Raw genomic sequence first — 57,157 nt, forward strand, 5'->3', positions numbered from 1 at the left:
GTCCCCATCGTCTAGAGGCCTAGGACATCACCCTTTCACGGTGGCGACCGGGGTTCGAATCCCCGTGGGGACGCCATCTACACCAAGACACCCGGCACTGCCGGGTGTTTTTTTGTCTGCGTTTCGCGCGCCGCCGGCACCCGGTCGGCGGCGTTGTCGCTCGCCGCTGCGGTTCAGCGCAGCAGCTTGCGGATCTGCAGGATGGCCTGCGGGGTTTCCTGCACGCTGTGGCCGGAGGCGATCACGGTTTCCGACGCCGCACCGTCCAGGTGCGCGCTCCAGTAGGGCACGAAGCCGTCGTCCGATTGTGCCAGCGGCACGCGCGGATCGCGGCGGGCGATGATCGAGTGATAGCTCACCTTCGGCGAGATCTTCAGCTGCGCCGCGGCTTCGACGAAGTCATCGTGGTCGTCGAGGTTGTCCATGCTGGTCGGCAGCTTGCCGACCAGGCCGGCGCAGGTGATGTCCTTGAACTGGTCGAGAACGCGCGCGGGCAGGCCGATCAGGCGTCCCACCAGGCTGCCGAGCATGCCGGTGGCATACGGGGTGCCGCGATGCGGCGAGGCCAGGAAGATGGCCTCGGAGACTGCCGGCATCGGCTCGAAATGCAGCATCGGCGACAGTGTGTCGCGCAGCGTCCGCATCGCCTGCGGCGCGAGCGTCGCGTTGCCGAACAGGCGCTGCCAGAGCCGGTCGCCGTCGCTGGAGGACACCATCAAGCGTGCCAGCACGCCGCCCATGCTGTGCCCGACCAGCACCATGTCGTGCGCCGAGGCGCTGCGCCGTTGCGGATCGAAATGGTCCAGCGCCTGCTCCAGGCCGTTGCGGATTTCCATCTGGTTGTAGGCGATCGGCAGGTTGGTCGGGTAGTAGACCAGCCAGATCTGATAGCGGGCGCGCAGCTGTTCGTCGCCGAGCAGTTCGTTGGCCAGGTTCACCCAGGCCTCGGGACTGCTGGCCAGGCCGTGCAGCAGCACCAGCACCCGGCGGTCGGGATCGTAGGGTTGGGTCAGGAAGATGTGCGGCCGGTCGATGCCATGGGCCATGCCGAACAGCGTGCGCAGCGATTGCTCGGCGAAACCCGAGCGCGCCATCCACACCCCGTAGCCGGCACTGAAGTCGCCGGCCAGCGGTACCGCGTAGCCGCCCAGCGTGGCGCGGGCGCTCAGGTACGGATCGTAGGCTTCCACCCGCACCGCGCGGCTGGCCAGCACCTCGGCCAGCGTGTCGCCATCGAAGCGCAGCAGCACGGTCAGGCTCGGCGTCGGCATTTCGCTGTAGGCCGGGCTCGTCGCGTCCGACTCGCTCGCCTCGTTCCGCAGCGACGTCGCGTCCGGCAACACCGCGACCATCTCCGCGCCGAATCCGTCGCGCCGGTAGACGCTGCGCAGCCCGGTGAAGCGCAGGCCGCTCGCCGGCAACATCGCATCGGGCATCGGCATGTCCTGCAAGGCGCCCAACCGGCTCACGTCCAGCGCGATCCTCCAGCCGGGCAGGGCCGACAGTTCGGCTGCGCTGTCGGCCCGCTGGCCCTGTTGCTGGAAGCGCACGAACAACGCCGACACCGCCTGTTGCACCGCATAGTTGTAGTAGTCGCGGACCTGGGTCTGGCGGTCCTCGAAGGTGCGCTCGCCAGGCGCGCGCTCGCTGAAGAACAGGTAGGCATAGGCATAACGCGCGGTCTCCAGCCAGGCGCTCAGTGCCGCCTCGCTGCGCGGCTGGCGCTTGGCCAACCGCAGCGAGGCCTGCAGCCACAGCTCGGCGACGGCCGCCAGCTTGCGTTCCTGGACCACGCCGTCGTTGTCGAGCAACTGCTCGGCGCATTGCCGGGTTCGGGTGCTGCATGCGCTTTCGCTCAGGCCGATCACCGCGAGCGTCTCGATCGCCGGGATGCTGAGGTGGCCGTTGCCGAGCGGGTCGCCGCGCCTGGCCTGGATGTACTCCGCCGCGCTCACCGGTTTCAGTGTGACCATGGCGCAGCCGCTGGCGCCCGACGCCAGGCACAGCGCGGCGAACATGCGCCAGGCCAGGCGGCGGCTGCGCTGGCCGATCATGCCGCGGCCGTCCGCAGTGCGCTGCGGCCGGTGCGCAGCGAGAACAGCAGGTCGTACAGCACCGGGATCACGCCCAGCGTGACCAGCGTGCCCAGCGCCAGCCCGCCGATCATGGTGATCGCCATGCCGGTCCACAGCGGGCCGGCGAACAGCATCAGCGGGACCAGGCCGACGATGCAGGTCAGCTTGGTCATCACGATCGGGCGCAGGCGCTTGACCGCGGCCGCGACCACCGCGTCGTGCCGGTCCAGGCCGTCGGCCAGTTCGGCATCGATGCGCTCCAGCAGCAATACCGCGTTGTTGACGATGATGCCGGCCAGCGCGAGCAGGCCGAAGGTGGCCATGAAGCCGAACGGGTAGCCGGTGACGAGCAGCGCCAGCGCCGCGCCGATCAGCACGAACGGAACGCTGGCGACGACGATGAACAGCTTGCGGAACGAGTTGAATTGCCAGATGAACAACAGCAGGATCGCGCCCAGCGCATGCGGCATGTACTGCAGCAAGGCCTGGTTGGCCTCGGCCGAATCCTCCAGTTCCCCGCCCATCTCGATGCGGTAGCCCGGCGGCAGGCGCAGCGCGGCGACCTTGCCGGCCAGCGCGGTCACCACTTCGTCGGTGGTCATGCTCGGGTTGTGCCCGGTGACGGTGATGGCGCGGCTCAGGTTGCGGCGCTGGATCGCCGACGGCTCGGAGGACAGGGCGATCTCGGCGATCGCCGACAGCGGCACGGCGGCGGCGCCGGACGCCGGATAGAGCAGGGTGCTGCCCGGATCGCTGGTCGCGACGCGTTCGTCGGCGCCGCCGCGCAGCACGATCGGGACGTTGACGCTGTCGTCGCGGATCACCGAGGCGTCGATGCCGCTGTAGCGCAGTTGCAGGGCCTGGGCGATGTCGTCGCTGCCGACCCCGGCGCGGCGCGCCTTGACCTGGTCGACGCGGACCTCGTAGCGGGGAATGCGGATCTCCCAGTCGTCGCTGACATCGATCGTGCCCGGCAGCTGGCGCAGCGCCTGGGCGATCCCGGCGGCGATGCGGCGCAACTGCGCTTCGTCCGAGCCGACCACCCGATAGATCGCCACGCCGGATTCGGTCGAGCCCATCGAGAAGCGCTTGGGCTCGGCGCGCACGGCGGGATAGCCCTGGCAGATGTGCTGGCGGACGCGCGCGATGACCGCGTCGAGGTCGGTGCCGGGGCGCACGCTGACGGTGAAGTAGGCGATGTTGGCCGCGGCCTGCGGCGGATTCAGGCCGAGCACGATGCGCGGTCCGCCGTCGGCGACGTAGCCGATGCTGTCCACGATCTCGGGATTGCGCTTGCGATCGGCCAGCCAGCGGCTGATCGATTGCACGGTGCGCAGGGTTTCGCGCGAATCGCTGCCCGGCTGCAGGGTCACCGGCATCTGGAACTGCAGGCGATCGGACTTGGGCAGGAAGCTGTAGGGAATCGAGCCCAGGATGGTGGCCGCCACCGCCAGCAACAGCAGCATGCTGCCCAGGAACAGCGCCTTGTGCCGGAGCAGGGTTTCGATGATGCGCCGGTAGCCGCGGTACAGCCTGGAATCGTAGTGGTCGGCGCCATCGGCACCTTCGGCATGCGCGCTGCGGTGCGCGCGCGCGAAGTACATGCACAGCAGCGGGGTCACGGTGACGCTGAGCAGCCACGAGCCGAGCAGGGTCACCGCCAGCACGATCGCCAGCGAACGCATGTACTCGTTGGTGCTGGTCTGGCCGAAGAAGAACGGCGAGAACGCGAGCACGATGACCAGCGAGGAGGTCAGCAACGGCAGCGCCAGCGTGCGCCCGGCGGCTTCGCAGGCCTGCCGGCGTTCCTCGCCGGCGGCCAGGCGGCGCTCGATGTCCTCGGCGATGACGATGCCGTTGTCCACCAGCAGCCCGAGCGCCAGGATGATCGCGGCGATGGAGACGGTCTGCAGTTCCACGTCCAGCGCCCGCATCACGATCAGCGTGCCGAGGATGGTCAGCGGCACGATCGCGCCGACGATCAGGCCGGTGCGCCAGCCCAGGAACAGCATCACCACCGCCATCACGATGAGCACGGTCTCGCCCATGACGTGATGCATCTTGCCCATTTCGCGTTCGACCACGTCGGCCTGGAAGGTGACCACGTGCTGGGAAAAGCCGACCGGCAGCATCCGCGCGGTCTCGCCGAGCTTCTGCCGCAGCGCCTGGCCGACTTGCGCGATGTTGTAGCCGGGCGCCATCGACACCGCCACCACGACGGCCGGTTGGCCCTGGTAGATCGCGGCGCTCTCCGGCGGATCGGCCGGCATCAGCGCGATGCGCGCCAGCTGCGACAGCGGGATCTGGCGCGCGCCATCGGCGCCGGAAACCGAGATCGGCGTATTGCGCAGCTCGTCCAGGGTGCGGATTTCGCCGGAGGTGGTGACGGTCATCGCCAGCCCGGACGCGGCGATCTGGCCGCCGCTGGCGACCACGTTCTGGGTGCGCAGCTGTTGCGCCACGGCACTCGGGGTCAGGCCGGCCTCGCTGAGCCGGGTCCGCTCGAAGGCGACGTAGATGCGGTCCTCGCGCAGTCCGTGGAAGCTGACGCGTTCCACCCCGGGCACGGTGTACAGCTGTTCGCGCATCTGCCGCAGCGGCGCGCGCATCTCGCTGGTGGCGAAGCCGGGCGCGGTCACCGCGATCGAGGCGATCGCGACACGGCCGAAATCGTCGTCGACGAACGGCCCCTGCGTGCCCGGCGGCAACTCGGCGCTGGCATCGGCCGCCTTGGTGCGCACCCGTTGCCACAGTGCGGGCAGATCGGCGACGTCGTCGCGCGCGGTCAGCTGTACGATCGCGCTGCCGGGCCGCACGGTGGTGACGATCTTCTTGATGCCGGTCAGTTCGCGCAGGTGTTCCTCGAGCGGGCGCGCGATCAGGTTCTCGAAGCGCTCGCTGGGCATGCCGGGAAACGCGACCTGCACCACCGCATCGCGGACAGTGACGCTGGGTTCCTCCTGCGACGGAAAACCCAGGAAGGTGACGATGCCGCCGATCAGGATCAGCGCGGCGGTGAACAGCGCGAAGCGGCTGGAAGCGAGGGTGGCGCGGGTCAGGTTCATGGCGAGGCGGTGCCGGTCAGGCGCGTAGCGGGATGGAAGGGGACGACGGTCTGTCCGTCGCTGAGGAAGGCCGCGCCGGCGGCGACGATGCGTTCGCCGGCGCGCAGTCCCTGGCGGACCTGCACGCGGTCGCCTTCGGCATTCCCGGTCACGATCTGGCGCCGGCGCACGCTGGCGTTGCTGTCCTGGTAGACGAACACCATCGGCTTGCCATTGCCCATGCTCGGCACCAGCGCGCTGAGCGGGACGCTCAATGGCTGCGTTTCGGCGTGGGGCAGGGCCAGGAGCAGGTTCTCGCCGCTGCGCAAGCCAGCGGCGGGGTCCGCGGTACTTTCGAACAGCGCCTGCACGGTGGCGCCGCCGTCGAGGCGATCGGACACGCTGCGCAGCCGCAGCGGCAGCGCCTGCTCGGGCGCGCCGGCCCGATACGCCGTCGCCGCCTGGCCGGGATGCAGCGTCGCTGCCAATGCCGAGGGCAGCGCGACCGTCACCTGCGCACGCCCGCGGCCTTCCAGTTGCAGCACCGGCTGGCCCGCTGCCACGTTGGCGTCGGGCTGCTGCAGCCGCGCCACCACGCTGCCGTCGAACGGCGCACGCAGCTCGACCTGGCGCAGGCCGCGGCGCGCCAGCGCCAGGTCCGACTGCGCGCTGCGCACGCGCGCCTGCGCGCTGGCGAAGGCGGTCTTGGCGGCGGTCAAGGTGGCCGCGGATGCGGCGCCGTCCTCGAACATGGCCTGCTGCTGGGCGAGCTGGGTCTGCTGCTGTTGCAGATCCGCCGCCGCGATACGCACGTTGGCCTCGGCCTGCTCGGCACGCAGGCGGTTCGGTTCCGGATCCAGCCGCGCCAGGACCTGGCCCTGGCGCACGCTGTCGCCGACATCCACCGCGACCGAGGCGATGCGGCCGCCGCCTTCGAAGCCCAGTTCGGCGCGCTGCTCCTGGCGCACCTGGGCCACGAGGCGATCGTCGGCGCCGCCGCTGCTGCCGACGGCCTCCAGCTTCACCGCGCGCGGGGCTTCCGCAGGCGGCGTCGGGTCGCGGCTGCAGGCGGTCAACGCCACTGCCGCCAGCGGCACGCAGACGCAGAGAAACATCGCAAGACTCGGTTTCATGGGCATTCTATGGGCGGGTCAGAAGGTGTAGGTCACGGCGCCGATGGCGCTGGCGAAGGCGCGGCGCTGCACGATCGGGCTGCCGTCGGCGTTGTCGACATAGCGCGTGCCGGCGACCGTCAGCGAGGTGCTCCAGTGCTTGGACAGCGCGTGGTCCCAGTTGGCGCCGACCGAATAGGCGTACAGGCCGGAGCCGGCGCTGTAGGCGGCAAACCCGCTACGCGCGCTCTGCGCATCGGTGACCCCGAAATAGGCCTGGTTGTAGCGGCGGTCGCCCCAGTGCGCGTCCAGGTTCATGGTCAGCGTGTCGCGGTCGTTCTGCAGCAGGGTGAACTTGGCCCCGGCGCGATAGTTGTTGCGGCGCGCACCGTCCTTCAGGGCGAATTCGGCTTCGGCATCCAGCATCAGATACGAGGTGAACTGCTGCGCGATCATGGTGCGGCTGGTGATCGAACCGGGCACGTCGCCCATGCCGGCCAGGGTTCTGGAGCCCGGGCGCCAGCTGCTGTTGCGGTCCAGCCGGCCCAGGTCGTAGCCGAACGACTGGCTGACGTAGAAGCCGCCCTCGCTCTGGAATTGCGCGCCGAGGCCGCGCACGCTGTCGAAGAACAGCAGGCCGCTCTGTGCCGCCAGCACCGGGGCGAATTGCACGCGGTCGTCCCTGGAGCCGAAGTAGCGCGGCGCCGCCACTGCGGCGGCGCCGAGGCTGAGTTCGGTCTGGTGGCCGAACAGGCGGAAGCCGGATGCGTCCGCATCGGCGGCGTTGGCCACCAGCGGCGATACGGCGCAGGCCAGGAGCGGGAACAAGGCGATCATTTTCATGGACGTTCTCTTCGACGTGGAGGGATCAGGAGGCGTGCGGCAGTTGCACGCCATAGAACGCGCGGAACAGCGCGATACGGTTGAGGATCAGGTCCTGGCGGGCCTGCAGGTGATCCAGGGCGGCCTGCTCGGCGGCGATGCGTTCGCCGAGCAGCGCGGGGCGATCCTGCAGGCCCTGCGCGACGCGGCGCTGCATGCGTTGGATGCGTTGCCGTTCGCGATCGCGGTTGGCCCGCTCGCGCTGTTCGCGTTGCTGCAGGGCAGGGCCGGCATCGAGCGCATCGGCCACTTCGCGGAACGCCGATTCGATCGCCTTCTCGTAGTCGGCGACGCCGGCCTGCTTGCGCAGCTGCGCGATGTCCAGGTTGGCGCGGTTGCGGCCGAAGTCGAAGATCGGCATGGTCAGTTGCGGAACGAAACTCCAGGTGCGGCTGCCGGCGGCGAACAGGCCGCTGAGCACATCGCTGGCGGTTCCCAGCGAGGTGCTGAGCTTGATCGACGGGAAGAATGCGGCGCGCGCGGCGCCGATGTCGGCATTGCGCGCGCGCAACTCGGCTTCGGCCTGCTGGATGTCCGGACGCTGCAGCAAGACCGCCGAGTCCAGGTCGCGCAGCGCCATGCTGCCCGCGTCGGTCGGCAGCACGTCCTCGAGATCGCCGGCGCTGGCCGGTGCGTCGTAGCCGGCGACCAGTTGCAGCGCGCGGCGCGCGGCGGCGTGGTCGCTGGCCGCCTGCATCGCGCGGACTTGGGCCTGGTCGGTCTGATGGCGCTGGCGGTCGAGCGCGTCGGTGGAGATCAGCCCGACATCGTGCTGGTCGTCGGCGACTGCCAACAGCGCGTTGCTGTCGTCGGCGATGGCCTGGAAACGCGCCTGCGCCTGGGCGGCGGCGCGTTCCAGCGTGTAGGTGCGCAACACCTCGGCGACCAGCGCGCCGCGCGCGGCCTGCTGGCCGGCGCTGGACGCCAGATAGCGCTGCTGCGCGGCAGCGGACAACGCGGCCAGCTTGCCGAACAGATCCAGTTCGAAATCGTCGACGCCGACCGCGGCGGTGACCAGCTTCTGCCCGTAACGCTCCTGCTGCCGCGGATCGTCGTAGCTCTGCCGGGCCTGCTGCGCATCGATGCCGAGCTGCGGCAGCTGCTGCGACCGCTCGATCCGGTATTGCGCGCGGGCCTGCTGCACTTGCAGGACGGTGTTGCGGAAGTCCGGATTGTGCGCCAGCGCCTGCTGCACCAGCGGCGCGAGGTCGTGGGCCGGCGAGAATGCGCGCAGGAACCGCCGTTCCTGCTCCGACAGCGCGACCGCGGGCGCCGCGCTCGCCTGCGGCAGCGGTGCCGCCGCTGCGCCGCCCAGCGTGCTCGGCACGGCGGCCTGCGGGCGCTGGTAGACCGGCGCCAGCGAGCAGCCGCCGAGCAGCACCGCCAGCGCGGCGACGAGGAGGCGAGGGCGGTACGGACGCTTGCCTGCGGGCGATACAATCATGGGGGTCAGTCGGGGTGGCCAATCTCGAGTGATAGAGTCGGCCGGCAAGTTCAAGCTGGCTTCTAGGAATCTTCAAGATTCCGTCAAGACGCGCGACCAGGGCGGCACAGGGCATGAGTTCCAAGAAGATTCTTGTCGTCGAGGACGACGCCGACAGCGCCAGCATCCTCGAGGCGTATCTGCGCCGCGACGGATTCGACGTCGCCATCGCCGGCGACGGCGCGCGCGCGATCCAGCTGCATGCGCAGTGGAAACCGGACCTGGTCCTGCTGGACGTGATGCTGCCCAGGCTGAGCGGCACCGAAGTGCTGTCGACGATCCGCCGCAGCGGCGACACGCCGGTGATCATGGTGACCGCGATGGGCGACGAGCCGGAGAAGCTCGGCGCGCTGCGCTACGGCGCCGACGACTACGTGGTCAAGCCCTACAGCCCGAAGGAGGTGGTCGCGCGCGTGTACGCGGTGCTGCGCCGCGCCGGGCCGGCCAGGACGAGCGAGGAACCGCTGAAGTACGAGCGGCTCACCGTCGACACCAACGCGGTGCTGGCCACGGTGCAGGATGCCGACGGCCACGACGTACCGCTGGACCTGACCCCGACCGAATTCAACATCCTGGCCACCTTGCTGAAGACGCCGTTCAAGGCCTATACGCGCAGCGAACTGCTGGAAATCTGCCTGCCGGAAAGCGACGCGCTGGAGCGGGTGGTGGACGCTCACGTGCACAACCTGCGCAAGAAGCTGGAGAGCGAGCGCATCACCGATGTGCTGGTGACAGTGCGCGCGATCGGCTATCGCTTCCGATGAAATGGCCGTTCGCCCGGCGCAAGGCACACACGCCGCTGTGGCGATGGGCGGGCCTGCGCATGAGCGCGCTGGCGGTGGTCGCCATCCTGGCGATCGTGTTCGGCATGTGGCTGCGCTTCGCGATCTGGGACATCCTGACCCTGCGCCAGATGCCGCCGGCGGCGCGCCAGGAGATGATGGAACTGCGCGAGGATCCGCACAGCAACGAGCAGCGCCTGTGGCAGCTGTTCGCACGCTACTACGACGTCGCCGATTTCCTGCCTGGCTTGGCCAGCCGCGACTGGCTGCTGCTGGCGGTGCTGGTCATCGCGTCGATTCCGGTCATCGTGGTGTGCGGGTTGCTCGCGTCGCGGCCGTTGTCGCGCCAGTTCTCCAATGTGGCCGAGGCCGCCCGGCGCATCAGCGAGGGCGACTTTTCCGCGCGCGCCAAGGTGATCCCCTCGGCGCCGGACGAACTGGCCAGCTTCGCGATGGACTTCAACGGCATGACCGCGCAGCTGCAGCAGTACGAGCGCGAGGTGCGCGATTCCAGCGCGATGCTGGCGCACGAACTGCGCACGCCGTTGAACGCGGCGATGGGCCGGGTGCAGGGCATGCTGGACCAGGTCTTCCCGTGCAGCGACGAACAGCTGCAGATGGTCCATCGCCAGCTGGAGCAGATCAATCGCCTGGTCGGCGACCTGCATCTGCTGTCGATGGCGCGGGCCAATCAGCTGATGCTGGAGCCGCACACCTTTCCGCTCGACGTGCTGATCCGCGAGCGCCTGGCCTGGCTGGCGCAGCCGCTGCAGGCGGCGCAGATGGAGGTGGAGGTGCGCGTGCCGGGCGGCGTGTCGATCAGCGCCGACCGCGACCGCATCGGCCAGGTGCTGTCGGTGCTGATCGACAACGCGCTGCGCTATGCCGCGGCCGGCAAGCATCTGCTGATCGAAGTGAGCGCCGGCGCCAACGACATGCTGATCTGCGTCTGCGACCGCGGCCCGGGCGTGACGCCGGAACTGTTGCCGCGGATGGTCGATCGCTTCTGGCGCGCCGAGGATTCGCGTGCCCGGCACTCGGGCGGCAGCGGCCTGGGCCTGTCCATCGCCGCGGCGATCTGCCATGCCCACGGCGGCGCGCTGGAATTCGGCAACCGCGACGGCGGCGGCTTGTGCGCGCGGGTGCGATTGCCGCGAGTGGCGTAAATCCGACTCGGCAACCCCGGACACTGCGGTCGTGCCGTGCTGCAGCAGCCCTTGTTCGTGTCCCCTAACACTGTTAGATTTCGCCAACTAACAGCGTTAGGCTAGGCATGCGCAAGACCCTCGGGCGCGAACAGATCGTCGACGCGGCCTTCCAACTCCTGGACGCAGCCGGCATCGAAGGCGTGAGCCTGCGCAAGGTGGCCTGCCAGTTGGGCATCCGCGCGCCGTCGCTGTATTGGCACTTCAAGAGCAAGCAGGCGCTGATCGATGCCATGGCCGATGCCTTGATCGAGGACGTGGCCCGCGACATCCCGGCCGGCCAACCCTGGCGGGCGACCCTGCGCCAGGTCGCGCATGAATTCCGGCTCGGATTGAAGGCGCACCGCGACGGCGCGCGCGTCTATGCGGGCACCTACATCGCAAGCGATAACGTGCTGCGCCTGGGCGAAGCCATGATCAAGGCACTGGCCGAGGCCGGTGCGCCGGTCGGCTTCGCCGCCACTGCGGCGATGGACCTGGCCTATTACGTCATGGGCTTCGTCATCGAGGAACAGGCAATGCCCGACTATCGCCACCTCGAGGACGTGGGCAAGGCGTTCCTGGCGTTGTCCCAGGCGCGCTTTCCCTACTGCTGGCAGGCCAGGCATCTGCTGACCGAGCCGGATTTCGATCGGCGCTTCGAACAGGGCCTGGGATTGATGCTGGACGGCATCGAACACTGGCTGGCCCAGGCCGACGCGCAACCCGGCCAGCACGGCGACCTCCCTGCCCAGGCACGGGCCGCCGTTGCGCCATGACCGCCATCGCGTCCCGCTTCCCCTCCCGCCAGCCATCGCCAGCGTCCACTCTTCCAGCGCCCTTCCACTGTGGGCTACAGGCGTCCTCCATGCGTATCCAGATTCTGCGTTGTGCTTCCCTGATCCTGATCGGCGTGCTGCTGTCGGCCTGCGGCGGCACGGACAAGAAGGCCGATGAGGCGGGCGCTGCGTCCGCGCTTGCGGTCACCGTGGCGGCCGCGCAGACGCAGACGCTGGCACGCACGGTGGTCGTGTCCGGCCCGGTCTCGGCCTACGAGGAAATGCAGCTCGGGGTCGAACTGTCGGGCCAGCGGGTGACGGCGTTGAAGGTGGACGTGGGCGAATGGGTCAAGCAGGACCAGGTGCTGCTGGAACTGGACCACCGCACGCTGGACAGCGAGCTGGCGCAGGCGGACGCCGCGCTGCACCAGGCGCAGACCGCGCAGGAGCTGGCGCGGCTCAACTACGAACGCGGCGCGAAGCTGGCGGCCGAGCGGCTGGTCAGCGCCAGCAGCCTGGACGAACTGCGCGCCACGCGCGTGGACGCCGAGGCGCAGACCGCCACCGCCCGCGCCAGGCGCCAGGCGGCGCAACTGCAGCGCGACTTCGCGCAATTGCGCGCGCCCGCCGACGGCGTGATCTCCAAACGGCTGGTGCAGGCGGGGCAGGTGGTCGCGGCGGGCAACGAACTGCTGCGCTTGATCCGCGATGGCCGGCTGGAATGGCGCGCGGAACTGTCCGAGGCGCAGCTTGCCGGCGTGGCCGTCGGCAACAGCGTCGAACTGCCGTATGCCGGGCAGACCATCGCCGGCCGCATTCGCGCGGTCAGCCCCGGCGTGGACGCGCAGACGCGCACCGGCACCATCTATGCGGATCTGCCCGCGCCCGGCCCGCTCAAGCAGGGCATCTACGTGGAAGGACGCATCGTCACCGGCGATGGCCGGGCGCTGACCATTCCCAGCGCCGCGATCGTGCAACGCGACGGGCACAGCTACGTGTTCACCGTGGATGCCAGGCAGCACGTGCAACGCCTGCGCGTGCACAGCGGGCAGACCGTGCAGGGGCGTACCGAGATCGTGGAAGGCTTGAAGGAAGGCGACCGGGTGGTGGTGGACGGCGCCGGTTTCCTGGGCGAGGGCGACCGCGTGCGCGTGGTGGCCGAGGCGAAGGCGGCCGCGCGATGAATATCTCCGCCTGGGCGATCAACCGCCCGCTGCCTGCGATCCTGGTCTTCTTCGTGCTGTGCGTGGCCGGCCTGTGGGGCTTCCACCAATTGCCGGTGGCGCGCTTCCCGGACATCGCCTTTCCGATGACCACGGTCACGGTCACCCAGCCGGGCGCCTCGCCCAGCCAGCTGGAGGCCGAGGTCACGCGCAAGATCGAGGATTCCGTGGCCACGGTGACCAACGTCAAGCGGGTGATGTCCACCGTCAGCGAAGGCGTCAGCACCACCACCATCGAATTCCAGCTCGAGGCCGACCTGGCCACGGCGCTGGACGACACCCGCGATGCGGTGACGCGCATCCGCACCGACCTGCCGCAGGACATCCAGGAACCGGTGATCTCCAAGGTCGACATCGGCGGCTCGCTGATGACCTATGCGCTGGTGGCGCCGCGGATGACGCCCGACGAGGCCAGCTGGTTCGTCGATCGCGAGATCGCGCGCGCCATGTACGGCGTCCCGGGCGTGGCCCGGGTCACCCGGGTGGGCGGCGTGCAGCGCCAGGTGCGGGTGGACCTGGACCCCAACGCCTTGCTCGCCTTCGGCATCACCGCCGGCGACGTGTCCAAGCAGCTGGCGCAGATCCAGGTGGAGCGGGCAGGGGGCAAGGCCGAACTCGGCGGCGCGCAGCAGACCATCCGCACCCTGGGCACCGTGGGCGACGCGCAGGCCCTGCGCGATTTCTCGATCAGCCTGCCCGACGGGCGCGCGGCGCGCTTGTCCACGCTGGCGCGGATCACCGATGCCGCCGCCGATCCCAGCGAAGCCGCCTTGCTGGACGGGCGCGACGTGGTCGCCTTCTCGATGTCGCGCACCCGCGGCTCCAGCGAGGTCGAGGTGGAGGCGGGCGTGCACAAGGCGCTGGACGCCATCAAGGCCGCGCACCCGGGGATCGACTTCCGCCTGGTCACCACCGCCATCGACGAGACCCACCGCTCCTACGAATCGTCGATGACCATGCTCTACGAAGGCGCCGCGCTGGCGCTGCTGGTGGTGTGGCTGTTCCTGCGCAACTGGCGCGCGACCTGGGTCTCCGCGCTGGCGCTGCCGCTGTCGATCATTCCGACCTTCGCGGTGATGCACCTGTTCGGCTTCACCCTGAACATGATCACCTTGCTGGCGCTGTCGGTGGTGGTCGGCATCCTGGTCGACGACGCCATCGTGGAAATCGAGAACATCGTGCGCCATCTGCGCATGGGCAAACCGCCGTTGCAAGCGGCGCGCGACGCCGCCGGCGAGATCGGCAACGCGGTGATCGCCACCTCGCTGACCCTGGCCGCGGTGTTCGTGCCGGTGGCGTTCATGCCCGGCATCGCCGGCAAGTTCTTCCGCGAATTCGGCTGGACCGCGGCCACCGCGGTGCTGTTCTCGCTGCTGGTGGCGCGCCTGCTGACGCCGATGATGGCCGCCTACCTGCTCAAGCCACATGGCGAAGAGCAGGCCGATTCGCGGCTGATGCGCTGGTACCTGGGCTGGGTCGACGCGGCGTTGCGCCATCGTGCGCGCACCTTGTGGATCGCCACCGGCCTGTTCGCCGCCTCGCTGGCGCTGGTGCCGCTGATCCCGGCCACCTTCATCCCGCAATCGGACCTGGGACGCAGCAATTTGAACCTGGAACTGCCGCCCGGTACCCGGCTGCAGGAAACCGTCGCCGTCGCCGAGCGCGCGCGCGCGTTGCTCAAGGACATTCCCGAACTGAAGCAGGTCTACACCGCGGTCGGCAGCGTGCTCGACCTCGGCGATCCGAACGCCACCGGCGTGGGCGAGGCGCGCAAGGCCACGCTGGTGCTGGACTGGGGCGTTGCCGACCACCGCGAGCGCGACCAGCGCGTGCTCGAGCGCGAGGCGCGCGCGCGCCTGGCGGACATGCCCGGCGTGCGCGTGAGCTACGTGAGCTCGGAACCGGGCAATCTGTTGCAGCTGGTCCTGGCCGGCGACGACCCGCAGCACCTGCAGGACGCCTCCACCGCCCTGGAGCGCGACCTGCGCGGCATCTCCGGACTGGGCAGCGTCACCTCCACCGCGTCGCTGCTGCGGCCGGAGATCCAGATCGTCCCCGATCCCGCGCGGGCCGCGGACATGGGCGTGGCCACGGCCACCATCGCCGAGGCCGCGCGCATCGCCACCGCCGGCGATTACGAGCAGCGCCTGGCCAAGCTCAACCTGCCCGACCGCCAGGTCCCGATCCGGGTCGGCTTCGCCGAATCCACCCTCGCCAACCCGGCCCTGATCGGCCAGTTGCGCGTGCCGGGCCGCTATGGGCCGGTGCCGCTGGCCGCGGTGGCGGAGATCCGCATGGGCAGCGGCCCGTCGCAGATCTCGCGCTACCAGCGCCAGCGCAACGTCACGCTCACCGCCGAACTCAACGGCCGGCCGCTGGGCGAGGTGATGGAACAGGTGCAGCAGCTGCCCAGCGTGAAGCAACTGCCGCCGGGGGTGAGCTTCCTCAACACCGGCGATGCCGAAGTGTTCGTGGAACTGTTCGTCGGCTTCATGCTGGCGATGGCCGCCGGCCTGGTCTGCATCTACATGGTGCTGTTGCTGCTGTTCAACCATGCGCTGATGCCGATCACCATCCTGGTCGCGGTACCGCTGTGCGCCGGCGGCGCGTTCGGGGCCTTGCTGCTGACCCAGAACATGCTCTCGCTGCCGGCGCTGATCGGCTTGCTGATGCTGATCGGCATCGCCACCAAGAATTCCATCCTGCTGGTGGACTACGCGGTGATGGCCGAGGACGAGCACGGCATGAGCCAGCACGACGCACTGATCGACGCCTGCCGCAAGCGCGCCCAGCCCATCGTCATGACCACCCTGGCGATGGGCGCCGGCATGATGCCGATTGCGCTGGGCTTCTCCGGCGATTCCAGCTTCCGCGCGCCGATGGCGATCGCGGTGATCGGCGGCCTGATCACGTCCACGCTGCTGAGCCTGATCGTGATCCCGGCCGCGTTCACCCTGGTCGACGATCTCGGCGAGTGGATGTCGCGGCGCTTCCGCCACCGGTCGTCGCATTCGGCTGCCGGTTGAGCAAGGCTGCCCAGGTGCGCGCGACGTGCGCGCGTGCTCGTGTGGCCGCAACGGCGGTGCGCGACGCGGGCGTCGACGGCGGCCCGATCGTGGCGGATTTGGCGGTAAAGTTGTGCCTGGCCGTTGCAACCGGCCAACCTGGATCTCCATGACCGGACAAACGCATTGACTGCAAAGCGCCCAGCCGGCCCGACCGGCACGACCCGTTCACAGTGGCAGGCGATCGAGCAAGCTGCGGAAGAGGAACTGCAGCGCCGCACGCGCGAGGCGCATGCGGCGATCCTCGCATTGCTTCAGCGCCATGCCCAGGACTTCAGTCCGCGGCAGATCGCGGGGCTTCGGCGACGCTTGCGCAAAGGGCGTTGAGCGCAGGAACGGGCGTGCGAACCGATCGGCGCGGAAGCATCGCGCCATGGATGGATCGTCGCGTCGAAGCGGTGCATCTCGGGCCTGCCCGCTGCCCGACCCCTTGGTCGGGCATGGAGCTGGACAGCGCCTCAGCCAGTCTCCCGCTGCACGCGCGCCCGGTAGGCGCGCACGTTGTCGCCGCGGATGCGCCGGTCCTGCGTACCCGTCACCGTGCCGACCTTGCTGTCCGAGCCGGTCACCGGCTTGGCCTCCACGCTCGTCTCCCGCTCGAAGGCGTGCGATTTGTCGGTGTTGCGGTAGTACCGGTACAGGGCCCAGTACAACGCGCTCGCGCCGGCCGGGCCGGCCAGCAGCAACCAGAGTCCACTGTCGTCGCTCATGAGGTGGTCACCACGATCCAGAGGGCGATGGCTTCGATGACGCTGCCGGCGGTGAGCGCGGCCAGCAGCAGCTTCCACTGCTGCACCGGCACGCTGCCCATGGTCTCGCCGGTGCGCCCGTTCACCGCGATGTAGTGCAGCATGCCGCCGTTGCGGCCGGGCTGGTGGTACGAATACAGCCACACCGGCAGGTACATCGACACCCAGCGCGTGCCGTGGACCTCGAGCCGCTCCTGCTCCCAGCGCACGCCGCGGTCGTAGCGGTCGACGGAGTCCTCGACCTGGGCGCGGGCGATCGACAGCAACTGGTCTTCCAGCCGCGGCCGCAGGTGTTCGACGTCGCGGTTGCGCTTTTCCGAGGTGAAGCCCGCCAGGTACGACGCGTTCCACTGCACCGCGTTCTTGGTATCGAACGGCAGGATGGTGTTGATGATGTTGTTGGTATTGGCCTGCGCATCCAGGTTGCCGCGTTCGGAAGACGATTCCAGCGGCAGGTCGTCCACGGTGAAATCCACGTGCCGTTGCACCTGGTACACGTCGGCGTCGTAGTACGTGGTCTTGTTCTTCTCGGTGCCGCGCGTGTATTCGCGGGTCTTGATCTCGCCCTTGCCGGCCACGCTGGCGCTCACGTTGCCGTCGACGATCATGTACGGCAGGTACACGCCGACCACGTTCTCGGGCGTGAACTGCTCCTTGAAGGCCTTCAGCGCGAACAGGCGCCGCTTGTCCACGAACTGGCGGATGCGCGCGACCGCATCCTCCTTCTTGATGTGGAAGGGCAGCACCGCGTCGGGCACCGCGCCGTTGGCGACCTGCTCGTTGACGCCGAACACGTGCCGGCACCAGTGGCAGCGTGCGGTCATCGTGCTCTCGGTATTGACCGTGACCTCGGCACCGCAGCCGCTGCACTTGAAGCTCATCAGGCTGGCCGCGTCGGCGGCGATATCGCGCGCGCCGGAGGCGATGACGGTGCCGCGCAGCTCGCCGATGCCGGCGCCGAACCCGAAGACCTCCTCGACCCGCGCGCCATGCCATTCGTTGCGGCAGTACTGGCAGACCAGCAGGTCGGTGCCGAGCTTGGGACGGATGTCGGTGGCGCCGCATTTCGGGCAGCGGTTGAGGCCGTCCTTCAGCTCGTTGGCGGCGGTGTCGATGGCGAGCGGATCGGGCGCCTGCAGTTCGTCGCGGATCGGCGCGGGCAGGGTGGCCGGATCGAGCGGAAAGCTGCCGGGCAGGGGCGGCACGTCCTGCGGCGAGCCGGGACCGGTCACGGCCGCCGCAGGCAAGGGCGGCGGCACCGGCGGCAACGGCGGCGGGGTTCTGGAGTCGGACATGATCGCGGCGTCCGGCGGCTTACAGGCCCAGCGCCTTGGCCTTGGCCGCGTCGTAGTCGCTTTGGGTGATCAGGCCCAGGTCCAGCATCTCCTTGGCCTTCTTCAGCTTGGCCACCGCATCGTCGGCGGCGGGCGCGGCGGGCGCGACCGGCTGCTGCAGACTGCCCACGCCGCCGACCATGCCCGTGGCCATGCCGACCCCGACCAGCCCCGCGGCGCCGCCATGCTCGCCCGCCGACTGGATGCCCTGGGCGACGCTCGCCTGCAGGTTGGAGTTGCCGCGCGCGCCGGCCAGCGCGTCGGCGCGCTGCACGGTCTTGAGCAGTTCCCGCGTGTTCGCGTCGTACTCGATCGACACGATCGCGGTCTTGACGATGGCCAGGCCGCGCTCGGAGCGCCACTGGTACGCCTGCTCGACCGCATCGGACAGGCTCTTGGCGAAGCCGAGCGAATCCTGCTGCAGCTTGGTGATGCGGTTGCCCTTGCCCGGGTCGTTCGTGTACAGGCTGAAGGCCGGCGCCAGCGACCCCACCACCTCGTTGAACAACTGGTTGGCGGCGGCGTTGTCGAGGTCGGTGAAGTCGAACACCTGGCCCGGCTGCAGATAGCGCGCCGGCACGAAGTTCTTCACGAACAGGATCGGATCGACGATCTTCAGCGTATACGCGCCACGCGTCACCGCGCCGACCTGGGTGCCGAGGAAACCGTCGTCCCAGTAGATCTCGGACTGCGTGCCGAAGCGATTGTCGGGTAGCTCCTTCAGCGAGACGAAGAACGCGGCCTGTTGCGACCCCGGCTGGCCACCGAACTTGAAGCGCTCCCAGCTCTGCCGGATGAGCGGCGCGACCAGGCCGTCGCCGGCGAAGATCGACTGCGAATTCGGATCGTCGGAGCGCCACTCGTAGCCGCCCGGCTCGGCGACGAAACCGGTGATCGCACCGTCCTGGATCAGCAGCAGCCCGTAGCCCTCGGGCACCACGATCTTCGACCCGTTGCTGATGATGTTCGACGACGCGCCGGTGTTGGAACCGCGCCCGGCATTGGTGCCGTGCGGCACCGCGGCGAACAGCGCCGCCGTCGCCGGCAGGCCGGCCGGCACGGTGTAGAAGTCCTTCCACTGATCGGCGAGAACGCCGCCGACCGCACCTGACACTGCCTGGACGAGACCCATGACAACTCCGTTTGATTCGTGGACGGGCACCATGCCCATCGTTCTCGCCGGACTATATCAGCAGCGGGTGCCGGGCGAGGGAGGGCGCGGGTCTGGCGCCGGGGTGTCGCTGGCTTTGTGCCGAAGAGGCCATCGCGGTACGCGGCACGCCAAAAACAAGGCCCCGCGCGAGCGGGGCCTTGTTCGAGGAACGGGGCTTCAAGGCGCGGATCGGTGCAGCGCCGGTATCGGCCTTACGGCAGATTGCACTTGAGCTTGCCGTCCACGTAGTAGGGCTTGGGAACATCCGGGTTCTGACTGGTCTTCTCGAACACCACCTCGAACGAGTCGAGATCCGCGGTCCCTTTGCGCGACGTGCAGGCGTCCTGCAGCTTCTTCTTCACCGCGGCGATGCCGGCGTCGCGATTGGCCCCATCCGCGCTGTTGGTCAGATTGACGACCTCCGCGGATGCCAGCGGGCTCAAGCCGAGCAGGCATCCGGCGAACATGAGTACGTGCAGCTTCTTCATAGAGTCTCCTTTGCGATGTCGATGTCCGTTGGTGGCCGGCGACGTGGTGTGTGCTCCACGATCCACGCGAGGGCGTGGCGGGCGTCGTCCGGCGCGTCGGTAGGATAGGGGGAGGGGGTTAAGGCTTCGTGGGGATGGGAAGGCGCCGTGGGATTTACGCTTGCGTCACACGCCAGGTATGCGTATCGGATCAATGAGCGGGATCTGGTGATCGTGTGTGTGGTCGGTCGGATAGATGCGACTGGGGAGGTCTATCGGGGGTAGATGGATCCGGGCAAACAGACTGGAACTAGGGATCATTGTCGGAGTAGCGGTGTGTCTGCTTTGCTCGGAAGCGAACAGATCGCGCGAATGACATTTTTTCCTGGCAACTCTGCCGCGAAAACGTTGCAACTCGCTGAGGGGGGCATCTTCACCAGCACCCTCAACAACCATGATTTCTGCAGCTGTCCAACCTCGGCTATCATCCTCCGCAATCTGATGTGAGTACGGATATGGAAGTGCGACTCACGCGCGAGCAGGTGCTCGCGCTTGCGCCTGATGCATCGTCAAGCAAGGCGGCCGGTGGTCTGGCCACAGACGGAAAGTGGGGCCTGCTCGGCGCCGACGCCGAAGCCCTGTGGGGTGAATGCCAAGGCAGCGGCGCCAAGCCATACCAGACCCAGGTGGAGCTGACCACGCTGGTGAGCCGTTGCTCGTGTCCCAGCCGCAAGTTCCCTTGCAAGCATGGCCTGGCCTTGATGCTGCTGTATGCCGCCGGCAACCCGCGCTGCGTGCCGAGCGAGCGCCCGGCCTGGGTGGACGAGTGGATGCAGGGCCGCCGTGCCCGTGCGGTCCGGAAGGAGGAAGCCGCCGCCAGCGTGTCCCCGCCGGATCCGCAGGCGCAGGCGGCCGCTGCCGCCAAGCGCGAACAGGCACGCTGGTCGCGCATGGAAGCCGGCGCGGCAGAACTGCAGCGCTGGGTGGCCGACCAGTTCCGCCAGGGGCTGGCCAACCTGGGCGCGGGCTTCGAGCAGGAAGCGCAGCGCATGATGGCGCGCATGGTGGATGCCCAGGCCCCGGGACTGGCCAGCCAACTGGAACGAGCGCTGGGCGAGGGCGGGCGCGACCTCGCCCAGCTGGCCGAACTGGGCGAATGCCTGGGGCTGTTGCAGCTGCTCACCCAGGCGGTGCCCCGCATGGAAACCTTCAGCGCTGCGCGTCAGGCGGACCTGCGCACTGCACTGGGCTGGCCGATGGAGCGCGAAGCGGTGCAGCGGCAGGGCGAGACCGTGCGCGATCGTTGGCACGTGCAGGGTCAACACATGATCGAACATCCGGGCAACTTGATGGAACGCCGCGTGTGGCTGCACGGGCTGGAAAGCGGGCGGGCCGCGCTGCTGCAGGACTACAGCCACGGTGGGCGCGGTTGGGAACAGCACTGGCGCAACGGCCACGTTCATGCGGGCACTCTGCATTTCCACGCCGGCACGGTACCGCTGCGCGCGGTGCCGGGCGAAGTGGAAGCGGGGATGGACGCCGCTACGGCGCCGCCGCGCGAAGACACGCTGGACGCCGCCGCGCAGGCGTACGCCACCAACCCATGGCTGCCGCAGGTGCCCATGCGCCTGGGAGTGGCGCATGTGGCACACGATGGCCGCAACGCCTGGGTACAGCACGCCGAAGGCACGCTGCCGCTTCGGCTGTCGCCGATGCAGGGCTGGGCGCTGATGGCATTTGCCGGTGGCCACCCGCTGTGCCTGATGGGCGAGTGGGATGGCCAGGCGTTGCTGCCACTTGCCGCATGGAACGCGCCGGGCGAGCGCTGGGAAAGGAGCGGGGCATGAACGAGGCATGGTTGAAGCCGGCCCTGCTGGGCATAGACCGCGCGCAGGCCATCCCCGCCGAAGGCGCGCTGGGCGAAGTGCTCGCCGCCGTGGCCACGCAGGAAGACGCCGCACTGGGCTACAGCCGGCAGGTGGGCGTCCTGGCGGCCTGCCGGCGCGCCGCCTTGCGCATGGCCGCGCCGGTGGCCCTGCCGCCGCCTGCGGAGGTCGATCCTCTGGTGCTGCCCGCCGGTCACGCCTGGGCACCGCTGTTGAAGGGACTATTCAGCGCTGCACAGCCGTCGCCGTGGATGAAGCGCACCCGTTACGAGGCCTGCGCGCAGCTGGCCGCACACAATCTGCACCTGCCGGTGGCGGTGTTGCCGCAGGCGCTGGAAGCCGGTGTGCGCCTGAGCGCGCTGCGTCCCGGCCTGCGCCCGGTGCTGGGTGTGCGCGGCCGCTGGCTGGCGGCCTGCAATACAGACTGGGCCTACGCGGCAGAGACGGCGGTCGAAGCGGATGCACCGGCGGACCTGGAGCAGATGTGGAACGAAGGCGCGTTTGATGCGCGCCTGTTGGCCTTCCGGCGACTGCGTGCGCACAACCCCGAGGACGCCCGCGCGCGCCTGCAGGGCACGTTGAAAGACCTCTCCGCGCGCGAGCGGGTGGACTTCGTCGCTGCGCTGCAGCCGCAGCTGAGCGAGGCCGACGCGCCGCTGCTGCAGCCCCTGTTGAAGGACCGCAGCCGCGAGGTGCGCCTGCTGGCGGGCCCGATGCTGGCCCGGCTGCCGTCCACGCCGCACGCGCAGTACGTGCAGGCGCAGATGCGCGCTTTGCTGCGGCACCAGCCCGCCGGGCTGATGCGCCGTACGACCTGGACGCTGGAAGCCCCCGCGGCGGCCGATGCCGGCTGGGCCGACGCCGCCATCGACAGCAAGCGCCCCAACAACGACATGCTGGGTGAGCGTGCCTGGTGGCTCTATCAGCTGGCGCGCCAGCTGCCGCTGGCCTGGTGGTGCCATACCCTGGAAAAAGCGCCAGCGCAGGTACTGGCCTGGGCGCGCAGCACGGACTGGTACGACGCGCTGTTGCGCGCCTGCCTGGAGCGTGTGGACGCCAGCGAACCAGAATGGGTGGAAGCCCTCATCGGTGTGGAGCAACGGCATATGAGCCTGGGCGACCTGCTGGCCATGCTCCCGCCGACGCAACGCGAACGGCATTGGCCCACCAGTGCGACCGAGCTTCAACAAAAGCGCCTGTTCGGCGAAGTGCTGGACAGCACGGGCCTTGGCCAGACTCTCAGCGCGGCCTACTCGCGGCAATTGGCTGCCGGGCTGGGCGCGCTGTTTGGCGAAGAGTCCCTGCGTCATGACTACACCCTGCGCGACGCGCTGCTGGAACTGTTGGCGGTGCTTCACCCCTCCGCACTGTCGCAGGTGCAGGTGGCCGACGCACCGGCCGACGCCACCGAGGCCATGCGCGACTGCGTGCACCAGGCACGCCAACTTCTGGCCTTGCGCCAGGCCCTGCATTCCGCTTTCTAATCATCACGACCTTTCATTGGAGCCAACATGAGCACTGCCGTCCTGCGCCAGCACGCCGAACAGCAATACGCGGAAGAATTGGAAGAACTGCGTCGCCAGGACACCCGCCAGCGCCCGGCCAACTGGATCCTCTCGCCGTGGGCGGTGGTGACCTATCTGTTGGGCGGCACGCTGGAAAACGGCTTTGTGGTCAGCCCCAAGTACATCGGCGACCGGCGCCTGATGGAAGTGGCCGTGGCCACCATCGCCACCGACCGCGCCCTGTTGCTGTTCGGGGTGCCGGGCACGGCCAAGTCGTGGGTGTCCGAGCACATGACCGCGGCCATCAGCGGCGATTCCACCCTGCTGGTGCAAGGCACAGCCGGTACCAGCGAAGAGCAGATCCGCTACGGCTGGAACTACGCGCAACTGTTGGCCAATGGCCCCAGCGAGAAAGCGCTGGTGCCCAGCCCGCTGATGAACGCCATGCGCCTGGGCAAGATCGCGCGCATCGAAGAACTCACCCGGATTCCGGCGGATGTGCAGGACGCGCTGATCACCGTGCTTTCCGAAAAGACCCTGCCGGTGCCGGAGCTGGGCAGCGAAGTGCAGGCCGTGCGCGGCTTCAGCGTGATTGCCACGGCCAACAACCGCGACAAGGGCGTGAACGAGCTTTCCAGCGCGCTCAAGCGCCGCTTCAACACGGTGATCCTGCCGGTGCCGTCCAGCGAGGAGGACGAAGTGGCCATCGTGGTCAAGCGCGTGGCCGAAATGGGCGTGGCGCTGGAGCTGCCGGCCGAACCGCCGGCGCTGCAGGAAGTCGCCCGGGTGGTACGCATTTTCCGCGAGCTGCGCAACGGCGTTACCGAAGACGGCAAGGCCAAGCTGAAGAGTCCCACCGCCACGCTTTCGACCGCCGAGGTCATTTCGGTGATCAACAACGGCATGGCCCTGGCCGGCCACTTCGGCGACGGCGTGCTGCGCCCGGGCGACATGGCCGCCGGCATGATCGGTGCCATCGTCAAGGATCCGGTGCAGGACGCGCTGGTGTGGAAGGAATATCTGGAAACCGTGGTGAAGGAACGCGACGACTGGAAAGACCTGTACCGCGCGTTCCGCGAGCACGTCTGAGCGGCCCGCGCCAATGAGCGAAGGCATCTCCCTTTTCGGCATCCGCCACCACGGCCCGGGCTGCGCACGCAGCCTGCTGGCGGCGCTGGCGGCGCTGCAGCCGGACTGCGTGTTGATTGAAGGCCCGGCGGGGACCGAGGCGCTGCTGCCGCACGTGTTGGAGGCGGGCATGCAGCCGCCGGTGGCGTTGCTTTCCTATAGCGTGGACGACCCGCAGCTGGCTGTGTTCCATCCCTATGCGCTGTACTCGCCGGAATGGCAGGCCATGCGCTGGGCGCTGCGCAACGGCGTGCCGGTGCGCTTCATCGACGTGCCCCCGGCGCTGACACTGGAATGGCAGGCGCAGGCCCGCGCGGACCGCACGGTGCCGGAGGCGGCCGAGGCGCTGGACGCAGCGGATGGAGCAGCGGTGCAGCCCCACGGCGACGCCGGATCTGCCGCTGAAGAAGACGCCGAAGCGCGCCCGACCGATCCACTGGACTGGCTGGCGCGCGCCGCCGGCCACGCCGACGGCGAGGCCTGGTGGAACCACATGGTGGAAGAGCGGGGCAACGGGCAGGGGCTGTTCGACGCCATTGCCGAGGCCATGGCCGCCGTGCGCGAGCACGCGCCGGAACACCCCGGCCTGCGCGGCGAGCACGAGGCCGTGCGCGAGGCGCACATGCGCACCGCACTACGCAGCGCCAGCAAGGAATTCGCGCGCGTTGCCGTCGTGTGCGGGGCCTGGCACGTGCCGGCCCTGCAGCCGGCCGCCCTGCGCGCCAACAGCGCCACCGCAGACAACCGCCTGCTCAAGGGCATGCCCAAGCGCAAGACGCAGAGCACCTGGGTGCCGTGGACCTACCGCCATCTGAGTGCCGAAAGCGGCTACGGTGCCGGCGTGGACGCGCCAGGTTGGTACGACTACCTGTGGCGCAACGCCGGCGCGCACGACCAGCGCAGCGTGGGCTGGTACGCCCGCGTGGGCCGGTTGCTGCGCGAGCACGGGCTGGATTGCTCCCCGGCCCATCTCATTGAAGCCACGCGCCTGGCCGACACCCTGGCCGCGCTTCGCGGCCATCCTTCGCCGGGGCTGGAAGACATTGCCGAAGCCAGCCGCGCCGTCATCTGCAATGGCGACGACGCGCCCATGCGGCTCATCCGCGAACGCCTCATGGTGGGCGACGCGCTGGGCCAGGTGCCCGAAAGCGTGCCGGTGGTACCGCTGCAGCGCGACCTGGAAGCCCAGCAGAAACGCTTGCGCCTGAAACCCGAGGCGCTGGAAAAGACCCTGGATCTGGACCTGCGCAAGGAGAACGACCTGGCGCGAAGCCACCTGCTGCACCGCTTGCGGCTGATCGGCGTCGAATGGGGCAGGCTTGCGCGCACGGGGCATTCCGTACGCGGCACCTTCCACGAGGTCTGGCAGTTGGCATGGCAGCCGCACTTCCTGGTCGATCTGGTGGAGGCGAGCCGCCACGGGCAGACCCTGCGGGACGCCGCTTCCAGCAAGGCCATCGCGCAGGCGCGCAAGGCCGAAGCGTTGCCGGAACTTTCCGGACTGGTGGACCAGGTGCTGCTGGCCGATCTGCCGCAGGCGGTGCGCGCCATTGCCGCCGAGCTGGAGGCGCGCGCAGCCACGGATGCCGATCCGCTGGCCCTGCTCGGCGCACTGCCGCCGCTGGCCAACATCCACCGCTACGGCAATGTGCGTCAGACCGAGGGCGTGCAGGTGGCGCACCTGTTCGACAGCATGCTGGAACGTGCGGTCATCGGCCTGACGCTGGCCCTTTCCAGCCTGGACGAAGTGCGCGCCGAACAGGCGCGCACCGTGGTGCTGGACGCCGACCGCGCCATTGGACTGCGTGACGACGCAGACGGCAGCGCCGGTTGGCAGCATGCGTTGCAGCGGGTGGCGCTGTCGTCTTCGTGCAGCGCGCTGCTGCGCGGCGTTGCGCTGCGCTTGCTGTTCGACACCCAGGCGGTGGAGGCCGAACTGGTGCACGTGCAGCTGCAGCAGCAGCTGTCGCCGGGTGCCGAGCCGCTGCAAGCCGCGCAGTGGCTGGATGGCTTCCTCAACCGAAACGCCACCGTGCTGCTGCACGATGATGCGGTGTGGCGGATGATCGACGCATGGGTGGTGGCGCTGGACGAGGCGCAGCTGGTGCGCGTGCTGCCGCTGGTACGGCGTACCTTCGCGGCCTTCGAGGCCGCCGATCGCCGTGACCTGGGCACCCGCGTGAAGCGGGCCCCTGTGCAGAAACCCGTGGCCGTGCTGGCCCCGGATTGGGATGCGGCACGCGCCGAACGCGCGTTGCCGATGCTGCGTGAACTGCTCGGGCTGCCCGCATGACCGATACCACCGACGCATTGGACACCCCCACCTCGCGCGAGCAGCGCTGGCGATTGATTCTGGGCCAGGAGGCCGATCGCAGCTGCGGCGCGTTGCCCCAGAGCCTGCAGGGCATCGACCAGGCCCTGGCCGCGCTGTACGAGCCCGATGGCCCCGGCGGCCTGGGTCGCCGCGGTGGGCGTGGGGCGTCCTCCCCGAATGTGGCCCGCTGGCTGGGCGACATCCGCCGCTATTTCCCGTCATCCGTGGTCCAGGTGATGCAGCGCGACGCCCTGCAGCGGCTGGACCTCACCCAGATGCTGCTGGAAAAGGAAATGCTGGAGCAGGTGCAGCCGGACGTGCACATGGTGGCCAACCTGATCGGCCTGAGCCGGGTGATTCCGACAGAGACCAGGGAAACCGCACGCATGGTGGTGCGCAAGGTGGTGGACGACCTGCTGCGCCAACTCGAGGAACCCATGCGCTCTGCAGTGACCGGTGCACTGGACCGCGCCCGCCGCAACCGCCGCCCGCGCCTGGCCGAGATCGACTGGCACCGCACCATCCGCAGCAACCTGCGCCACTGGCAGCCGGAACTGCGCACCGTGGTACCGCAGGAGTTGGTGGGCTATGGCCGCAAGGCCAGAAAGCCGCAGCGGGAAGTGCTGCTGTGCATCGACCAGAGCGGTTCCATGGCGGCATCGGTGGTGTATTCGAGCATCTTCGGCGCGGTGATGGCCTCGTTGCCGGCGGTGGCCACCCGCCTGGTGGTGTTCGACACCGAAGTGGTGGACATGAGCGAGCAGCTGGACGATCCGGTGGATCTGCTGTTCGGCGTGCAACTGGGCGGCGGCACCGATATCCACCGCGCGGTGAGCTACTGCCAGGGCATCATCCGTGAACCGCACAACGCCATCCTGGTGCTCATCTCCGACCTGTACGAGGGCGGGGTGGAAGACAACCTGCTGGCCCGCGCACGCGAGCTGCTGGAGGCAGGCGTGCAGTTCATCGTGCTGCTGGCACTCAGCGACGAAGGTGCGCCGTCCTACGATCGAACCTTGGCCGGCAAGCTGGCGGCACTGGGCGTACCGTCGTTCGCCTGCACGCCGGATGCATTTCCGGGGCTGATGGCCGCTGCGATCCGCCGCGATGACATCAACCAATGGGCAGGCGGGCAGGGGCTGTTGACGACGCGTTGAGATCTGCACTGGATCGCGCAGCGAGGCATGGCGCACAGACGGAGCAGGGCAGCGCGAACGCAGTACGATTAGGAAGGTCTATCGGGGTAATGAGGAGCCAGATGCCGGATGCCAGTCATGAGCGATTGCGCCGCTTGGCTATGTAGCGGCCCGGCGAGACGCCCAGCGCCTTGCCGAACGTCGTGACGCAGCTGCCTGCGCTTGCGTAGCCGAAGTCATCGACGATCTGCTGTGCCCAGCCCCCGTGCTCAACGATTTGACGGCGAGCATCAGGTCAAGTTGCTGGCGCCAACGCCGAAGCTCATGCCGGTCTGGTGCATGAGCAGGTATGCCAGAGTATGCTCGCTCATGCCCGCGCGTCGCGCCCAAGTCTCATCGTTCCGCGTCCCCTGCACGATCTTGCGAAGCCGGGTATCGGCCGGCATCGGCAAGCGCAGGAGGAATGGGGTTGGAACTACTGTTTCTGAAAGGTCTCCGGAGAGATAGAGATGCCAGTCAGAGGCGTTGGCGCCAAAGCGCTGGAGTTGGCGCACCAGGAATGCTCGGACATCGTTGCAGCGCTGATCCCGGGGACCGACGTCCACGAAGGAGTGCATACCGCGCGCAAAGGCATCCGGCGCCTGCGGGCTCTGTTGCGGCTTTTCGATGGTACCGCTCTGGATTTGGCGACAGAGGACCAACGCCTCCGTAGGATTGGAAAGGGCCTTTCGGCGTTGCGGGACAGCCACGTGGTGGTCGATTCGGCGCGATGGATGGAGAAGAAGCGTCAAGGCTTGCCGTGGGGAGCGCTGTTGCGGCGGCTGGAGGTTCGACGTGAGCACGTGCTTGCCGCTGAACTTCTCAAGGATCCGGGCTTCTTACGTCGTCGGACTGCGGTTCAGAAGGTGGCTGAGCTGCTGAGGATGCAACCTTGGGCCGAGGTTAAAGCCGATGCGATCTGGGCTGGTTACAAGCGCAGTGCACGACGGCTGGTGAAGGCGCAAAAGAAAGCAGCTGGCTCGGAGGACGCGGAAGTCCTCCATCGATGGCGAAGGACGGTTCGCCGGCTGCGCATGCAGATAGAAGCGATGCAACGCCTCGGCATGGATGTGTCCTCGGCTGGCAAGGCCAAGAAGGCCGTCGGCAATGCCAAAGTGCTTCGTCAGCTGAGCGACAGCCTGGGACGACGCCAGGATCTGCGGATGCTACGCAACCTGGTCAGAGGGATGACCGGCATTGAGCAGCGAAAGCTGCTCCTCGCTGCCATTGACGAAGAACTGGACCGCGCTCTGCCCAAGTGAGTTCCAGCCCAGCTCTTCGATGTTTCCACTCAATCCATGCCAGCAGTACCTGGAGCGCTCCGCCGAGCGCTAGGCGTTCGGGTTTTTGGGGACTTGAAGCGGCGTTATGGCGTGAAGCAAGCGCCTTGGACTGCCGAGCAACAGGGCGTCCGGCTCGCCTACATCCAGTATCTCCTCGCTGGCAAGACGTCCGGCCACTGGCTACTGAATCCACTGGACTGCACGTCAGCGCGCATGGTGTCGCGTGCCTGGATTACTACAGGGCCTGCACAGACGGGGCAGGGTAGAGCGAACGCAGATGTTTACCGAGGGCAGGCCGGTCCGCGCGAATAGGCGCGGATTCCGGATGTCTATTGCAGGTAAGAGATTCTGAAGAGCGTTTCGGATGACGCACACCCCTTCGGACCACACTGGATGCGCGGCAGGTCGCAGCGCTGCCGACACTGCGCGCCGCAGCGCGCTCGCCTTGATCGACACGTTGACTGCGTGGAAGCAGGCGCTCGACCCGCCCATGACGTGATGGAACGCGGACCTTCCGAAAAACTCTTCTCGAGCCCTGAAGGCACGCGCCTTCCGGGCGATTCCAGGGCGCAAGGGACTACTCGGTGCGCGGCGCCTTGTAGTCCTGGCCCGGCTGCAGCGTGGTGACGTAGGGGCCGTTCCAGTCGCGGTCGAAGATGTGCGTCAGCGTCTCGGCCGGGCCCTTGCCCTTGACGAACACCGAGGCGTCCACGGCGGTGTTGAAGTAGCTCCATTCCCAGTTGCCGGTGCCGATGAAGCTGCTGCGGTCGTCGGCCACCGCGTACTTGGCGTGCTCGACGCGCGCATACGCAATGAAGCCTTCCGGCGCCGGCGGCAGGCTGCTGAACTTCACCGTGATGTTCGGGAGTACCGCCAGGCTTTTCAGATATGCCTGCATCGGTTCGCGCAGCGCCCAGTCGGCGACGATGATGTGCACCTGCACGCCGCGCGCGGCGGCATCGCGCATGGCGCTGTCGACCGGCGCCCACCAGCCCTCGGGCCCGAAGCTGCGGATCGCCGAGAGCGTCATCACCTGGATGCGCAGCGCATGCCGGCTGGAGCGGATCATGTCGACCAGGGCCGGCTCTTCGGCAGTGACCCATGCGGGCTGCAGCGTCGGCGGGCTGAAGGCAGGGAAAGCGATCAGCGGCGCGTCGCTGCCGGCATCCAGCAGCACCGGATCGCTGGCGGTGGCCGGGGCGAAGTCCGGCGGCTGCACGCCGCGCGCCTGCGCCTTGGCCAGCTTGCCTTCGTCGGCCAGGCGCCAGCTGAAATCGAAGCTGGCGGCGAAGGTTTTGGCGAAGCGTGCATCGTCGATGCGCGCACCGATCTCGTGGATCTGCTCCAGCGCACGCCAGTCCCAGTTCTGGCTGCCGACGAACACGCTGGCGTCGTCGACGACCATGTACTTGGCGTGCAGCACGCCGCCGGTCAGCGTATCGACCGGCAGCACACGCACCGTGATGCCCGGCACCTTGCCCAGCCAGGCGACGCTGTCCGGGTTCTTGGCCAGGAAGCTGTGGTCGACCAGCAGGTGCACCGTCACCCCGGCGCGGGCGCGGGCGGCCAGTGCGTCGAGCACCGGGGTCAGGCCGGTACCGGGTTTTTCGGAGAGATAGAACGCGGCGATGTCGATGCGGCGCTTGGCACCGTTGATCATCGCCAGCCAGGTCTGCTGGGTGCGCGGCACCCCGGGCTCGCCGTAGAGGCTGGCTTCGGGCACGCTTTCGACGATCTGGAACTGCGAGGGCTGCGGCCGGGCCTCGATGCCGGTCGTTGCCGACAGCAGCAGGCAGGCCAGGGCGGCGTGCAGGGAGCGGCGCGCGGGACGCGCGCGAACAGGGGACGGAAGAGGCACGTTGGGAGTCCTTGCGATGACTGGGGAAGTGGACGCCATGCGGCTGTGCGCTCGCACGCTGCCGGCGTCGTGGGGACTGGCCTAGCGCACCGGTGGCTGCAGCGCGTCGGCCAGTGCGGTGGCGTTGTAACGCATGAGTTCCAGATAGGTCGGTGCGGGCCCGTCCCCGGCCGACAGCGCATCCGAGTACAGCGTGCCGCCGATGCGCGCACCGGTCTCGGCGGCAATGCGGTCGAGCAGGCGCGGATCGCTGATGTTCTCCAGGAACAGGGCGTCCACGTGCTGCTCGCGCGCCAGGGTGATCAGCGCGGCCACGTCGCGTGCCGAGGGCTCGGATTGCGTGGACAGCCCGCGCGGGGACAGGAAGCTCAGTCCATAGGCCTGGCCGAGATAGGCGAAGGCATCGTGTGCGCAGATCACGGTGCGGCGATCGCGCGGCACTGCGTCCATGCGCGCGGCAAGCTGCCGCTGCAGCGCGTCCAAGCGTTGCTGGTAGGCGCGGGCGTTGGCGGCGTACACGGCGCCGCCGGCCGGGTCGGCGGCGGCGAAGGCGCGGGCGATGTTGCCGACATAGATGCGGGCGTTGTCCAGGCGCTGCCAGGCGTGCGGGTCGGGCGTGTCTGCGGCGTGGTCATGCGTGGCATGGCCGTCGTCGTCGTGTGCGTGCGCATGCGCGCTTACGTTGGCCGCCAGCGGCGTGATGCCGGCCGTGGCGACGACCACCGGGCCGCGGTAGCCGGAGGCCTCGATCAGGCGGTCGATCCACCCCTCGAAGCCGAGGCCGTTGACCAGCACCACGTCGGCGGCGGCGACTGCGCGCGCATCGGCCGGCGTGGGCTCGTAGGCATGGCTGTCGCCGCCGGGGCCGACCAGCGTGGTCAGCGCGATGCGTTCGCCGCCGACATTGGCGGCGATGTCGGCGAGGATCGAGAAGCTGGCGACCACCTTCAGCCGCGCGGGTACGGCGTTGGCCGGCGGCGGGGCGTCTTCGTGGCAGGCCGAGACGGAAAACAGCAGCAACAGCGCCAGCACGGCTGCGGCGCCCTTGGAGAGGAGACGGAAAGCCGACATGGGAGCGATCAGCAGGAAGCGTAGTGGAAACGCCGCAGGGCCAGCCCACCGACCGGGCCGATTACCAACGAGGCCAGGTAGCACAGGCCTGCGGCCAGGATGATGGCTGGGCCGGATGGCAGACCTAGCCGATAGGAAACGAGCAGCCCGGCGACCGAGGCGAGCACCGCGATGACCATCGCCAGCACCAGCTGCGCGGCCAACCGGCGCACCCAGAAGCGCGCCGCCGCCGCCGGCAGGATCATGATGCCGACCGCCATCAGCGTCCCAAGCGCCTGGAAGCCGCCGACCAGGTTCAACACCACCAGGGCGAGGAACACCAGGTGCACCGGCATGCTCCAGCGGCTCACCGTGCGCAGGAACATCGGGTCCACGCATTCGAGCACCAGTGGGCGGTACAGCAGCGCCAAGGTCAGCAGGGTGATCGCGCTGATCGCGCACAGCAGCGCCAGCGCGGCATCGTCCAGCGCCAGGACCGAGCCGAACAGCACGTGCATCAGGTCGATGTTGGAGCCTTTCGACGAGACCAGCAGCACGCCCAGCGCCAGCGAGATCAGGTAGAACGCGGCTAACGCCGAATCCTCGCGCTGGCGTGTCGCGCGCGACACCGCACCGGTGAGCAGCGCCACGGTCATGCCGGCCACCATGCCGCCGAGGGTCATCGCGCCCAGCGAAAGGCCGCAGACCAGGAAGCCGACCGCCGCGCCGGGCAGGATCGCGTGCGCCATCGCATCGCCGGTCAGGCTCATCCGCCGCAGCTGCAGGAACACGCCGACCGGCGTGGCGCCCAGGCTGATCGCCAGGCAGCCGAGCAGGGCACGCTGCATGAAGGCGAATTCGGCGAACGGGTGCCACAGCGCGCTCATGCCGGCGCTCCATCCGCGGCGAGTGCGTTGTCCGGATCGCGGGCCATGCCGGCGCGCTGCAGCTGCGGTGCCGCCAGCACCTCGGCGGTGGGGCCGTAGAGGACGAGGTCGCCGGACAGCAGCAGCGTGCGCGGGAAGTGGCGACGCACCAGCCGCAGGTCGTGCAGCACCACCAGTTGGGTGCGGCCGTCGGCATGCCAACCGTCGATCAGCGCAAGCAGGTCGGCCGCGGTGCTGGCATCGATCGCCGTGAACGGCTCGTCCATCAGGATCAGCGCGGCGTCCTGCAGCCACAGCCGCGCGAACAGCACGCGCTGCATCTGCCCGCCGGACAGCGCACCGATCGGCTGGCGCCCGAGCGCACGCAGTCCGACCACATCCAGTGCGCGGTCCACGCGCGCCCTGTCGTCACGATCGAGGCGGCGGAAGGCGCCGATGCGCGACCACAGCCCCATCGCCACGAACGTCTGCACATCGATCGGAAAACTGCGGTCGACCGCAGCCAGCTGCGGCAACCAGGCCAGCCCGGCGGCACGCACCACTTGCCCCGCCTGCGGCCGCAGTTCGCCGGCGATGGTGCGCAGCAGCGTGGTCTTGCCCGCACCGTTGGGGCCGACCACCGCGACCAGGCTGCCGCGCGCGATGTCCAGGTCCAGCGCGGACAGCACCGCGCGCCGGTCGTAGCAGACGCTGACACCTTGCAGACTGAGCGCGGTCATCGGATCAGGGCGTAGCCCATCCACAGCAGCAGCGACACCGCCGCGGCCAGCGCGACCCGCGGCACGGAGCCCAGCAGCAGCGGGTCGCCGGCGTTCGACGGCTCAGGCGGCGTGGCGACGGGCACGGCGGCCGCGGGCGGCGAGGGATGGCTCACGCGCGACCGTCGGCGCGTTCGGCGTGCGCCTGCGCGAACCACTGCAGCACCTGCTGGCGAAGCGGTTCCCCCCAGCAGCGCACGAACTGCTGGGTGTGGTGGTCATTGTGGTCGTTCAGCGCGGCGATGCGTTGCTCGATATAGGCCTGGTGCAGGCTCAGGCCGCATTCGACCTCGATGCAGTGGCGCCAGGCGGCGTAGCTGTCCGGGATGATGAGAAGAGACATGGGATGTCCTGTGCTTGCGGCGCGCCAAACGAGGCGCATGCGCCCGCCGTGCGGTGGGGTCTGGTGGTGGCCGGAGGCGAACCGCGGCTGACTGAGGGCAGCGTCAGGCTTGCATCGTCGGCCTGTTTTTCAATAGTGTAATATTATAACTTAACTCGCGTGGTCCGTATGCGACATCCCATTCCGTTGTTCCTGCTGGTCGCCTCGGCCAGCCTGCCCGTCGCTGCCAACGCGGTCCGTCATCACGGCCCGCACGTGCACGGCCAGGCCAACCTGGATGTCGCCGTGGACGGCACGGCCTTGGAGGTTCAGCTCAGCGCGCCGGGCATCGGCATCCTCGATTTCGAGCATCCGGCGCGCGATGCCGACGAGCGCCAGCGCCTGGATGCCGCAGTCGCCACGCTGCGCGGTGCCCGCTGGCTGCAGTTCCCGGTCGCTGCGGCCTGTTCCTTGCGCAGTGCGCAGGTGAACACCGAGGGCTATGACGCGGCGATGGCGGATCCGGACGAACCCGGCCATAGCCATGCCGAGTTCCACGCCCACTACGCGTTCCAGTGCGCGCATCCGGCCCGGCTCGATCACCTGCAGGTGCTGCTGCCGCAGCGCTTCGCGGGGCTGCACAAGGTGGTGGTAAACGTCGCCACCGCGGCGGGCCAGGACCGCACCGAGGCGGTGGCCGGGCAGACCCGGGTGAACCTGCCGGGATGAGCCAGCACCACGTCGTCGAACTGAGTGATGTGCGCTTCGGCTATCCCGGCGCCGCCGCCCCGGTGCTGGAGATTGCCGCGTTCGCGCTGCCGCGCGGGCAGCAGTTGTTGCTGCGCGGCGCCAGCGGATCGGGCAAGAGCACCTTGCTGGCGCTGATCGCCGGTGTGCTGCAGCCCGATGCCGGTTGGGTGCGTGTCGCCGGGCAGGACCTGGCGGCGTTGCGCAAGGCGGCGCGCGACCGTTTCCGTGCCGACCACTGCGGCGTGGTGTTCCAGCAATTCAACCTGCTGCCGTTCCTGAGCACGCGCGACAACATCGCACTGGGCCTGCAGTTCTCCGCGCGCCGCGGCCGGCTGGCGACCGGCACGCAGGCGCTGGACGCGGAGATCGAACGGCTGATGGTCGCGCTGGGGCTGGACGTGGCGGCGCTGTGGTCGCGGCCGGCCAGCCGCCTCAGCGTCGGCCAGCAGCAGCGGGTGGCCGCCGCGCGCGCGTTGATCGCGCGGCCGCCGTTGCTGCTCGCCGACGAGCCGACCTCGGCGCTCGATCCGGTCGCGGCGCAGGCGTTCCTGCAGCTGCTGTTCGCCGAATGCCGGCATGGCGGCACCAGTTCGATCGTGGTCAGCCACGATCCGTCGATCGCGCCGCTGTTCGACGTCCAGGCCGACCTGGCCACGCTCAACCGCGCCAGCGCCGGAGGTGCGCGATGACCCTGTTGAAGCTGGCCCTGGCCAGCCTGCGCAGCCGGCGCCTGGGCGTGGCGTTGACCGTGCTGGTGATCACCCTGAGCATGACGCTGCTGCTGGGCGTGGAGCGCATCCGCGCCCAGGCGCACGAGGGGTTCGCCAGCACGGTGTCGGGCACCGACCTGATCGTCGGCGCGCGCTCGGGGCCGGTGAACCTGTTGCTGTATTCGGTGTTCCACATCGGCGACGCCACCAACAACGTGTCGTGGAAGAGCTACCAGGACCTGGCCGCGATGCCCGAAGTGAAGTGGGCGGTGCCGCTGTCGCTGGGCGATTCCTACCGGGGCTACCGGGTGGTCGGCACCAGCACCGGCTTCTTCGCGCACTACCACTACGGCGCGCGGCATGCGCTGGCGTTCGCGCAGGGCAGGGGGTTCGACGATCTCTACGATGCGGTGATCGGCGCCGACGTGGCGGCCGCGCTCGGCCGCCACGTCGGCGACAAGATCGTGCTGACACATGGCACCGGACGGATCAGCCTGGCCACCCACGCCGACAAGCCGTTCCGGATAGTCGGCCTCCTGCGCCGCACGGGCACGCCCGTTGACTCCAGCGTGCTGGTGTCGCTGCAGGCGATCGAGGCGATCCATATCGACTGGCATTCCGGCGTGCGCCTGCCAGGCCGGCACGTCAGCGCCGAGCAGGCGCGGACGATGAACCTGACCCCGGACAACATCACCGCCTTCATGCTCGGCCTGAACACCCGTATCGCTACCTTCTCGGTGCAGCGGCAGATCAACGAATACCCGGAGGAGGCGATGCTGGCGATCATGCCGGGCGTGACCCTGCAGCAGCTGTGGAGCACGCTGGGCACCGCCGAAGGCGCGCTGCGCATGATCGCCTCGCTGGTCGTGCTGCTCGGCCTGGTGTCGATGGTCGCGCTGCTGGTGGCCACGCTGCAGGAGCGCCGGCGCGAGATGGCGATCCTGCGCGCGGTCGGCGCGCGGCCGCGCGACATCGCCGGGCTGCTGCTGTTCGAGGCCGGCCTGGTCACCGTGGTGTCGTGCGCACTGGCGTTGCTGGTGGTGAGCGCGGCCAGCTGGCTGGCGCGCGGCTGGGTGCTCGACCATTTCGGCCTGGCGATCAACCGCATCGCGCCCAGCGCGGTGGAATGGGGCTGGCTTGGCTGCGTGTTGCTGGCCGGCGTGCTCGCCGGCATCGTGCCGGCCCTGCTGGCCTATCGCCGCACCTTGGCCGATGGCCTGTCGCCGGAGCTGTGACCATGCGCCGCTGGATGCTTCCGTTGCTGGCGCTCGCGCTGCTATGCGGCTGCGGCCGTCAACCCGCCACCGCAAAGGTGCAGCAGGCACCGGCGGCGCAGCCGGCGCCGGTTGCCGACGCGCCGATCGACCCGCCGCTGGGCGAGTCCGACGCCGACGGCTACCGCGAGCTGGACTGGACCGCGATGCTGCCGCCCGTCGACCTGCAGGCACTGGAAAACACCGGTGAACCGCAGGTCGACCACAGCGGCAATCATGCGATGCCGCAGACCGGCACCTACCACACGGTGGCGGCGGTGCTGGCGCGCAAGGTGCGGCTGCCGGGCTACGTGGTGCCGCTGGACAGCGACGATGCCGGCCGCGTGCGCGAGTTCCTGTTCGTGCCGTACTACGGCGCCTGCATCCACGTGCCGCCGCCGCCGCCGAACCAGATCGTGCATGTGCGCCTGGACACCCCGATCGACCCGCCCGACATGTACAGCCCGTTCTATCTGTCCGGCCAGTTGCGCGCCGAGACCCTGCACGGCGAACTCGCCGGCACCGCCTACACGATGGAGCAGGCCCGTCTGCATCCCTATGAAAAAGATTGATCGCCATCTGCCGCTGGCCGCGGTGCTGTGCCTGCTGGCGGCCTGCCACGGTCACGACGGGCAGACCGGCACGAGATCCAAAGCGTCGACGGCAGCGGCGAACGCGACCGCGGCGACCGCGGCGGACACCGGTGTCGCCGACACGGTGGAGCGCTGGGAACAACTGGCGCCGGCCAACGACATCTACCAGCGCCCACCGCCGCGCATCAGTGCCGGCTGGGGAGGGGACAGCACCGCGATGGACCAGGCGGCCGGCGACGATGGCCCCTCGATGGTCAACGGCATGCCGATCGACCACTCCGGCACCCAGCGCGCCGCGCAGTTCGGTTCGTCGGAAGTGGTGAAGGCGTTGGAAGGCAAACGCTTCGCCCTGGACGGCTACGTGGTGCCGCTGGAAAGCGACGACCAGGGCAAGGTCAGCGAACTGCTGTTCGTGCCGTTCTATGGCGCCTGCATCCACGTGCCGCCGCCGCCACCGAACCAGATCCTGCACGTCGTGCTGCGCACGCCGATCGACGTGCCGGAGTTGTGGGACCCGTTCCATCTGCAGGGGCGGCTGCATCTGGCCAGCTTCAAGGCGCATATCGCCAACGCGACCTATGACGCCGAGGACGCGTCGATCACCCCAGTGAAGGGCTGAGGGCGCGGATCGATGCAGCCTACATCGCCAAGCATGCGCTGGATCGCGCTCGCCGCATGCGCGCTCGCCGTCGCTGGCGGTGTGTTGCTGGCGCTGCGCGCACACCGGCAAACGGAACCGACGTCGGGCGCGGCGACCGCGGCGGTCCGCACGCCGGTCGCCCCCGCATTCCATGTCGCGCCATTGCCCGACGATGCGGCCGGCAAGCGCATCGCCACGTTGTTGCACAGCGATGCCGCATTCGCCCGCGACGTGGCGTTCCTGCTGGCGGCCAGCGTGCGCGAACGCTGCGCGCCGGCACATGCCGGGGAACTGGCGAAAATGGCCAACCGCGCGCGCCTGCCAGTGCTGGCCGCGACGTCCGAGGTGACTGCGCGCGAGCAGGACCTGGACCAGCCGATCTACCAGGCGATCCAGCGCATCGCCGCAGCCGCACCGTGCGGGCGCGCGCTCGACCTGGCAGCGACCGGCCTGCCGCTGCAACTGGACCCGGAGCGCTATTCGGCGGCGTTCCCCGACAGCTATTACCAGCCGACGCTGGACACGGTACCGCACGAGTATGCCGGCCAGCCGCTGGGCGCACGCGCCGCACAGGAATGCCAGTCGATCGCCTATACGGTGCTGCCGCTGGGCCGCAGTGGCTGGCAGTGCAGCGCGCTCTGGGCCGGCACGCGCGCGCGGATCGTCAGGGCCTGCGAACAGGCCCGCAGCGAAAGCGGGCTGCGCGCTGGCGACGCGATTCCGCCCGAGGTCGCCAACCGGCTGACGCCGGTGGTGGCCGGCATGCTGGACAAGTTGCCCGACTCCTGCCGCTGAGTGCTGTTGCTTCTTCTGTTGCTGTGGTTGCTGGATCTGGGCAGATCGCGGTGGCCCCGAAGAGTTGGCGTTCGCGGCGCCGTACCTGAGCCCGACAAGCGAGCCGGCTTTGCAGCGGAAGTGCCCGCTGCCGTAGCATTTGCCGTGGCCGTGGCTAACAATGCATCCAAGCCGGCACCGCTTCGCGGCGCGGCTAAACTCAGGTACGACTCGCCGATGCAACTTTCAGCGTTTCTAGTGGCATTGCTTTCCGGCGTTTCGGCGCTCGCCGGCGTTGCATTGGGTCATATATTTGCGGCCAAGCGCGCACGCCAAGATGAGCTCGCGGCAATGAGGATGGCTGCCTATGTAGACTTCCTGAGATCGACCTCACTTTTGTTCACCGCACGCCGTGCGGGACGCACTAAAGATGAAGTCGAAGAACTGGCCCATCTCAATGACGCCAAGACGCGTATCTTGCTGACGGCGGATCTTCCTGTGGTCAAAAGCTTGCAGCAATTCTGGCTACAAGGCGGCACTTTGGAAAAAGAGCAAGAGATACTCGCTTTCCGCAACCTCTGTAATGACATGCGCGAAAGCCTTGGCAAGGAACAGTTGGCGCTGCAAATGGATCTTGCCGGGGTTCTGTTTAAACTTGAACCATCAACGTATTCGTTCAAGGTCAGTGATTGACGGCTAACCGTTCTTCAAAGCAAGCGCCGCTCGCCATGCGGGTTAATGCATTTCTAAAGCAGGCATGTCCCGCTCCCGTCCGGGAGCGCACCAAATCGGGCAGAGAGATTAGGGAGCGTTATCGGGGGTAGGGCACATGGCAGCTACCGACCCGAAGCGGACATGACGGCCTCCACCAAAGGTTGCTGGCCGGCACCTACTGCGCCTGGAGGTCGACCGGAAGCAGTTGTGGGCTGTAATCAACGTGACGGTAGCGGGCCATAACATTCCCTTGCCGTGATGGATCGGGTGTAGCAGCATGGGCAAGGTCTTCTTCAGCTTCGTTCGGCGCAATCCTCCCAATTTAGTCGGCCCTGGGAGTTCTGCCAGCGCTCAGCCAAAGAAGGCCGCGTAGCCGGCGCGGCTGTGAGGTAGATTGACGGCATCCCAGTATCCGGGTCTTGTCGACGCCGGCGGCCGCAGCGACGCGCTCATGGCGCTGAATCCGCCCGCACACCACCACGCCGACAGGCGCAAAAAACACGGCGCTAATGCCGCGACGCGGCATCACCCACGCTACCGGCTTCGGGCCTGTTCAGCCTCCGCCCCGGCCGCTGCGAGCGCCGGTGGGCGCTGGCGAATGCCGCCGTAGCTCAATCGCCGCCACAGCCACTCCACCGGGCCGATGCTGAAGCGCGCCAACCACCAGCGGCTGCTGATCACCTGCAGAGCGAACAGCAGCACGCCCAGCGCCAGCGCCAGGTCGAGCGGCATCCGCCCGTACTGGCCCAGACCGAAGCCGTAGAAGATCCATGTGCAGACCAGCGACTGCAGCAGGTATTGGGTCAGCGCCATGCGACCGAGCGGCGCGAACACACCCAGCCACACGCGCCAGCGCGATCGCTGCAGCAGCAACAGGATGCCGGCCGCGTAGCCCAGGGTCAGCGCGAACTTTGCGAAGAAGAAGGTCGCCTTAATCAAGACCCGCAGCGGCTGCAGCGCAAGCTGATTCACCCAGGCATGCAGCGCCTCCTGCGGCACCGCGTTGGCCACCAGCCCGAAGCTGAAGCAGAGCACGAAGACCTGCCGCAGCCGGCGCCGATGCGCGTCCGGTGCCGAAAGCCATCCGCCCTTCCAGGCCGCAACGCCGACGATGAAGAACGGCGCCAGGATGACGAAGCGATTGGCGATACGCATCGGGCCGATCACATGCAGCGTTTCCCACCATCGGTATTGCAGGGCGTCGAGCCACCCACCTTGCCCGTAGTGCTGGAGACCAAGGGCGTAGGTTTGCGCCGGCGGCAGATCCGTTGCAAGCGCCTCCATCGGACCGGCAATCACCGCCGAGACGATCAGCACCACCGGGATCGCCCACAACACCCGGCCGGCCGACAGCCGCAGGAAGGGCAGAACCATCAAGCTGATCAGTGCGTAGTCGAGCAGGATGTCGACGTTCCACAACAAGAACGTGTGCACGCTGCCCAGCAGGGCGAGCACCGCGCTGCGACGCAGCGCAAATGGCCAGCGCGACTGACCCTTGTCGGACGCACGATCGGCCTGGATGGCGAGGCCAGCACCGAACAGGATCGACAGCAGCGCCGCCGCTTTGTTCTCCAACAGCACCCTAACGAGGTCGCCGGCCAAGCCACCGAAGTCTCCCAGCGGATAGGCGACCCCGGCTTCCCGCGCCAAATCGGCACCGCAGAAGTAACCGATATTGACCAGCAGCACGCCGAACAAGGCCAGACCGCGCAGCACATCCAATTGCAACAACCGTTCGCCGCGAGCGACCGGGCCTTGCGACACAACTTCCGCAGACATAACTACTCTCTCAGTAAGACACTGACTCAGTTCGCCTGCGCGATGCCGAGCACCCGCGCCGCCATGTTTTTTGCCCGCGTGGCGGGGGTCGGGTTTCCTTCGCGAACCGCGGTGACCACGGCCCCGTCGAACAGCAGCATGAGATCGCCGGCCGCGCTTTCGTCCAGCCCGGCCGCTCGCAACAAACGGGCGAAGTAGGCCTCGAAGCGGTGCTTGTGCGCAGCCGCAGCCCGATGCAGTGCGTGGCTGGGCAGCGGCGTCTCGGCGATGGTGTTGAGGAAGGCGCAACCGCGGTAGTCGGGGCTGGCCAGGCGCATCGCCAAGGCGTCGAACACTGCCAGCGGCCGCAGATTTGCATCGGGCGCCAAGCGCTCGACCTCCTGCTCGAACCAGGCGCAGAGTCGTTCGTCGCGCCGCTCCAGCACCGCCAACGCCAGACCTTCCTTCGACCGAAAGTGCCGATAGAAGCTCATGCGGGCGACTTCCGCGGTGCTGATGATGGCGTCCACGCCGACCGCCTGAATCCCCTGCCGATAGAACAGATTGGTGGCGACATCCAGGATGCGCTCGCGAACCTTGCTCATGATCACTCCGGCGGTGGATTCCCGGCGGATGATATAGACCGATCGGTATCATTTCAAGTCAAGCGCAGGCGGACCCTACCCACGACATCGCCGGGAGCAGGCGTGGCATCGCGTTTGGCTTGGCTGGCCCGGCGCTTGAACTCAGGCGTGTTCGGTGCTGGCGGCAAAGGTCCAGGCCTTGCCGTGGATCGTGCTGATCCTAGCCATCACGGAGTAGGCGGGGCGGGGCCAAACGTTCGATCGATGTGCTACTCCCCATGGTGGCCGGAAGGGATGCTCAGGGTTGCGAAGCGATCAGTAGGAACCTCCTGAAGTTCCCTCTTTCGGGCGAGGTCTCGCAGCACTTTCTGAACTTCTTCTTCTGGCCGGAAGCTTACATCGGCGGGGCGGCGGATTAGGGAGATTTATCGGGGTAGGCAGAGCCATGCAAACAGACGGGGATTAGGAGGTGTTACCGAGGCTAGGGGAGAGGTCCCCTCTCACCTCAAAAGTAGATTTGGCGCTATCGCGGGTGCCCGCTGTGTGGCCGCCAAGCCTGGTCGTTCGAGTACGGGTTCTGAACTCACTTCGACGACGCGGCATCGCGGTCGTATTGCGTTTGCGCTTGCCCCATGCGACATTCTTACCATGCTCCGGGGTAGTTCAGCGGCAGAACACTCGGCTGTTAACCGGGAGGGCGCTGGTTCGAATCCAGCCCCCGGACCCACCGCTTCGCAATATCGACAGCACGCATGACTTCAGATCGAAGCAGCGGTTCGAGCACATCGCCCGGATTCAACTACGCGCGCTTCCAGTTGGCGAAGGCGCTGGACACCACGGAACATCACCCGGATTCGCAGGCGCGGTTACGCGCTGGCGTCCGTGCGGAACGCTGGATGCATGTACTTGAGCATGTGCTGATGGAAACAGCGCACTATGGTTCCCGCACGCCGTTCGCGGATGTCCCCGCATGGGCGACACTGGAGGTTAACACCGGTGGTTTCGCCACTGGTCGTCTGCTCGCCGGCGGTGAATTAACCGCGTACGAACGCGAGCTGTCCAAGAGGGTGGTGCACGTCAGCGCCGATCAGGTACGGTTTGACTTGAATCTCTGGCATCTGACCGAGGCCGGCCTCGATCACCTGCAGCGCATGCTCACGGAAGGTAGCTACAGTATCGATCTGCCCGAAGAGGCGGCGCTGCCGATGGTCGCGTGGCTCGTCGGCCAGGGCCGCATCGAGCAGGCGCAAACGATCATTGAAGCGATCGCGCCGTTTTTCGACAGATTGCGGTTCTTTCCGGCGCGTATCGATGGCACATCCCCTTTGTCCGCCGAAGTCAGCATCTTCACCGCTAGCGATGTTCGGCAATGTCTGTCGGAACTGGGTGCACAACGCAGGCTAGCGGCGCAGAAGTGGTCGATCGAGATCCGTTTGCCTCTTTACGACGCGACGATCTCGCTGTTTCTCGATACCTACGTCGATGGCTGGCCGTGCCGCCGTTTTCCGGAAGACTGGCAAGCGTCGGCCAAGGCATTGTTGACGCGGATCAGTGACGCTCGGGCCGATGGTCATGGTGACCTCACGAGGCGGAGAGACCGGGTGACTGAGGCGTTCGCGCTCTTGGCCGCGTGTGCTGACGATCCGGCCACGCTTACCGGGCGCCAAGTCGGCCGGATTCGCAGGATCGTCGACGATTTCGTTGAGGCACACGGCAGGCCCGATTCGTCAGGGCACCTTGCCTTCCGGCAGCAGCAACAGCGCGACGTGGCCTCGGCGGCACACCACCGTATCGGTCATGCCGTCGCTGCGAGACTGGCGGCATATCCCCCATCAGAAGGCATCGCCGACTTCTCTGCGTTGTCAGCCCCGATCAACGAAGACGAGGCTGCGACGTTCGGTATCGAACCGGACCAGCAGTTGCCGGATCCGGTTCGATACCGTCTGGAACGGTGCCGTCGCGGCACGATCGCCGAATTGGTCGATGCCGGCATCGTCACGTCGGGCGACACGATCGCTCGCGTGCTTCCGGTGTTGATTGCCGAGATCCGTAGCAGCGAATTGGCCAACCCGACACTGCGTTGTCTGTACGCTGCGACCTATCGCGCTTTCCGGAGGCGGCGGTCGCTGCTGCTGCTCAACCTCGAAGGCCAGGTGCGCCTGAACGAGTTGCCTTGGATCTCAGTGGTCGATGGCGATCGTAATGCCGACACCGTTACCGCGGGTGCCGCACGCGCGGCCCTGATCGAATCGGCTTCGATGGTGATCTCGGCCTTTCCGCACGCTATTACTCCCAACAAGCTGGTCAGAGAGTTCCGCGTCCTCGCTGATGGCGCGAAGTTGAAGCTGCCTTTCGTCGATGAGATCGCGACCGATATCTTCACGGGCGAGTTCACCAACACATATATCGAAGCCGCGCGATTCGCAGCCCAGGTCATTGCGGGAACGCTGTATGCCGACTATTACAATATCGACACCGATGCACTGGCCGTTCTCCCTGACAGGCTCAAGGCCGAGACCAAGCGAAATGGGTGGAGCAGGGCAAACGATTCCACAGATGCGCTATCGACCTTGGCTGCGCGGCGCGCCAACGCTTCATCGGGTGGATGGAGTCCAGCGATCAACGGCACCATCCTTGAGCAGGTCCAGATCCTGACGACGCACAACCTTGCGGTCCTGTTCGACGGCGCCGGACTTCGCGCCATGTTGCGTCCAACGCTGGATGCGATCGCGCTCCAGAGCTTCCAGTGGATATGCAGACGCCAGCAGATGCAGATCCCACATTGGCATGCCCAACTGATCATGGTCAAGAACACGGCGTATGCGTGGAGACAGATGCTTTTCTTTCTATCGATGCTCGACGATGCCCGTAGGCGGGTGGCGATCGCGCGCATTGAAGCGCATTTCTACGAACAACCTAACACGTTCAGGTCGCGCTTCGAGCCCGTTATGTGTGGCCTTCGGCTGGCCGCAGAAGGACGGCGGCTGCCTCAACACGAGACTGGACCCAATGGCGCAAGGGTCTTCAAAGGCTGGACGACCGAACGACACTGGCTGGCTTCCTGAGCGCTGTAGCCAGGAACTTGGACAAACCAAGTGCTCACTGGATGAACAACAAGATGTACCGGCGTTTTGGTCACCGGCCTTACCTGGGCAGGGAGTACCGCTGCGGCTCAGCTTGGCTGAGGAGAATTCAGCAGGCCCACATGGTGGGCATACCGTGTGATCTGACTGCATTGAAGCGGACGTCAATATGACAGACCTTCTGAGTTCAACAATTCGATCTTCGCCCATTACCATCTACGTGCTGGCGCTTGAGAACGGTTGCTACTACGTTGGACAATCATGCAAGTTCGTCGAACGAATTGCTGCTCACTTCCAGGGAAAGGGATCTGCCTGGACGCAGCGACATTCACCCGTTGCTGTGTTGTGCGCCAAGACGGTTAGAACGCGCGATTGGAAGGTTGCTGAGCAATTTGAGAACAGGCTTACTCTGTTCTTGATGTCTAAGCACGGTTGGCAGAAGGTGCGTGGTGGCTTCTGGTCGAATGTGTGCGAGCGATCCACCAGTGGCGGCCTAGTGCACCACCGGAAGGCGTACATCCTCAACCAAAACCCCCAGTGCAAAAAAAGGCATGTAGAGCTTCTGGATTAGGGGTGTTTATCGGGGGTAGGGTAGATCGCCTCACAACCGGCCTTAACGCCATGTGTCTGGCAAACTTGAAAGTTGCGTCTGGAGGACGCGTGTCATTTGATCGCGCGACTGAGCTCTCTTTTGATCGGGCGCAAGTGTTCTGACGAGTTGTACCACCCACTCTTCTGTTGGTTTATCTCGTCAAAAGCTTGCCTTAGTTTACAAATAACTTGAGGATTATTCAGTTGGAGCGTCAGGGTCGCGTGCTGGCTAAGGATTGCCGGCGACTCGAAGTCGCTTCTTGGACCCATCGGCAGGGCCTCAAAAGCTCGCTGAACTAGGTCGCCAGAGCCGGCCCCTTGCGTTCCGTCAGCACAAAATCCAGCACCGGCCGCGAAAACAATGAGACGTAGACAGCGAGGGAGGTACAGACTTTGGTCGTGATCCGAATCACTCAAGACCGATACTAACTGCAAGAAGCCATAGGCACACATGGAAGGCTTCTCGTCAGCTCTGATCTGGCACAACGCTGCGATCTCTTCATCATCGAGCCAAGTCCAGAGAAGTGTTCCGCCAACGTAATCCGCATGCGTTTCTTGGCCAAGCGAGGATGGCATCTTCAAGTGTCCAGCAAAGACGTGAATAATCTCATGGCCATACGCAGCCAGCACGGCGACGATAGTCGACGAAAGGAGATAGTCGGAAGCTTCTTTCGGCGGCATACCTCCTCGAGTCGGCGTGATCTCAAGCAGCCTGCCAACAAAGGATATTGGAATTGAGATGCGATATGCCTCGCCATCGCCTACCTGGGTAGCCATCGGTAGCGCTGATCTGTCGGCGGTCAGTCTGGGGATGAAGTTATATTTCAAGGACTCCGCAACTTGAGAAAGAGCCTTGCGTGCAGCCAAACGCATGGCCCTGTCGGCCGCCTTGCAGATTGTCTGAATGACCTCAAACTCGAGATCGCTCAAGTGCGAGCCTGCCTCTACCCGATACTGTTTAAGATTCGACTCAAGTTCGTCTTTCGATGGCTTTAAGTTCGAAGTACTCATCCGGATATCAACCGTTTGTGGGTGCAGTCGTTGCTATGGAGCTGATCCAGCTAGTCACTAGCGTATCAAAAAATGCCAATAAAAGGCGCATGAGTAGTTGGAGGAAGATCGAATCACCGCCGATGATTACCACTCAAGACCAGTCATTGGTATGCGGTAGCTGGCAGCCGAGCACGGCCTCAAACGTGAAGAAGCAGATTAAGAGGATTTATCGGGGGTGGGTTAGGGCGGCTTCCGACCCATAGCGGCCATTGATGCGGCCGCCGAGCCTGCCGCTGGGTCCGGTTATACGGCTGGGTTGTTAGCCGGACCCAGGCGCCATAAGATTGATGTGTCCCAACGGGAAGTCCGGTACAAGGGGCTTTATGGGTAATTCGTATAACTGGACCCACGGGTTCGTCTATTAAGTAGTTAGGCGCAAGATTGTCATGACAGACTCTCAAGAGCAGAAGTACAAAGAGACGGTGACTTGCGAGCCGCGCCAAGATGAGGGGCTCATTTTCATCAAGGTAGTGGCAATGCCTCATGAGGATGCAGTGGAGTTCGACGTGGCTCAGGCCCGTTCATTTGCACAGCAAATTCTATAGGCAGTCGAGGTTGTTGAGGCTGGTTGGGTAGGCAAATCAATGGGCCCACAGGATGCTTGCGGCGCCTAACATTTCATTCAAGCCGAACTCGCTACGTGGGTCGGCTTAATTCCAGAGTTAGATGCGCCTGGGAGCAAACATGCATCGGAAAATTGCAGTCGCCATTTTGCTCCTCGCTGCTGGCTCCGCAGCGGCCACAACGCCGCTGGCGGTGCGGCCCAACTGTCATGCAGGGACCAAGGTTCACTGTCACGGTAATTGATAAAACAACTAAGCTTCCGAACGGCACCTTCAATGGTTACACCCGTAGCGTAATCTCCGCTCCAGGCAAGGCTCCCCTCACACTCCAAGATCGAAGTAGTGAATCGCCCAGGCTTTTGTAGACACTCTTCAGCCGTTTAGTGCGTACTGCCGTTCAAACTCTGTCGGGGACAGCCGCCACCCCTACAAACATCGCCCCGGCTACAAGGGCGCAGGGAACGAGCCGAAATAGCCGGCAGTTTCATGATTAACACCCTTCCCGTGCGCTATCACGACTGGCCCCAGAGGCTATCGCGCATGTGCCGACACCTTGATCTCAGTCGTCTGAAGTAGCGCAGGAAAGACGAAGCGTCTCAAGCTCAGCCCGATTTCGAATAACAATCTGCCGGCGAGCCGCAGGAAGGCACTCCACAGGAATGTCCAAGCCATAGTGACGCTCGAAGTACCAGGTCATGCACAGGCGCATTCGTATTCCGATCACTCCGTCCTCCATTCCGTAGTCCATCTCGATGGCCTGACGTTGCCATTCGGACAGGTCTGGATGAGGCGATAGCTCAATGGTGAAGAATTCTTCCCACTCACGGTCCAGGCTGGGGTCCATCGGCGACACGCGGCTATCACCGATCTGAAGAATTCGGGCTAGGACGAAATCGGTGAAGCGGGACTTGTTGAAGCACCAGCCCCGGATATGCCAGCGGGCGCCGTCGTAGACCAGGGCATGAGGAGCAATCCATCGAAGCACGGGATCCGGTGTCGACATCGACTGGTAGCGAATCTCAATAGCTCGCCGGTGCCTGATGGCAGACACAACTGGCCTCAGCGTTTCTATGTCCAGCCGCCTGCGCACTCGAGGCATGACGGCATGGATGGGTACATCGCCAAGCCAAGAGTCACCTGAGGCAATCGCGTCATCGGCCAGCAGGAGCAACTGGGTCAGGTACTGACGTGCATCAGGAGCGGTAACCCGTGGCTGGAAGTGGCGAGTAGGGATGTACGCCTTCCGGACCCGATCGTACTCAATGCTCTGGGGAGACAACTCGAGATATCGCGCGACATCGTCGGAGGCTTGGGGGCCTGATATGCCAAAGCGTTCCATCAGGGCCGAACGGGTTAGCTCTCCCTCCCAGTACAGCCGATTCTCGATAAACGCGTAGCGCTGCCGCTGACTCCATGTCTTTGAGCTGAATGGGGGTGGTGCTTGTTCAGACATGCTCGTCTTTCCAGTCAAAGGACTAGTATCCCCCAAATTGCAGAGAAAAGTTTCTTGCTTCTGATTCATCTCAGTGTTAGCTTGCCCATCACGTCGGCAATTTCCCTGAAGCCACTACCCATAGGGGTGGGGGGCGCCGAAAACTTCCACATATTGTGTCCTAGGGGACATCGGAGGACGCAATGAAGCCATTTCGAGTTTTGTGCCTGGACGGTGGTGGGATGCGGGGGGTCTACCAGGCGGCCTACCTGCGCACCTTTGCCGCGCGCGTTTGCGGCCAGGTCGGTGAGGACTTGGACGTAGGGCGTTGCTTCGACCTAATCGTTGGCACCAGCACCGGCGGGATCGTGGCGTCCGCTTTGGCAGCAGGTGAGTCGCTGTCCAAGGTTGACCAGCTCTACCAGGAGCACGGCGGGAAAATCTTTCCGCTTCAGTGGCTGAGGCGCATTCCCGTCCTGGGGCAGGCTGTCCCGCTGTTTGGTCTTGGCATCCGCCGGGGTGAAGCCGCACTCCGGGTGGCGCTGGAGCACACCTTTGGCCAGAAGACCTTCCGGGACGTGCATGACGAGCGCGGCATCCGGCTGGCGCTGACGTCCATCGATATGGCGCGACACGCCGCCGTGGTGTTCAAAACACGACACTTGGCCCGGCTCAATGGACGCGATGACAAACGGACGCTTGTCGATGCCTGCATGGCGACCACGGCAGCCCCTATCCTGCGAGCCCTCGCACAGCTGGATGAGCCAGATGGGCAGGCGCGGGTCGTGTACACGGACGGGGGGCTGTGGGCCAACAACCCTGGAGCGCTTGGCGCATTAGAGGCTGTGGAAATTCTGGATGACCTTGGCGAGAACCGTCCCGTCCACCTGTTCATGCTCGGGGCGCTGCCCGCGCAAGGCGGTGAAGAAATTACCGACCGCCAGCGCTATCGAGGTGCCTTGGGCTGGCGCGGGGGCGTCCGCGCGATATCGGCAAGCCTGAACTCGCAGGCGGTGGGCTACGACTACATCAGCAAGAAGATCCTGCAGTTGCGCAAGGACGGAAGCATGGCATTCCGCATGCCGGCGCAATGCCCCTCAGAGAAGCTGCTGAAGTATATCCAGAACATGGATGACGCTCGCCCCAAGGTGCTGAATGCCCTCAGGCGCCAAGCGGTTTCCGATGTGGACTACGCGTGGGCTCACGCGTTCACGCAAGACAGCGAAATGGCGCGTTTTCGCGCCGCCCTGACCGATGGCCTCTGTGAGCAGCAAGGAGAAGGAAAATGAGCGTGTTTGACTGCGGTAGCGATATGAGCAAGTTTCATGCAGACGAAGTAACGCTCAGCAATGACGAGCGTACGGAGATGCGGGAGCGCCGGGATACTGGGCGTCATCGCCTTGAGATCGGCTTGGATGAAGAGGAGCATGCCCAGCCGAAGATGGTGTGCACGCAAGGCTCCTACGCGATGCACACGATGGTCCAAGACCCCGACTTTGATTACGACATCGACGACGGGGTGTACTTCGACGAGGCGGCACTTGTCGATCAGCACGGCTTCGCTCTGACACCGCTGGAGGCCAAGGAGCGCGTCTGCACGGCACTCTCACGCGACAAGCGGTTTGCCAATCCGGCAGAGGTGTTTCCCAAGTGCGTCCGGCAGGCTTATCACCAGGGCTACCACATCGACATGCCGGTCTATCGCATCCGCAAGGAAGACAATGGCTGTGGCGGCACGCGCGAGGTGTTCGAACTGGCAGGCGATGGCAGCTGGGATCCTTCGGATGCGCGCGCCACCACGCGCTGGTTCAAGCAGCAGGTTGCCGATCGAAATGGTGAGAGTGCAGGGGCCGGCGATCAGATGCGTCGGGTCATCCGACTCACCAAGTTGTATGCGCGCAGCCGGTCTGATTGGAAGGATGAGACCACCAGCGGCATTGTCATCACCAAACTCGTTTCCGATCACTTTGTGGGTTTCGATGGCCGTGACGACGAGGCGCTACTTGAAACCTGGAAGGCGATCAAGGCCCAGCTGGACTGGTCCACCGAGGTGGCGCATCCCGTAAACGCGTCCAAGCTTGCCGAGGCTGGCAATGCCAAGGTGCGGTTCTTCCGGGACAAGTTGGGCTCGGCAATTGAGCAACTGGCGGTGCTTGAGGATGACTGCACGCGAAGCGAGGCCCGCGAAGCGTGGGATGAGGTCTATGCCAGCAGCTACTTCCAGGCGCTTCCTGAGCCCGTGCAGAAAGCGGAGGCCAGCCGCGGCTTCTTCATTGCGGCTGAGGCGCGCTCTGACGTAAGGAACGACGGCAATGGTCGGTTCGGCTAAGGTCAGCGGCTTGGACTTTTCTGCCAACTTCGTCGAGCAAATCGAATCCGCCCTTGCAGCGGCAAGGGCGGACGAATGGCGCCGGGTCAAGCCGAGCGAAGAGGCTGCCTTGGCGCATTTTGGCCTGGTTGCCGCGTGGCGAGTGAATGTGCCGAAGGCCTGGCACTCTCATCCGACGATCGATCATTTGATTGTCGGAATCACCGCACAGTTCCCTTTTGCTGATCCTGTCGCAGTTGCACTGCAGGGAACTCTTCCTGCGGCGCCGTATTGGCCCCACATCGACCCCAGGGGCGCTCTGTGCTTGGGCCGACTTCGCTACTCGTCCAGTGCTGCGGCGCGGATCCTGACCACCCTTCAGGATGCGCTGCAGGTCTTGGGCATGGGTGAGGAGGAGCGCGACGCCGAGCACCGGCGAGAGTTCATCGCCTACTGGTCCCAGCTCGGTAAGGAGTCATCAATGCCTTACCGATCCCTCCTGGAAGACGCGCCGACGTCGCGGGACATTGTCTACTATGGCGATACGAAGCGCGGCTTGGTATTCGCTGACTCGCCAGAGCAGCTGCGCACGTGGCTGTCACGCACAGGCACGTCAGCGCCGGATATGGTGGCCACCACCCGTCTGATCTGGCTGAACGAGCCGATGGTACCTACAGCGTTTCCGGCGGCGGGCAGGGATGTCATTGCGCTGGATGCGGCCGGCGCGCTAGCCCCTCATATGCGAGCTGGCAGCGTGCTTCCTGTGGTACTGGGTTGCGAGATTGGAGGCGAGCCGGTCTACGTATGTGCGGAGATCGAAGGGATCAGCGCGGCGGCCGCCAAGAACGGCTTCCGTCCGTCCCGGCCCCGACCTCCCGCGTGGCTGGCGAGGAGCTTCAATGCCAAGCCTGCAGTTCGCAGGAGCATCCAGCGTGCGGACTACCGCGCAGTACACGGTCGCGGAAAGCGGGCGGATGCTGAAGCCCTGCGTGGCAAGACCGTAGCCGTCGTAGGCTGTGGCGCACTGGGCGGCTATCTGGCGCGAGACCTGGTCCAGGCGGGCGTCGGTTCATTGCATCTGGTCGATATGGATCGCTTGAGTTCAAGCAATACTGGGCGTCACATCCTGGGCATGCAAGCGGTAGGTCAGTACAAGTCGGTTGCGCTGGCCAAGCAGTTGCTCAGGGACTTTCCTAGCGCGGCGGCTGTTGACCCGTGGGTGGGCGCAATCGAGCACGCCAATGCTGAGCATTTGGAGGCCCTGTCACGTTGCGATCTGGTCATCGCGGCCGGCATCGGGATCGCGGGCGAACTCGCACTGAACCGTTGGCGGCTTGGACTGGAACGCCCACCCGCTTTTTTGTGGACCTGGCTTGAGGAGATGGCTGTGGCCGGCCACGCGGTGGGGATCGTCGATGCGACCGATATCACCCCCGCACTCGACGCCGATGCGCAGTTTGGGATGCGACTGACATCGAATTGGCCACCCGGGGAGGGCCAGGCGGTGGAGGTGGGCTGCGGCGTCGCATTCCAGCCCTACAGCGCTGCTGACATGATGGGCACCATTAACGTCGCGCACCGCCTGGCTTTGGACGTTCTTCTCGGAAAGGTGGAGCGCAATGTGGTTCGCTCGTGGCTCGGCAACCGCGAGGTCGCCCTCGATGCGCGCTGCACGATTGATCCGGCGTTTGACAGGTCTTACGGGGAGATCTCGCGTGCGTGGGCGTGGTAACTGATGTATCTCGCGACAACTGCGGGCTATGCGCAGCGCGTGCGCATAGCGCACAACGTGCTCGATCATACAGTCCAATTCCGCCAGCTTAACTGGCGCGCGGCCGAGGCGGGTGGCCAGCTGTTTGGCACCGTTGCTGGCGGGGAAGTGCTGATCACGAGAGCAGCCGGGCCCCATGCCGGCGATACGCGTAGTCGCTATTCCTATCGCTCTAACCCGGAGGCAGCACAGCGGTGCATCGACGAGCACGGTCAAATGGGCTTGCTGTACCTGGGCGAGTGGCACACCCACCCCGAGACGGCTCCGAATGCATCGACGACCGATGTGGAGGCGATGAGGCGTCTGCGCACCGCCTCGCAGACGCGGGTGAGCACGCTGCTCATGCTGATTCAAGGGAGAGCCCAAGGCGTCGACGGGCTAGCCCTGTACTCATTCGATGACGATGGGGTCGCCCGGTGGCAGATTGCACGGGGCGTGCATAGGGAGGTCGCCGCGCCGCCCTGAGCCACGCAGCATTTGGTCGCCTTCGCGCCGCCGCCCTGGATGGGGCTTTACTCACTCCATCAGTCGTGACGACAGCTTGTCCTTCGCGTCCCGGACGCAGGCTGTGTCCCTCGAAATGACTCCCAGACCGGCCAGCGCCGCGCGGTGCAGAACGAACTGTGCGATGGCGCGGACTAATCTTGGTGGGGTGTATGCAGATTTTTGTGCAGACGGAATTTTGAACGCCTCGAATTGAATCCGGCCAGCATTCAAGCCCCTAGACTTGCAAGGAAGAAGCGACCGATGGATAAGTGGCACTGCGACACAATCGAAGATCTCGACGTGGCCATAGGTCGGTATGGGCCTGGCATTCTTTATAGAGGACAAACCCAGCATTACGCTGGTGCAGACGGGCAGCCGTCGTTGTCGACCTCGTTCCAGCGGCACGGCTGCGTGCCCGACTTGATGATCAAGTGGACCTATTACGCGAAAAGGGCTCTTCAGCATCTAGTGCGCGGCTGGAAGGAAACCGACGATGCGGCCACGAACCAAGCGATCCTGCAGCACTATGGTTTTCGCTCATTCTTCCTTGATGCTTCCGGCAATCCGCGTGTAGCCGCGTGGTTTGCAAGCAATCGATTCGAGTCAAAGAATGTCATAAACATGGTTGAAGACTGTTTCGAAGATCCTGTTTGGCTTCGCACACTCAATGCTCGGTTTGTACCAGCGGAGGATGTAGGTCACCTCTACCTGATAAGCCAAAAGGCGCTCAGGCAACGAGGAATCCAGGCAGTTCACCTCCTAGAAATAGCCACGAATGAGGGAACTCCGCGATACGTTCGCCAGGACGCTTACATGGTTGGCCCCTTAGTTCAGAGTGGCCTACATGGTGATTGCCTAGTTGCACATATAACCGCGCCGTCCGAGGTATTGCGTGACTTTGCAGGCGACTGCATCGCGGAGTGGTTGTTCCCTGAACCATCGGATGATCCTGTGTATGCCGAGCTGCTCGCGATGCCATGGGAGAAGATGCGGCATCTTCCGGATGGTGGCATAGAAGCATTTCGGCGATCACTAGAGCTCCCGGAGTACTCGTACCATCTGCAGAAGCACATGCCGCCTCGGAGTGCGATGTATCGCCCGTTCTGGACAAGAGACCTTCCGCCTCCTTCAGATTGTTTGGCCGAACCCCAGATGCAGATGGCGCAAGTCCTCTGTGGCAGCACCCTGTATCACGGAGTCAGCGCACCCTGCTTCGTCCTTCCGGAGTTGAACAAGCTTCTTAACATCTACGACGAGATCTCTATCGAGCTCGATGCCCTTGTTTACCACGGAATGGGAACCCGATATGGGAAGGGCGTCGGGATGGTTAAGATGCCTGGAGAAATTGTCTGCGTTTTTGAGTATGGAGTTGACCATCCCGGATTGCGCATCATGGAAGTCAGGCGCTTTTACGGGATGCACTATCGGATCGACACCGAGGGGAGCTGGCAGCGGATTTTGCATGAGGAGGACTGTGCATGTGGCTCCGATCACGCGGATAATTTCAGACTTCTTGGTAGAGTGGATGTTGCATTGAAGGATGGCTGGATCGAATGCGTCGCGCCCGGCCTCTACCTACAAAAAGATGTTGATCCAACCTCTGATCCCAAAGCTACGTGGGGCGAACCCTACTAACAAGTTCGCGAGTAGCGCTCAGGACCTTTCATCACTGAGGCAGAGTGCGCAAGACGCGGACCTGCTATGGGTGTCAAAAAAGAAGGGGGCCTTTCGGCCCCCGTCCCCTGGTGTCGCCAACTGTCAGAAGATGTTGATGGCGGTGAACACCGTCAGCAGCAGTCCGACAGGCAGACAGAGCTTCACCGCGAACTTGCGGTTAAAACCCTGGCGGCTTTGCCAGCTGGCTGACACGTTCAGTTGAACCATATAGGCCTCCTTGATCGTGCTCCCCGGGCCCTTGGACGCGCCATCGAGGATTAGCCAGTTGGTGAGATTTTGTCTTTAGACGGAGACAGGGCCCCACCAACCACGCGCCGTACCGCCAGTTTCCCACAGATGAATGAGAAATCGAAGTGGCCGGTTATCGCGCGAAAGCCCGCATATGCGTGCATAGGTGAGCAGCTATCGCGATGCGACGGGGAGGATGATCCACGGCAAAGGAGTGGCCCTTCTCAGGTGGGCGAAGCAACTCAGAGCTCAGTCTTCAAGGAGCCGAGCAGCTGGGTTGCCGATGGCCCCACCGGCCTGGAAATACCCCACGACACTGGACACCGACCGATGCTCGGTCAACTGCATGATGGCCGGCAGAGCCACGCCCTGGCGGCTGCCCTCGGTCACAAACCCCGACCGCAGGCTGTGCCCGCCAAAATCTCCCTCCAGTCCGGCCAGTCGCGCCCGCCGCTGTACGATCTCGCCGACCGCGGCCGGAGACAGGGCAGGGCCGACGCGCCGCTTCCACAGCCGTCGGAAAATCGCCCCTTCGGTGATCCCGGCAGCGTCCAGCCAGTCCTGCAGCGCAAGGGCGGCCCGATCGAGCACCGGCTTGTCCGGGGTCGAACTCGCGGTGACGCCTGCCTGTTGGGTCTTGCTGTGCTCCAGGCGGTAGATGTAGCCCGCCTCGCCGATCCGGCGCAGGTCGCGCAGGTCGGCGGCGGCGATCTCACTACGCCGGCGCCCACCGCTGGCAAACCCGAAGCAGAGTAGGGCGCGATCCCGTATTCCTTCCAGGCTGTCGTCGCAGGTGACCAGCAAGGCTTCCGGCTCGGGCAGGGTGATCGCGGTCTTCTTGCGCGGCCGGTCGCCGCGTTTGACTGCGGCTCGGGCGGCGCGGCTGAGCACGGTGCGGACGGTCCGGACGAGGGCGGCACTAGTGGAAGAGGACTTGGGAGAGGCGCTTGTTTGTCTCAACGATCCGCAGCTTGCTGCGGCGACCGTCTCTCAGTCCCGGCGCATTGAGGTCACGCCACTGGTGGCCCAGGTACTTGCCGCTGCTGAGGATGCGAAGGAGCTTGTAGGCGGCGTGCGGGATCTGGCTGCGGCAGGACTCCCAGTTCTGGACGGTGCGCACGCTGACGCGCAGCAGCTGAGCGCACTGGACGTGGGTCAGGCCGAGGATGCAAGGGTTGCCGGCTGGGCCGACCCTTGATTTCGCATAATGTATATTATGTTAAATCAACTGAGGTGCTGCACTGGTCTGCTGCCGCTCTGTCTGGCATCGCTCCTGCCTCTGGCAAGCCTCAAGCCAGCTCCACCTCTCATCGACCAATAGATATCGCCGGCAACTCGACAGACGGCCGGCAGCGCAGATAGTTACGCTGCTGATCGAGTGCTTGCTCCCAGCCATTGCCCACCCTGCGGATCACACGGCCCTCGGAACATGAGACGCCAGAAGCCTTGGCCTCAGCGGTACCAAGCGCAGGGATATCGAGAAGAACCGACGATGGCCGAGGACGTCCCCAGGCGCGGGACATGCCGTCCTGCATCGCGAAGTCGACATGCTCGCAATAGGCATGCACCCATGGCCGAGGATCGCTAGCGAGAAGCTTGCGACAATCGAGCTTCGGAACCGCAGCGACGTTGCGATTCGGGTTCACACGCTCGATGCCACGGCCGGCAGCCGAGCGCGTCTGCGCCGACACGGCGAATGCCGACAACAGCAAGAACAGCCCCACGACACGAACATCCATGCTCACCCCCGTGACAAAGATGATATGGGACGGGCGAAGCGCACGCTTAGACAGATGCGACAACCGTGCGCAGGCGGCCACATGGCAAATTTGACCAGCTGCAGTCCATTCACGCCGACCTGCAATCTGGAGCTTCCAGCCCAGGAAATTATGTGCATATTGCACTCTTCTCCCAAGAGGCATACGCTGCCGTCCAGTTAAGTGCATTTTGCACATATGGAGGCGGTATGAACGACGAAGGCAATCCGTTGGATGTCCTGATCTGCGGCGCTGGCGCCGCGGGTCTGACCCTGGCCTTGGAGCTGGCGCGGCGCGGGGTCGGCTTTTGCCTGATCGACAAGATCGACGAGCCGTTCGGCGGGTCCCGCGGCAAGGGCATCCAGCCACGGACGCTGGAGATCTTCGAGGACCTGGGGATCGCCAATCGGCTCGCCGCGGTGGGCGGTCCCTACCCGCCTGAGCGGAAGTACGGCGAGAACGGCAGAGAGTACGTCGCTGCTGCCGAACAAGCCCCGCCAGCGCGGCCCTCCGAGCCGTACACGCTGCCGTTGATGGTGCCGCAGTTCCTGACCGAGCGCGTCCTGCGCGAGCGGCTGGCCGAATTCGGGCATGCCCCTCGCTACGGGTGCGAACTGGTGGATGTGCTGCAGGACGCCGACGGCGTCACCGCCCAAGTGGTCGACGCTGCTGGCACGCATCGCATTCGCGCGCGCTTCCTGGTCGCGACCGACGGCGGGCGCAGCTTCGTGCGGCACGCGCTGGCGGTCGATTTTCCCGGCAAGACGCTGGGGGTTCGCGCCATCGTGGCCGACGTCGCCTTGGGCGGTCTGGATCGGGCTTGCTGGCACCGCTTCAACGAAGCGTCCATGCAGCGCCACGTCTCGCTGTGTCCGCTTGCCGGCACCGATCTGTTCCAGGTGCAGGCGCCGATTCCGCTGGAGGGCGAAGTCGA

General features: G+C 66.2%; 50 protein-coding genes, 2 tRNA genes and 1 pseudogene (1 of these 53 cut by a window edge). 29 read left to right on the forward strand and 24 right to left on the reverse strand.

Annotation, left to right across the window (positions count from 1 at the left end):
• Positions 1–76: transfer RNA gene (locus tag JR064_RS04620), tRNA-Glu, on the forward strand.
• A 97-nt stretch (positions 77–173) separates the two neighbouring features.
• On the opposite strand, the gene JR064_RS04625 is transcribed toward JR064_RS04620, so the two are convergent.
• Genes JR064_RS04625 through JR064_RS04645 form a run of 5 tightly spaced genes read right to left on the reverse strand, consistent with a single transcriptional unit; the run spans position 174 to position 8,557 of the window.
• Positions 174–2,054 carry a lipase family alpha/beta hydrolase gene (locus tag JR064_RS04625; protein WP_241092860.1) on the reverse strand — a complete coding sequence of 627 codons (1,881 nt, stop codon included), beginning with the start codon at positions 2,052–2,054 and terminating at the stop codon, positions 174–176.
• A complete protein-coding gene (locus JR064_RS04630; RefSeq protein ID WP_206228955.1) occupies positions 2,051–5,140 on the reverse strand; it encodes an efflux RND transporter permease subunit in 3,090 nt (1,029 codons plus the stop codon). The genes JR064_RS04625 and JR064_RS04630 overlap by 4 nt, the downstream gene beginning before the upstream one ends.
• Positions 5,137–6,258, reverse strand: coding sequence for an efflux RND transporter periplasmic adaptor subunit (locus JR064_RS04635; RefSeq protein WP_206228956.1), 1,122 nt, complete (start codon positions 6,256–6,258; stop codon positions 5,137–5,139). Before JR064_RS04635 ends, JR064_RS04630 begins: the two co-directional genes overlap by 4 nt.
• Positions 6,259–6,270: 12 nt before the next feature.
• Positions 6,271–7,074, reverse strand: a complete 804-nt coding sequence (locus tag JR064_RS04640; RefSeq protein ID WP_241092861.1) for a MipA/OmpV family protein — start codon at positions 7,072–7,074, stop codon at positions 6,271–6,273.
• Positions 7,075–7,099: 25 nt separating this feature from the next.
• A complete protein-coding gene (locus tag JR064_RS04645) occupies positions 7,100–8,557 on the reverse strand; it encodes an efflux transporter outer membrane subunit (RefSeq protein ID WP_206228958.1) in 1,458 nt (485 codons plus the stop codon).
• A 113-nt stretch (positions 8,558–8,670) separates the two neighbouring features.
• Here JR064_RS04645 and JR064_RS04650 point away from each other — a divergent pair, with 113 nt between their 5' ends.
• From JR064_RS04650 to JR064_RS04670, 5 genes are all read left to right on the forward strand, one after another.
• Positions 8,671–9,360, forward strand: coding sequence for a response regulator (locus tag JR064_RS04650; protein ID WP_206228959.1), 690 nt, complete (start codon positions 8,671–8,673; stop codon positions 9,358–9,360).
• A complete protein-coding gene (locus tag JR064_RS04655) occupies positions 9,357–10,544 on the forward strand; it encodes a sensor histidine kinase (protein ID WP_206228960.1) in 1,188 nt (395 codons plus the stop codon). Before JR064_RS04650 ends, JR064_RS04655 begins: the two co-directional genes overlap by 4 nt.
• Before the next feature lie 107 nt (positions 10,545–10,651).
• Positions 10,652–11,341 (forward strand): TetR/AcrR family transcriptional regulator C-terminal domain-containing protein, encoded by a 690-nt coding sequence (locus JR064_RS04660; protein ID WP_206228961.1) that lies wholly within the window; start codon positions 10,652–10,654, stop codon positions 11,339–11,341.
• 89 nt (positions 11,342–11,430) lie between these two features.
• The gene (locus JR064_RS04665) at positions 11,431–12,525 is read left to right on the forward strand and encodes an efflux RND transporter periplasmic adaptor subunit (RefSeq protein ID WP_206228962.1); all 1,095 of its coding nucleotides are present in this window, start codon (positions 11,431–11,433) and stop codon (positions 12,523–12,525) included.
• Positions 12,522–15,590 (forward strand): efflux RND transporter permease subunit, encoded by a 3,069-nt coding sequence (locus JR064_RS04670; protein ID WP_179564836.1) that lies wholly within the window; start codon positions 12,522–12,524, stop codon positions 15,588–15,590. Before JR064_RS04665 ends, JR064_RS04670 begins: the two co-directional genes overlap by 4 nt.
• 207 nt (positions 15,591–15,797) lie before the next feature.
• Here the strand turns inward: JR064_RS04670 and JR064_RS04675 are convergent, their stop codons facing one another.
• The 5 genes from JR064_RS04675 to JR064_RS04695 form a co-directional block, all read right to left on the reverse strand.
• Positions 15,798–16,004: a hypothetical protein gene (locus JR064_RS04675; protein ID WP_206228963.1), complete on the reverse strand. Its 207-nt coding sequence runs from the start codon at positions 16,002–16,004 to the stop codon at positions 15,798–15,800.
• An 83-nt stretch (positions 16,005–16,087) separates the two neighbouring features.
• Positions 16,088–16,339, reverse strand: coding sequence for a hypothetical protein (locus tag JR064_RS04680; RefSeq protein WP_179564832.1), 252 nt, complete (start codon positions 16,337–16,339; stop codon positions 16,088–16,090).
• Positions 16,336–17,673 (reverse strand): TFIIB-type zinc ribbon-containing protein, encoded by a 1,338-nt coding sequence (locus tag JR064_RS04685; protein WP_179564830.1) that lies wholly within the window; start codon positions 17,671–17,673, stop codon positions 16,336–16,338. Before JR064_RS04685 ends, JR064_RS04680 begins: the two co-directional genes overlap by 4 nt.
• Positions 17,674–17,692: 19 nt before the next feature.
• A complete protein-coding gene (locus JR064_RS04690) occupies positions 17,693–18,844 on the reverse strand; it encodes an SPFH domain-containing protein (protein WP_206228964.1) in 1,152 nt (383 codons plus the stop codon).
• Between the two features lie 233 nt (positions 18,845–19,077).
• Entirely contained in the window at positions 19,078–19,353 is a 276-nt protein-coding gene (locus JR064_RS04695) for a hypothetical protein (protein WP_206228965.1), read from the reverse strand.
• 494 nt (positions 19,354–19,847) lie between these two features.
• On the opposite strand from JR064_RS04695, the gene JR064_RS04700 reads away from it, so the two are divergent.
• From JR064_RS04700 to JR064_RS04720, 5 genes are read left to right on the forward strand one after another with little or no spacing between them, the layout of a single operon-like run.
• Positions 19,848–21,179 carry an SWIM zinc finger family protein gene (locus JR064_RS04700; protein WP_206228966.1) on the forward strand — a complete coding sequence of 444 codons (1,332 nt, stop codon included), beginning with the start codon at positions 19,848–19,850 and terminating at the stop codon, positions 21,177–21,179.
• Entirely contained in the window at positions 21,176–22,702 is a 1,527-nt protein-coding gene (locus tag JR064_RS04705) for a DUF5691 domain-containing protein (RefSeq protein ID WP_206228967.1), read from the forward strand. The genes JR064_RS04700 and JR064_RS04705 overlap by 4 nt, the downstream gene beginning before the upstream one ends.
• A 27-nt stretch (positions 22,703–22,729) precedes the next feature.
• A complete protein-coding gene (locus JR064_RS04710) occupies positions 22,730–23,812 on the forward strand; it encodes an ATP-binding protein (RefSeq protein WP_191824172.1) in 1,083 nt (360 codons plus the stop codon).
• A gap of 13 nt (positions 23,813–23,825) precedes the next feature.
• Positions 23,826–26,144, forward strand: coding sequence for a DUF5682 family protein (locus tag JR064_RS04715; RefSeq protein WP_206228968.1), 2,319 nt, complete (start codon positions 23,826–23,828; stop codon positions 26,142–26,144).
• Entirely contained in the window at positions 26,141–27,322 is a 1,182-nt protein-coding gene (locus JR064_RS04720) for a vWA domain-containing protein (protein ID WP_206228969.1), read from the forward strand. Before JR064_RS04715 ends, JR064_RS04720 begins: the two co-directional genes overlap by 4 nt.
• Before the next feature lie 269 nt (positions 27,323–27,591).
• Here JR064_RS04720 and JR064_RS23295 read toward each other — a convergent pair whose 3' ends face one another.
• Positions 27,592–28,050, reverse strand: a complete 459-nt coding sequence (locus JR064_RS23295) for a hypothetical protein (RefSeq protein ID WP_338123866.1) — start codon at positions 28,048–28,050, stop codon at positions 27,592–27,594.
• Here JR064_RS23295 and JR064_RS04725 point away from each other — a divergent pair.
• The gene (locus tag JR064_RS04725; RefSeq protein ID WP_425510272.1) at positions 27,943–28,602 is read left to right on the forward strand and encodes a CHAD domain-containing protein; all 660 of its coding nucleotides are present in this window, start codon (positions 27,943–27,945) and stop codon (positions 28,600–28,602) included. The two genes, JR064_RS23295 and JR064_RS04725, sit on opposite strands and share 108 nt — an antisense overlap.
• A gap of 598 nt (positions 28,603–29,200) precedes the next feature.
• Here JR064_RS04725 and JR064_RS04730 read toward each other — a convergent pair.
• The 6 genes from JR064_RS04730 to JR064_RS04755 form a co-directional block, all read right to left on the reverse strand.
• Positions 29,201–30,481: a phospholipase D-like domain-containing protein gene (locus tag JR064_RS04730; RefSeq protein ID WP_206228971.1), complete on the reverse strand. Its 1,281-nt coding sequence runs from the start codon at positions 30,479–30,481 to the stop codon at positions 29,201–29,203.
• An 81-nt stretch (positions 30,482–30,562) separates the two neighbouring features.
• Positions 30,563–31,552, reverse strand: coding sequence for a metal ABC transporter solute-binding protein, Zn/Mn family (locus JR064_RS04735; RefSeq protein WP_206228972.1), 990 nt, complete (start codon positions 31,550–31,552; stop codon positions 30,563–30,565).
• 8 nt (positions 31,553–31,560) lie between these two features.
• Complete coding sequence (locus tag JR064_RS04740; protein WP_206228973.1) at positions 31,561–32,418, reverse strand: metal ABC transporter permease; 858 nt, start codon at positions 32,416–32,418, stop codon at positions 31,561–31,563.
• Positions 32,415–33,137, reverse strand: coding sequence for a metal ABC transporter ATP-binding protein (locus tag JR064_RS04745; protein WP_206228974.1), 723 nt, complete (start codon positions 33,135–33,137; stop codon positions 32,415–32,417). The genes JR064_RS04740 and JR064_RS04745 overlap by 4 nt, the downstream gene beginning before the upstream one ends.
• The gene (locus tag JR064_RS04750; RefSeq protein ID WP_206228975.1) at positions 33,134–33,292 is read right to left on the reverse strand and encodes a hypothetical protein; all 159 of its coding nucleotides are present in this window, start codon (positions 33,290–33,292) and stop codon (positions 33,134–33,136) included. Before JR064_RS04750 ends, JR064_RS04745 begins: the two co-directional genes overlap by 4 nt.
• The gene (locus JR064_RS04755; protein ID WP_191824181.1) at positions 33,289–33,519 is read right to left on the reverse strand and encodes a hypothetical protein; all 231 of its coding nucleotides are present in this window, start codon (positions 33,517–33,519) and stop codon (positions 33,289–33,291) included. Before JR064_RS04755 ends, JR064_RS04750 begins: the two co-directional genes overlap by 4 nt.
• Before the next feature lie 168 nt (positions 33,520–33,687).
• Here JR064_RS04755 and JR064_RS04760 point away from each other — a divergent pair, with 168 nt between their 5' ends.
• The 7 genes from JR064_RS04760 to JR064_RS04790 all read left to right on the forward strand — a co-directional run bounded on the left by JR064_RS04760 (position 33,688) and on the right by JR064_RS04790 (position 38,911).
• Positions 33,688–34,227 carry a ZrgA family zinc uptake protein gene (locus JR064_RS04760; RefSeq protein ID WP_241092862.1) on the forward strand — a complete coding sequence of 180 codons (540 nt, stop codon included), beginning with the start codon at positions 33,688–33,690 and terminating at the stop codon, positions 34,225–34,227.
• Entirely contained in the window at positions 34,224–34,937 is a 714-nt protein-coding gene (locus tag JR064_RS04765) for an ATP-binding cassette domain-containing protein (protein WP_206228976.1), read from the forward strand. The genes JR064_RS04760 and JR064_RS04765 overlap by 4 nt, the downstream gene beginning before the upstream one ends.
• A gap of 2 nt (positions 34,938–34,939) precedes the next feature.
• A complete protein-coding gene (locus JR064_RS04770) occupies positions 34,940–36,193 on the forward strand; it encodes an FtsX-like permease family protein (protein ID WP_206229094.1) in 1,254 nt (417 codons plus the stop codon).
• 2 nt (positions 36,194–36,195) lie between these two features.
• Complete coding sequence (locus tag JR064_RS04775) at positions 36,196–36,783, forward strand: DUF3299 domain-containing protein (RefSeq protein ID WP_206228977.1); 588 nt, start codon at positions 36,196–36,198, stop codon at positions 36,781–36,783.
• Positions 36,770–37,423, forward strand: a complete 654-nt coding sequence (locus tag JR064_RS04780; protein ID WP_225209673.1) for a DUF3299 domain-containing protein — start codon at positions 36,770–36,772, stop codon at positions 37,421–37,423. Before JR064_RS04775 ends, JR064_RS04780 begins: the two co-directional genes overlap by 14 nt.
• A 33-nt stretch (positions 37,424–37,456) precedes the next feature.
• Positions 37,457–38,239: a hypothetical protein gene (locus JR064_RS04785; RefSeq protein WP_225209674.1), complete on the forward strand. Its 783-nt coding sequence runs from the start codon at positions 37,457–37,459 to the stop codon at positions 38,237–38,239.
• A gap of 144 nt (positions 38,240–38,383) precedes the next feature.
• Complete coding sequence (locus tag JR064_RS04790; RefSeq protein ID WP_206228978.1) at positions 38,384–38,911, forward strand: hypothetical protein; 528 nt, start codon at positions 38,384–38,386, stop codon at positions 38,909–38,911.
• Positions 38,912–39,466: 555 nt separating this feature from the next.
• On the opposite strand, the gene JR064_RS04795 is transcribed toward JR064_RS04790, so the two are convergent.
• Entirely contained in the window at positions 39,467–40,711 is a 1,245-nt protein-coding gene (locus JR064_RS04795) for a DUF418 domain-containing protein (protein WP_191824185.1), read from the reverse strand.
• Between the two features lie 26 nt (positions 40,712–40,737).
• Positions 40,738–41,295 (reverse strand): TetR/AcrR family transcriptional regulator, encoded by a 558-nt coding sequence (locus JR064_RS04800; protein ID WP_206228979.1) that lies wholly within the window; start codon positions 41,293–41,295, stop codon positions 40,738–40,740.
• A gap of 631 nt (positions 41,296–41,926) precedes the next feature.
• Here JR064_RS04800 and JR064_RS04805 point away from each other — a divergent pair.
• The 3 genes from JR064_RS04805 (at position 41,927) to JR064_RS23350 (ending at position 44,928) form a co-directional block, all read left to right on the forward strand.
• Positions 41,927–42,001 (forward strand) — tRNA-Asn (locus tag JR064_RS04805).
• A 25-nt stretch (positions 42,002–42,026) separates the two neighbouring features.
• On the forward strand, positions 42,027–44,339 hold the full coding sequence (locus JR064_RS04810; RefSeq protein WP_206228980.1) for a hypothetical protein: 2,313 nt from the start codon (positions 42,027–42,029) through the stop codon (positions 44,337–44,339).
• 187 nt (positions 44,340–44,526) lie between these two features.
• On the forward strand, positions 44,527–44,928 hold the full coding sequence (locus JR064_RS23350) for a GIY-YIG nuclease family protein (protein WP_206228981.1): 402 nt from the start codon (positions 44,527–44,529) through the stop codon (positions 44,926–44,928).
• A gap of 92 nt (positions 44,929–45,020) precedes the next feature.
• Here JR064_RS23350 and JR064_RS04820 read toward each other — a convergent pair whose 3' ends face one another.
• Both JR064_RS04820 and JR064_RS04825 read right to left on the reverse strand, forming a co-directional pair.
• Positions 45,021–45,878, reverse strand: a complete 858-nt coding sequence (locus tag JR064_RS04820; RefSeq protein WP_206228982.1) for a hypothetical protein — start codon at positions 45,876–45,878, stop codon at positions 45,021–45,023.
• Positions 45,879–47,123: 1,245 nt separating this feature from the next.
• A complete protein-coding gene (locus JR064_RS04825; protein ID WP_206228983.1) occupies positions 47,124–48,017 on the reverse strand; it encodes a WYL domain-containing transcriptional regulator in 894 nt (297 codons plus the stop codon).
• Between the two features lie 182 nt (positions 48,018–48,199).
• On the opposite strand from JR064_RS04825, the gene JR064_RS04830 reads away from it, so the two are divergent.
• The 5 genes from JR064_RS04830 to JR064_RS04850 all read left to right on the forward strand — a co-directional run bounded on the left by JR064_RS04830 (position 48,200) and on the right by JR064_RS04850 (position 54,196).
• Positions 48,200–49,285 (forward strand): patatin-like phospholipase family protein, encoded by a 1,086-nt coding sequence (locus tag JR064_RS04830; RefSeq protein ID WP_206228984.1) that lies wholly within the window; start codon positions 48,200–48,202, stop codon positions 49,283–49,285.
• Entirely contained in the window at positions 49,282–50,325 is a 1,044-nt protein-coding gene (locus JR064_RS04835; RefSeq protein ID WP_206228985.1) for a cyclic GMP-AMP synthase DncV-like nucleotidyltransferase, read from the forward strand. The genes JR064_RS04830 and JR064_RS04835 overlap by 4 nt, the downstream gene beginning before the upstream one ends.
• Positions 50,309–52,036, forward strand: a complete 1,728-nt coding sequence (locus tag JR064_RS04840; RefSeq protein WP_206228986.1) for a ThiF family adenylyltransferase — start codon at positions 50,309–50,311, stop codon at positions 52,034–52,036. The genes JR064_RS04835 and JR064_RS04840 overlap by 17 nt, the downstream gene beginning before the upstream one ends.
• 3 nt (positions 52,037–52,039) lie before the next feature.
• Positions 52,040–52,540 carry a Mov34/MPN/PAD-1 family protein gene (locus JR064_RS04845; protein WP_206228987.1) on the forward strand — a complete coding sequence of 167 codons (501 nt, stop codon included), beginning with the start codon at positions 52,040–52,042 and terminating at the stop codon, positions 52,538–52,540.
• A gap of 282 nt (positions 52,541–52,822) precedes the next feature.
• Entirely contained in the window at positions 52,823–54,196 is a 1,374-nt protein-coding gene (locus JR064_RS04850; protein ID WP_206228988.1) for an FRG domain-containing protein, read from the forward strand.
• A gap of 123 nt (positions 54,197–54,319) precedes the next feature.
• Here the strand turns inward: JR064_RS04850 and JR064_RS23205 are convergent, their stop codons facing one another.
• Together JR064_RS23205 and JR064_RS04855 are read right to left on the reverse strand one after the other, a co-directional pair.
• The gene (locus tag JR064_RS23205; protein ID WP_267130673.1) at positions 54,320–54,445 is read right to left on the reverse strand and encodes a hypothetical protein; all 126 of its coding nucleotides are present in this window, start codon (positions 54,443–54,445) and stop codon (positions 54,320–54,322) included.
• A 270-nt stretch (positions 54,446–54,715) separates the two neighbouring features.
• A pseudogene (locus tag JR064_RS04855) lies at positions 54,716–55,366 on the reverse strand (site-specific integrase); the annotation flags it as partial.
• A gap of 22 nt (positions 55,367–55,388) precedes the next feature.
• Between JR064_RS04855 and JR064_RS04860 the strand changes: the two are divergent.
• Positions 55,389–55,664: a hypothetical protein gene (locus JR064_RS04860; protein WP_206229105.1), complete on the forward strand. Its 276-nt coding sequence runs from the start codon at positions 55,389–55,391 to the stop codon at positions 55,662–55,664.
• Positions 55,665–55,773: 109 nt separating this feature from the next.
• On the opposite strand, the gene JR064_RS04865 is transcribed toward JR064_RS04860, so the two are convergent.
• Complete coding sequence (locus tag JR064_RS04865) at positions 55,774–56,370, reverse strand: hypothetical protein (RefSeq protein WP_206228989.1); 597 nt, start codon at positions 56,368–56,370, stop codon at positions 55,774–55,776.
• 62 nt (positions 56,371–56,432) lie between these two features.
• On the opposite strand from JR064_RS04865, the gene JR064_RS04870 reads away from it, so the two are divergent.
• Positions 56,433–57,157 carry the 5' portion of an FAD-dependent oxidoreductase gene (locus tag JR064_RS04870; protein ID WP_206228990.1) on the forward strand. The gene runs 766 nt beyond the window's last position, so the window shows 725 of its 1,491 coding nt (coding positions 1–725); the start codon lies at positions 56,433–56,435; its stop codon lies beyond the right edge, outside the window.

It is taken from the genome of Xanthomonas bonasiae (genome assembly GCF_017163705.1).
Taxonomy (GTDB): Bacteria; Pseudomonadota; Gammaproteobacteria; order Xanthomonadales; family Xanthomonadaceae; genus Xanthomonas_A; species Xanthomonas_A bonasiae.

Coding starts and splice junctions, on each gene's coding strand:
- JR064_RS04625 (WP_241092860.1), bottom strand. CDS start 2,054: ATGATCGGCCAGCGCAGCCGCCGCCTGGCCTGGCGCATGTTCGCCGCG.
- JR064_RS04630 (WP_206228955.1), bottom strand. CDS start 5,140: ATGAACCTGACCCGCGCCACCCTCGCTTCCAGCCGCTTCGCGCTGTTC.
- JR064_RS04635 (WP_206228956.1), bottom strand. CDS start 6,258: ATGCCCATGAAACCGAGTCTTGCGATGTTTCTCTGCGTCTGCGTGCCG.
- JR064_RS04640 (WP_241092861.1), bottom strand. CDS start 7,074: ATGAAAATGATCGCCTTGTTCCCGCTCCTGGCCTGCGCCGTATCGCCG.
- JR064_RS04645 (WP_206228958.1), bottom strand. CDS start 8,557: ATGATTGTATCGCCCGCAGGCAAGCGTCCGTACCGCCCTCGCCTCCTC.
- JR064_RS04650 (WP_206228959.1), top strand. CDS start 8,671: ATGAGTTCCAAGAAGATTCTTGTCGTCGAGGACGACGCCGACAGCGCC.
- JR064_RS04655 (WP_206228960.1), top strand. CDS start 9,357: ATGAAATGGCCGTTCGCCCGGCGCAAGGCACACACGCCGCTGTGGCGA.
- JR064_RS04660 (WP_206228961.1), top strand. CDS start 10,652: ATGCGCAAGACCCTCGGGCGCGAACAGATCGTCGACGCGGCCTTCCAA.
- JR064_RS04665 (WP_206228962.1), top strand. CDS start 11,431: ATGCGTATCCAGATTCTGCGTTGTGCTTCCCTGATCCTGATCGGCGTG.
- JR064_RS04670 (WP_179564836.1), top strand. CDS start 12,522: ATGAATATCTCCGCCTGGGCGATCAACCGCCCGCTGCCTGCGATCCTG.
- JR064_RS04675 (WP_206228963.1), bottom strand. CDS start 16,004: ATGGCGCGATGCTTCCGCGCCGATCGGTTCGCACGCCCGTTCCTGCGC.
- JR064_RS04680 (WP_179564832.1), bottom strand. CDS start 16,339: ATGAGCGACGACAGTGGACTCTGGTTGCTGCTGGCCGGCCCGGCCGGC.
- JR064_RS04685 (WP_179564830.1), bottom strand. CDS start 17,673: ATGTCCGACTCCAGAACCCCGCCGCCGTTGCCGCCGGTGCCGCCGCCC.
- JR064_RS04690 (WP_206228964.1), bottom strand. CDS start 18,844: ATGGGTCTCGTCCAGGCAGTGTCAGGTGCGGTCGGCGGCGTTCTCGCC.
- JR064_RS04695 (WP_206228965.1), bottom strand. CDS start 19,353: ATGAAGAAGCTGCACGTACTCATGTTCGCCGGATGCCTGCTCGGCTTG.
- JR064_RS04700 (WP_206228966.1), top strand. CDS start 19,848: ATGGAAGTGCGACTCACGCGCGAGCAGGTGCTCGCGCTTGCGCCTGAT.
- JR064_RS04705 (WP_206228967.1), top strand. CDS start 21,176: ATGAACGAGGCATGGTTGAAGCCGGCCCTGCTGGGCATAGACCGCGCG.
- JR064_RS04710 (WP_191824172.1), top strand. CDS start 22,730: ATGAGCACTGCCGTCCTGCGCCAGCACGCCGAACAGCAATACGCGGAA.
- JR064_RS04715 (WP_206228968.1), top strand. CDS start 23,826: ATGAGCGAAGGCATCTCCCTTTTCGGCATCCGCCACCACGGCCCGGGC.
- JR064_RS04720 (WP_206228969.1), top strand. CDS start 26,141: ATGACCGATACCACCGACGCATTGGACACCCCCACCTCGCGCGAGCAG.
- JR064_RS04735 (WP_206228972.1), bottom strand. CDS start 31,552: ATGTCGGCTTTCCGTCTCCTCTCCAAGGGCGCCGCAGCCGTGCTGGCG.
- JR064_RS04740 (WP_206228973.1), bottom strand. CDS start 32,418: ATGAGCGCGCTGTGGCACCCGTTCGCCGAATTCGCCTTCATGCAGCGT.
- JR064_RS04745 (WP_206228974.1), bottom strand. CDS start 33,137: ATGACCGCGCTCAGTCTGCAAGGTGTCAGCGTCTGCTACGACCGGCGC.
- JR064_RS04755 (WP_191824181.1), bottom strand. CDS start 33,519: ATGTCTCTTCTCATCATCCCGGACAGCTACGCCGCCTGGCGCCACTGC.
- JR064_RS04760 (WP_241092862.1), top strand. CDS start 33,688: ATGCGACATCCCATTCCGTTGTTCCTGCTGGTCGCCTCGGCCAGCCTG.
- JR064_RS04765 (WP_206228976.1), top strand. CDS start 34,224: ATGAGCCAGCACCACGTCGTCGAACTGAGTGATGTGCGCTTCGGCTAT.
- JR064_RS04775 (WP_206228977.1), top strand. CDS start 36,196: ATGCGCCGCTGGATGCTTCCGTTGCTGGCGCTCGCGCTGCTATGCGGC.
- JR064_RS04780 (WP_225209673.1), top strand. CDS start 36,770: ATGAAAAAGATTGATCGCCATCTGCCGCTGGCCGCGGTGCTGTGCCTG.
- JR064_RS04785 (WP_225209674.1), top strand. CDS start 37,457: ATGCGCTGGATCGCGCTCGCCGCATGCGCGCTCGCCGTCGCTGGCGGT.
- JR064_RS04795 (WP_191824185.1), bottom strand. CDS start 40,711: ATGTCTGCGGAAGTTGTGTCGCAAGGCCCGGTCGCTCGCGGCGAACGG.
- JR064_RS04800 (WP_206228979.1), bottom strand. CDS start 41,295: ATGAGCAAGGTTCGCGAGCGCATCCTGGATGTCGCCACCAATCTGTTC.
- JR064_RS04810 (WP_206228980.1), top strand. CDS start 42,027: ATGACTTCAGATCGAAGCAGCGGTTCGAGCACATCGCCCGGATTCAAC.
- JR064_RS23350 (WP_206228981.1), top strand. CDS start 44,527: ATGACAGACCTTCTGAGTTCAACAATTCGATCTTCGCCCATTACCATC.
- JR064_RS04825 (WP_206228983.1), bottom strand. CDS start 48,017: ATGTCTGAACAAGCACCACCCCCATTCAGCTCAAAGACATGGAGTCAG.
- JR064_RS04830 (WP_206228984.1), top strand. CDS start 48,200: ATGAAGCCATTTCGAGTTTTGTGCCTGGACGGTGGTGGGATGCGGGGG.
- JR064_RS04835 (WP_206228985.1), top strand. CDS start 49,282: ATGAGCGTGTTTGACTGCGGTAGCGATATGAGCAAGTTTCATGCAGAC.
- JR064_RS04840 (WP_206228986.1), top strand. CDS start 50,309: ATGGTCGGTTCGGCTAAGGTCAGCGGCTTGGACTTTTCTGCCAACTTC.
- JR064_RS04845 (WP_206228987.1), top strand. CDS start 52,040: ATGTATCTCGCGACAACTGCGGGCTATGCGCAGCGCGTGCGCATAGCG.
- JR064_RS04850 (WP_206228988.1), top strand. CDS start 52,823: ATGGATAAGTGGCACTGCGACACAATCGAAGATCTCGACGTGGCCATA.
- JR064_RS23205 (WP_267130673.1), bottom strand. CDS start 54,445: ATGGTTCAACTGAACGTGTCAGCCAGCTGGCAAAGCCGCCAGGGTTTT.